A 53,231-nucleotide genomic window follows, 5' to 3' on the forward strand; every position below is an offset into this window, starting at 1 on the left:
GCTTCCACACCACCTTCCTGGTGCAGCACTGGGTCGGTAACGAGGGCATGCCGCGCCGCTACGCGGACTACCTGCCCACCGACGGCTTCACCACCCTCAACGTGATCTCGACGATCGGCGCGTTCATCCTCGGGGTCTCGATGATCCCGTTCGTGTGGAACGTGTTCAAGAGCTGGCGCTACGGCGAGCCAGTGGTGGTGGACGATCCGTGGGGTTACGGCAACTCGCTCGAATGGGCGACCAGCTGCCCGCCGCCGCGGCACAACTTCACCGAACTGCCCCGAATCCGTTCGGAGCGACCGGCATTCGAGTTGCACTACCCGCACATGGTCGAACGGATGCGGGACGAGGCGCACATCGGCGGCGGCCCGCACCCGGGCCACGGCGACGTCACGGAGATCGACGACGTCAAGGTCCGTTCCTGAGCGGGGCGTAGAACGCTGTTCGCAGGGGTGAACACGTCACGGGTGTCGGTCCTCATCACCGTCACCGGAGTCGATCAGCCGGGTGTCACGTCGGCGCTGTTCGAGGTGCTGGCCAAACACGAGGTCGAACTCCTCAACGTCGAGCAGGTCGTCGTCCGCGGCCGCCTGACCCTCGCCGTGCTGGTGGCCGGTCCGGGTGACGTCGCGGGCACCGGGCTGCGGGACGAAGTGAGCGCCGCCATCGAGGGCGTCGGCTTGGACGTCACCATCGAGCGTTCCGACGACATGCCGGTTCTGCGTGAGCCCTCCACCCATACGATCGTGGTGCTCGGCAGGCCCATCACGGCCGAGGCGTTCGGGGTGGTGGCCCGGGAGGTCGCGTCGCTCGGCGTCAACATCGACACCATCCGCGGGGTGTCGGACTACCCCGTGACGGGGCTCGAACTGCGCGTGTCGGTCCCGCCGGGTGGTGCCTACGGTCAGCTGCAGACGGCGATGGCCCGCGTGGCCGTCGCCGAGAGCGTGGACATCGCGCTGGAGGATTACAGCTTGTCGCGAAGAGCCAAGCGGCTCATCGTGTTCGACGTCGACTCGACCCTCATCCAGGGTGAGGTGATCGAGATGCTCGCCGAGCGGGCGGGTGCGCTTGCCGCCGTGGCGGAGGTCACCGACGCTGCGATGCACGGTGAACTCGACTTCGCCGAGTCGCTGCACAAGCGGGTCGCCACGTTGGCCGGGCTGCCGGCCGAGGTACTCGACGAAGTCGCCGACCAGATCGAGCTGACGCCAGGTGCACGGACGACGATTCGGACGTTGCGCCGCCTGGGATTTCACTGCGGGATCGTCTCCGGTGGCTTCCGCCAGGTGATCGAGCCGCTCGCCCACGAGCTGATGATGGACTTCGTCGCCGCCAACGAGCTGGAGATCGCCGACGGCAAGCTGACTGGCCGCGTCATCGGCAACGTCGTCGATCGCCCGGGAAAGGCCAAGGCGCTGAGGGACTTTGCGCAGCAGGTCGGAGTTCCGATGGATCAGACCGTCGCCGTCGGCGACGGTGCCAACGACATCGACATGCTCGCCGCCGCGGGACTGGGGGTCGCGTTCAACGCGAAGCCCGCGCTGCGCGAGGTCGCGGACGCATCGTTGAGCCATCCGTACCTGGACACCGTGCTCTTCATCCTCGGTGTGACCCGTGGCGAGATCGAGGCCGCCGACGCCGGGGACGGGACGCTGCGGCGCGTCGACATTCCGGACGACTAGCCCCGGCTAAACCACCACCGCGCCGAAGTCCCCACTGCCGGTGCCGGTGCCCGTGACGCTGCGCCACGCCCGCGCGAGTAGCTCGACGGCCTCGGTCAGCTTCTCGTCGGGGAGGGTGTAGGGCACCCGGATGAATCGCTCGAGCGTGCCGTCGACGCCGAACCGCGGTCCCGGCGGAATCTCGAGGCCCAGCCGGGAGGCCGCCGCGGACAGTGCCGTGCTCATCGGGGCGGGCAGTCGTACCCACAGCGACATCCCACCCTTGCTGAGGTCGGGGCGCCAGTCGGGAAGGTGTTCCTCGAGCAGCGCGAGCAGCAGCGCCCGTCGTACCCGCAACGTCTCGCGGCGTTCGGGCAACAGTTCGTCTGCGAGACCGAGAAGCGTTGCCGCGGCGAGTTGTTCGACGATCGGCGTGCCCATGTCGATGGCGGGACGCATGGCACCGATGGTCATCAGAGCGCTGCGCTCGGCGCGGATCCAGCCGATGCGCAGGCCGCCCCAGAACGACTTCGACATGGAGCCGACGGTCAGTATGAGGTCTCGCCGCGTGGTCATGGACGCGGCGAGAGGCGGGGGCACCATCTCGTCGAGCCACATGTCGGTGATCGTCTCGTCGATGATGGTGCGGGTGCGGGTCTCGGCGATGATCTGGGCGAGTCGTCGCCTGCCGGCCGGTGGCAACGTCATGCCGGTCGGGTTGTGATTGTCCGGCACCAGGTAGGCCAGGTTCGGCGACAGCTGACGCGCCGCGGCGTCGACGGCGTCGAGGTCCCAGCCGTCGTGCGTCATCGCCACCGGCACCGGCCGAATCCCCTTGGTGGCCATGGCCGCGAGGGCACCGTGGTAGGTCGGTTGCTCGACCAGCACGCGGTCACCGGGCTGCGTGTAGGTCGCCAGGATGAGGCCGACCGCATGAAGGGCGCCGGTGGTCACCATGATCTCGTCCGGCTCGGTGGGAAGGCCTCGCGCGCAATATCCTTCGGCGATCGCCTCGCGCAGGGGCGGCACTCCGGCGAGCTCGATCCCGATGTCGTGCAGGTATGGGGTGACCTGTTGGGCGGCCTCGGCGAACGCTTGGGCGACGGCGGCGACGGGCGCGGCCAACGTGGCGGCCGCAAGATTGGCCGACGCCGTCCCGACGAGGGTGGGGCCGGCGGCTGGTGCGGTGACGGGCAGCGCGGTCGTGCTGCGCGCCCCCTGACGTGCTCTGAGGTATCCGTCGTCGCGCATCTGGGCGTACGCCGCGGTGACCGTGGTCCGGGAAACTCGAAGGGCGTCGGCGAGGGCTCGTTCACTGGGCAGTTGCGCGCCGACGGGTAGGCGGCCGTCGACGATCAGCATGCGCAGGCCGTCGGCCAGGCCCTGATAGGCCGGACCACTGGCACTGGAGGTGCGCCAGTTGCCCAACTCGCGCGTCAGAAGGTCCACATCAAGCCTTCGCCGCACCAGTTCGATACTCATTGAGGCCAGTTTGTCTCAACTGGATATTGTTGGCAAGGCCAGTTGCAAGCCAATATCGACTCATGGCACAACACTGGACCTCACGAGTCGCGCACAAGGCACGCGAGATGGGTCGCGTCTTCCGCACCCCGTCCCGACCTCGCGGAAGCTTCGAGATCGATGCGGACGCCCGTCGGATGCGCATCGAGCTCGACGCGATCCGCGCCCGGTTTCCGGACCACTCGTGATGACGAGCGTGGGCCGCGGCAGGTTTCGTACCCTCGTCGCTGCGCTCCTGCCCTCCGGCGCCCTCCTCGTCGGCCTGATGGGCTACGGCTTCTCTATGGCCGTGATGGTGCGCGCCGGGTTGGGTCTCGATCCGTGGGACGTCTTCCACCAGGGTCTGGCGGGACGCACCGGCATGACGATCGGCGTCGCGTCGGCCGTGGTCGGAGTCGCTGTGCTCCTCGGCTGGATCCCCCTGCGCAACCGGCCGGGCATCGGCACCGTGGCCAACGTCATCGTCATCGCGCTCACCGTGGATGCCGCCCTGGCGTTCCTGCCCGAGCCGACTGGCCTGCCCGTGCGCATCGCAATGATGCTCGGCGCGGTGCTGCTCAACGCCTTCAGCACCGTGTTGTACATCGGTGCGGGCCTGGGCCCCGGGCCGCGTGACGGTCTGATGACCGGCCTGGTGGCACGCACGGGGTTGTCGGTTCGGCTGGTGCGCACGTCCATCGAGGCGACCGTGCTGACCGTCGGCTGGCTGCTCGGTGGGACCGTCGGAGTCGGCACCGTCGTCTATGCATTCGGCATCGGTCCGTTGGTCCAGCTGATCCTGCGAGTGACGCCGCCACGGTGGCTCGCCGCGAGCGGGTGGGCGTTCACCGAACCTCGCCTGACTACGATGAGCGAGTGCCAGCCGCCTCCAACGATCACGACCACCGTGACGCTTCAAGAGACGACGGGGTCGACCCAGACCTGCTGATCGACTTCGCGCGGATCACGCTGCGGCGCGGTGGGAAGACCCTCGTAGGACCCGTCACCTGGGCGGTGGAACTCGACGAACGCTGGGTCGTCATCGGGCCCAACGGCGCCGGAAAGACGTCCCTGCTGCGCATCGCCGCCGCCATGGAACACCCGTCGACGGGGACGGCGTACGTGCTCGGCGAACGTCTGGGGCGCACGGATGCCTCCGAACTGCGGGCGCGGGTCGGGCTGAGCAGTTCGGCGCTGAGCCAGCGCATCCCCGACGACGAAGTGGTCCGCGACCTCGTCGTGTCGGCCGGGTACGCCGTGCTCGGCCGGTGGCGCGAGAAGTACGAGGACGTCGATTACGAGCAGGCCATCGACATGTTGGAAAGCCTTGGCGCAGAACACCTCGCGGAACGTACGTACGGCACGTTGTCCGAGGGAGAGCGCAAGCGTGTGCTGATCGCGCGCTCGCTGATGACCGATCCCGAGCTGCTGTTGCTCGACGAACCCGCCGCCGGGCTGGATCTCGGTGGACGAGAGGAACTGGTGGCGCGGCTCGCCGATCTGGCCGCCGACCCGGACGCCCCCGCCACCGTGTTGGTGACGCACCACGTCGAGGAGATCCCGCCGGGATTCAGCCACTGCCTGCTGCTGTCCGAGGGCAAGGTCGTCGCCTCCGGCCTGCTGACCGACGTACTGACATCCGAGAACCTGTCGAAGGCGTTCGGCCAGTCGATCGCCCTCGACGTCATCGACGGACGCTACTTCGCGCGTCGAATCCGCAGTCGCGCCGCGCACAGGAGGGCCACGTGACCGAACTGAACGGTGCACCCGTCGAGGAACCCCTACCCACGAGGCCTGCGGCCACGGTGATGCTGGTGCGCGATACTGCAGCGGGCATCAAGGTCTTCCTCATGCGCAGGCACGCCGCCATGGAGTTCGTCGCGGGCGTCATGGTGTTCCCCGGCGGAGGGGTCGACGACCGCGACCGCAACGCCGACATCGCCTGGTTCGGTCCCGAGCCGTCGTGGTGGGCGCAGCGGCTCGGCGTCGACACCGACCTGGCCGAAGCCCTCGTCTGCGCCGCCGCGCGGGAGACCTTCGAGGAATCCGGTGTGCTGTTCGCGGGGCCCGCCGACGACCCCGACGGCATCGTCGGCGACGCGTCGGCCTACGGTGACGCCCGCGCGGCCCTGGCCAACCACTCGCTGTCCTTCGCCGACTTCCTGCGTACGGAGAAGTTGGTGCTCCGGGCGGACCTGCTGCGGCCGTGGGCCAACTGGGTCACGCCCAAGGAGGAGCGCACTCGCCGCTACGACACCTACTTCTTCGTCGGCGCGCTTCCCGAGGGGCAGCGGGCCGACGGCGACAACACCGAGACCGACCGGGCGTTCTGGAGCACCCCGCAGGCGGGTCTCGACGACTTCGCCCACGGCCGCTCCTTCCTGCTGCCCCCGACCTGGACCCAGCTGGACTCGCTCAACCGGCGCACCGTCGCCGAGGTGCTGGCCGTGGAGCGCGTGATCGAGCCGGTCGAGCCCCACCTGGCGGCGAGCGGTGGCAACTGGGAGATCGAGTTCTTCAACAGCGAGCGCTACAACGCCGCCCGCAATCGCCGAGCCCCGGACGGTTACGACACCGACGCGCCATCTGCATGAACGAGTTCGTCAGCGCGCACGTCAAGGACGGCATCGGCACCCTGCTGCTGTCCCGCCCGCCGACGAACACGATCACCCGGCAGATGTACCGGGAGATCACCGCGACCGCGGCCGAACTCGGCGAACGCACCGACGCGGCCGCCGTCATCGTCTTCGGCGGCCACGAGATCTTCTCCGCCGGCAATGACGTGCCGGAGTTGCGCACCCTGGACGCCGACGCCGACGCCGTGGCGGTCGCGGCCCGGGTCGCCCTGCGGGCGGTGAACGCCGTCGCCGCCATCCCCAAGCCGACGGTCGCGGCCGTCACCGGCTACGCACTCGGCAGTGGGCTGACCCTTGCCCTGGCCGCGGACTGGCGGATCAGCGGTGACAACGTCAAGTGGGGCGCGACGCAGATCCTGGAGGGGTTGGCGCCGACCGAAGACGACGCGGAGCGGTTGGCCCGCGCGATCGGGGACAGCAAGGCCAAGGACCTGATGTTCAGCGGACGCTTCGCCCTTGCGCCCGAAGCGCTGGAGTTGGGTCTGGTCGACGAATTGGTCGCACCGGACCACGTGTACGACGCGGCGGTGGCGTGGGCGCAGCGCTTCGTCGACGTCCCTGCCCACGCGCTGGCTGCGGCAAAGTCCGCGTTCAACAGCCCGACGACCCGCTAGCTCGAACCGCTCGGTGCCGGGCCGTTAGGCTGCCCTTCATGACGAGTACCGATCGCGAGCCGGATGCCGCTCCGGTTTCCAACCCGCACGCGACGGCCGAGGAGGTCGAGGCCGCCCGCCACGACTCCAAGCTGGCGCAGGTGCTGTATCACGACTGGGAAGCCGAGACCTACGACGACAAGTGGTCCATCTCCTACGACCAGCGCTGCATCGACTACGCGCGGGGCCGCTTCGACGCGATCGTGCCGGACGAGCTCCAACGCGAGCTGCCCTACGAACGGGCGCTCGAACTGGGCTGCGGCACCGGGTTCTTCCTCCTGAACCTCATCCAGTCGGGGGTGGCGCGCCGCGGCTCGGTCACCGACCTCTCGCCGGGCATGGTCAAGGTCGCCGTCCGCAACGGCCAGGGGCTGGGGCTGGACGTCGACGGCAAGGTGGCCGATGCCGAGGGCATCCCCTATGACGACGACACGTTCGATCTGGTCGTCGGCCACGCGGTGCTGCACCACATCCCCGACGTGGAGCTCTCGCTGCGTGAGGTGGTGCGCGTGCTCAAGCCCGGCGGCCGATTCATCTTCGCCGGCGAGCCCACCACGAAGGGCAACGTCTACGCACGCAACCTGTCGACCCTGACCTGGCGGGTGGCCACGACCGTCACCAAGCTGCCCGGTCTCGACGGATGGCGCCGACCGCAGGAGGAACTGGACGAGTCCTCGCGCGCGGCGGCGTTGGAGGCAATCGTCGATCTGCACACCTTCGAGCCGAGCGATCTGGAACGGATGGCCACCAACGCGGGCGCGGTCGACGTCCGTACCGCCAGCGAGGAGTTCACCGCGGCGATGCTCGGCTGGCCCATCCGGACCTTCGAGGCATCGGTGCCGCCCGGTCGATTGGGTTGGGGTTGGGCGAGGTTCGCCTTCACCAGCTGGACGTCGCTCAGCTGGGTCGACGCCAACGTATGGCGGCGCGTCGTGCCGAAGGGCTGGTTCTACAACGTGATGGTCACCGGGGTCAAACCCTCCTGAAGGGTGGCTTGCGCTTCACCCTCGACGACGTCGCGTACCTGAGTAGCGACGACGGCACGCGTGCGTTGGCCGACGCCGACGGCCGGGCGCTGACCGACGCCAGCCGCATCTCCGACATCGCCTGGATGCGTGCACGATTCGGAGATCGCGCGGCCGTACTCGTCGAGACGACCTTGCTGCGGCGCAGTGCCGCGGCCAAGTTCCCCGACGCGTCGAACTGGCTGTTCACCGAGGAGGCGCTGGAACAGGCCACCGCCGGTGCGGTGGCCGCACACCGCGCCGCCCGGCTGGTGGGCATGGCGGTTCACGACGTGACCTGTTCCGTCGGAACCGAACTCGCCGCGTTGCGCCAAAGGGCCAGCCAGGTGGTGGGCAGTGACCTCGACGAGGTGCGCCTCGCGATGGCAGCGCACAACGTGGCCGGTGACGGCCCAGCCGTGTTGCTGTGTCGTGCCGACGCGCTTCGACCCGTCACGCGGAGCGCCGCCGTGATCGCGGATCCGGCGCGACGCAGCGCGGGGCGACGGACGTTTCACCCGCGCGACTACACGCCTGCGCTGGATGACCTGCTCGAGGTGTACGCCGATCGGGATCTCGTCGTGAAGTGCGCCCCGGGAATCGATTTCGACCTGGTGCGCCGGCTCGGCTTCGACGGTGAGATCGAGGTGACGTCCCTGGGCGGTGGCGTCCGCGAGGCCTGTCTGTGGTCACCCGGGTTGTCCTCGCTCGGGGTAACCCGGCGGGCGACCATCCTGGACCGAGCCGAGGAGATCACCGACGCCGAATCCGACGACTGTTCCGTCGCGGCGGCGGGCCGCTGGATCGTCGACCCCGATGGCGCGGTGGTGAGGGCAGGCCTGGTGAGGCACTACGGCGCGCGGCACGGACTGTGGCAGCTGGATCCGGCGATCGCCTACCTCTCAGGAAGTGAGTTACCCCCCGGGGTTCGGGGATTCGAGGTGATCGCCGAACTCGGATTCACCGAACGCGCGATGCGGCAAGAACTCTCGGCCCGCGACGTGGGCGCCTTGGAGATTCTGGTCCGAGGTGTCTCCGTCGATCCCGACATTCTGCGGTCGCGGCTACGGTTGCGGGGTTCGCAACGGCTTTCAGTGGTGATCACCCGAATCGGTGCGGGAAATGCGAGCCGGGCGGTGGCGTACGTTTGCCGACCGTCGCGGTGAGGCCGCAGTACTGTGGCGTCGGCGGCGCCGGTGCCGCTCCACTGGTGGAGGGTTCTCGACAGATGCGCATATCCATGCTGGCCTTGGCCGTTTCGGCGGTCGCGGTGTTCGGTTGGTCGGGCATCGGGGTCGCCTCCGCGGCGCCACCGAAGTGCACTGATCTCAATGGTGTCGTCGACGCCAACCAGATCTGCCATATCCAGGCCTCCGACCCCGGATATTCGATGAACATCAGTTACCCGGTCGACTACCCCGACGTGGAGGCGGTCTTCGGCTACGTCAAGCAGACCCGCGACGGGTTCCTCAGCGTGGCGAAGACACCTGACTCCCGGGCGATGCCGTACGAACTGGAGACCACCGAGACCGAATTCAGTTCGGCCGTCCCGCCCCGCGGCACCCAGAGCGTGGTGTTCAAGACCTATCAGGGCGTCGGTGGTGCGCACCCGACGACCTTCTACAAGGCCTTCAACTGGGACCAGGGCCTGCGAAAGCCCATCACGATCGACAATCTCTTCCGGGAGGGCACCGCGCCGTTCCCGATCATCTTCCCGCTGGTGCAGGCCGAGGTCGACAAGCAATTGGGCCAGCCGGTGGCGATCGCGCGGGAGGTCGGTCTCGATCCGACGAAGTACCAGGACTTCGCCATCACCAACGACTCGCTGATCTTCTTCTTCAGCCAGGGCGACGTCCTGCCGGAAGCTGCCGGGGCGCTGCAGGTCGCGATTCCTCGCGGGCCCGTCGACGCCATGATCACCTGAACGAATCAGGCAGGGGCGAAACCGAAGACCCGACCGTCACTGGTGGCGGCCACCACGCGGCGATCGTGGCCGATCGACACCCCGACGGGATAGCCCGTGGCGCCCGGCAGCGGATAGCTGTCGAGCGTGTGCCCGTCGGCGGGGTCGAACACCAGCAGTGCCATGCCGTCCCCGTCGCGTGTCACCGTGTAAGCGGCGGACGTGCCGGCCAGGCTCGACGTCGACAACGGCTCGACGTCGTCGCGGCTCCACGCGACCTTCCCGCGGTCACCCTCGTCCTCGACCGCCGTCAGCCTGGTGTCCGGACCGCCGCCGGACACGATCAGCCCCTCCGGTGACACCGACGGGGGAGTCTGCGGCTGGAACTTAAGCGGCACCGACCACTTGGGCTTGCCGTCCGCGGTGTCCAGGGCCCACAGGTGCCCGTCGCGGCCGTTGACGTAGACCGTGTTGCCGTCGGCGGACACGACGGGACTGCTGAGCGGTCCACCGCCGACTGCGGTGCTGGTCCACTCCCTGGACAGCAGAGGGGTCTGGCCGGCCCGGTAGCGGAGCCCGATGACTACCGGGGCGTCGGCGTTCGGCTCCCACAGCGTCGTCACCACGATCCCCGTCGCGGGGGAGAACGCCGGGGCGGCGGCCACCGGGCACCGCGGTCTGCCGAGCTGGCAGTCGGCGAGGCCGCGCTGGGAATCGGTGGGGTCGACACCCGCCACGAGGTCCAGTGTCGTTCCGACGACGTTGCCGCGGTGCGCGTCGTAGACCAGAACCTGTCCGAGGTGCGTAACCACCAGAAGCTGACCGGCGGACAGGAAGCGCGGTGTCCACGGCAAACCGATCACCGGATTGCGCCAGCGAATCCACTGCGTCGACGGGTACGACATGATCGCACCGGGCTGCCCGACGTAGACGTTGTCGAAGCCGTCGAACAACGGACTCGACAACCCGCCGCCCTGCCACAGCCTGGCGCACCAGCGCTGACGTGCCCGATTGTCGTTCTCCCACACCATCAGAGAGCATCCGCCCGCGGTCTGGGCATTGACGGCCAGATAGTCACCAGAGCTCAGCGCCACCTGCGAGGCGACCTCGCCCTTCACCGAGCGAATCCAGTCCAGTCGCAGGGCGGCGGCGCCGTCGACCTGGGTATGGCTACTGTTGCCCGCGTCACCGTACTGGGCTGACCAGCCGTCGGCGGGTTGCGCGTCCACCCACGAGTCGGTGTTGCCGCACGCGCTCGAGATCAACGTCGTGACGACCGAAATCACTACGGCTGCCACGCGGCGCACGGTCATTCCTGGAGCAGGCATCGAGTCCCGAGACTATCGCCCGGCGAGCCGTGATCGACACCGGAGCGCTCAAGTAGGCTGTGCCGCCATGACCACGATGTGGGGCGCCCCGATTCACAAGCGTTGGCGGGGCTCGCGATTGCGTGACCCGCGGCAGGCCAAGTTCCTCACGATGGCATCGCTGAGGTGGGTGCTCGCGAACAAGGCCTACTCGCCGTGGTACCTGGTGCGGTACTTCCGGCTGCTGAAGTTCAAGCTGGCAAACCCGCACGTCATCACCCGGGGCATGGTGTTCCTCGGCAAGGGCGTCGAGATCCAGGCCACGCCCGAGCTGTCCACCATGGAGATCGGCCGTTGGGTGCACATCGGCGACAAGAACACCATCCGGTGCCACGAGGGGTCGCTGCGCATCGGCGACAAGGTCGTCCTCGGCCGTGACAACGTCATCAACACCTATCTCGACATCGAACTGGGCGACTCGGTGCTGATGGCGGACTGGTGCTACATCTGCGACTTCGACCACCGGATGGACAGCATCGAGCTGCCGATCAAGGACCAGGGGATCGTCAAGGGCCCGGTGCGGATCGGGCCGGACACCTGGGTCGCCACGAAGGTGACGGTGTTGCGCGGGACGTCGGTCGGGCGCGGTTGCGTGCTCGGCTCGCACGCCGTGGTGAAGGGCGAGATCCCGGACTACTCGATTGCGGTCGGCGCGCCCGCGAAGGTCGTCAAGAACCGCAAGTTGGCGTGGGAGACGTCAGCGGCCGAACGGGCCGAACTGGCAGCCGCACTCGCCGACATCGAACGCAAGAAGGCTGCCCGCTGACCGACGGGCCCACCCCCTGCCGCGAGCGTGCGCGTCTGCGAACGACACGCCGTGCGGGAATGGCACTCTGCGCACGCTCGCGGAGGTCAACCCTGAGCCGGTCGTCAGGTGACGTCGCGGGCCAGGAGGTCGTCCCACGTGTCGCGGCGGACCACCAGGCGTGCCGCCCCGTCGTCGGCGAACACCACCGGGATGCGACGGGCGCCGTTGTACTGGTTGGACATCGTGTAGCAGTAGGCGCCGGTCACCGGTACCGCCACCAGGTCACCGACCGCCGGGTCCCGTAGCGCGACGCCGTCGATCAGTCGGTCGCCGGACTCGCAGTGCCGTCCGACGAGGTTGACTCGCGCGCCGCCGCCGACGCGGTCGGCAATGGTGGCCTCGAAGCGCTGGCCGTACAGCGATACCTCCAGGTTGTCGCCCATGCCACCGTCGACCGCGACGTGGGTCGGCTCGCCGTGCTTGACGGTCGTCACCCGATACACCGTGCAGGCGCTGGTCGCCACCATGCTCCGGCCGGGTTCGACGATGATCCTGCTGTCCTTCGGCAGCAGCGCGTCGGCCGCCGCGACCATGGCATCGGCGTAGTCGGCCAGCGTCGGCGGCTGCTCGTCGTAGGTGTAGCGGACGCCGAGACCACCGCCCAGGTCGTAGACGTCGAAGGTGCCCAGCGCCGCCAGTGGCGCGACGGCCGCCGCCAGCTGTTCGACGTTGAGGAGCTGCGAGCCGACGTGGGTGTGCAGGCCGTCGCAGCGCAGCACGCTGCTCGCTTCGATGCGGGTGATCGCGGCGCGGGCGTCGTCGGGCAGCAGGCCGAACTTGGATCCCGCGTGACCGGTGGCGACCGAGGCATGGGTCGCGGCGTCGACGCCGGGGATGACCCTGACCAGGCACGGCTGGGTGCGCCCGGCTGGCACGATGCGCTCCAACCGGTCGATGTCGTCGAAGTTGTCGACGACGACGAGCCCGACGCCGTTGCGCACCGCGAGTTCGAGCTCTTCGTCGGTCTTCGCGTTGCCGTGCAGCACGAGTCGCGCCACGTCGGCCCCCGCGGCCAGCGCGGTGACGATCTCGCCGCCTCCTGCGACGTCGAGGTGCAGCCCCTCTTCGGTCATCACTCGCTGGATTGCAGTGCAAGGGAGGGACTTCGACGCGAACGCCACGTCGGATCGGGGGCGACGGCTGCGGAACTCACGGAGGTACTCGCGGGCCCGGCGGCGTAGGGCGCCCTCGTCGACCACCAGCACCGGGGTGCCGAACTCCGCTGCCAGGTCGTCGAGGCGCCGACCGCCGACCACCAGCGTGCCGTCGCCGTCGGTATGGGTCCCCGGCGGGAACAGGTCGAGTACGTCCGTGCCGCTCACCGGTGACACGCTAACCCCGGTCGGGCAGCGCGTGCTCCACGATGAGCCGTCTGCGGTGTGGTTCGCGCTCGCGACGTTTGGCGGCGAGATGGACCTGTGCGGTCTCGGCGGCAACCGTGTGCCAGTCGAACGCGGAGTCCAGGCGTTCGCGGGCCGCCTCCGCGCGGCGCTGGGCGGCCGCGGGGTCGTCGAGCACGGCCCGCACCGCACCGGCCAGCGCGGCTATGTCGCGAGGTGGGAACGACACGCCGGTCTCACCGTTGAGCACCGCTTCGCCGAGTCCGCCGACGTTGGACGTCACCAGTGGTGCGCCGGTCGCTGCTGCTTCCAGTGCGACGATGCCGAACGGTTCGTAGTGGCTGGGCAGCACCGCGGCGTCACAATCGTGCAGCAACGCCACCAACTGTTCGTGGTCGACGCGACCGACGAAGTCGATTGCCTTGAGCACCTTGTGCTTTCGGGCCTCTTCGAGCAGCCACTCCAGCTGGGTGCCGTCGCCGGCGACGGTTAGCGTGGTGCCCGGGTGGGTCCGCCGGATGCGCGGCAGCGCGGCAATGGCGTCGTGCACACCCTTCTCGTACTCGAGGCGGCCGAGGTAGAGCAACCGCGCGGGCCCCCGACGCGCCGCGCGGCGGGCGAATGGCCAGAGGGCCGAGTCGATTCCGTTGCGGATGACCCGCGACTCGGCCAGTCCCGGCCCGAACAGCTCGGTGATCTCCTCGCCCATCGACGCCGAACACGTGATGAGAGAGTCGGATTCGCGCACCAGCCAGGACTCCAACGCGTGCACCTGACGGCTGATCTTGCCGGACACCCAGCCCGAGTGCCGGCCGGCCTCCGTCGCATGAATGGTGGAAACCAGTGGCACGTCGAAGTGTTCGGCGAGGGCGATTGCGGGATGCGCGACCAGCCAGTCGTGGGCGTGGACGACGTCGGGTCGCCACGGCGTGGTGGTGCGTCGTTCCCGCGTCTTCAGCGCCAGGCCCACGCGGACCATCGAGTGCCCCATGGCCAGCGTCCACGCCATCATGTCGGTGCCGAAGTCGAATTCGTGGGGATCCTGGGCGGCGGCGATCACCCGCACGCCCTCGCTGACGTCGTCGCTGGACGGGTGGGTGCGCGGATCGGTGCCCGACGGCCGCCTGCTGAGGACGACGACCTCGTGGCCCGACTCGGCCAGCGCGGTGGCGAGGTGATGGACGTGGCGTCCGAGACCGCCGATGACGACCGGCGGGTACTCCCAGGAGACCATCAGCACCTTCACGATGCGCTCATCAACCGACGGCCGCGCCGCGCGAGCGTGCGCAAAGTGCCATGCGTGGAAGGCGTGTCGCGCGCAGACACGCACGCTCGAGGAGGAGGAGGAGGCGGAGGAGGGGTTGCGGTGGGGGGCTTCATCGGGGGAGCCGCCTGGCATCGAGCGCGCCGAACAGTCCGTCGGCGCGGTTCCAGGTGCCTGCCAGGCGCTCGGCGTGCCCACGTCGGCCGACGGCCAACGCGCCCGCGATCTCCCGCGTTGCATGGGCGTGAAGGTGAGCCCGGTAGCGTGCGTACTCGGCCGCGGTGTCCTTGCTGACCATGAACGGCCAGTCGCTCGACACGGTGAGCAGCGCCTCGCGCAGGATCTGGTCGGCAACGGTGTCGCGGGGAGTGGGCGCGCCCACCGCCTCGTGCTGAGTCAGCGCCTTGTCCACGCATGCCAGCGCCGTGTCGACCACCTCGGTGTTGAGGTGCACCAGGTCCGCGACCCGATCGCCCGACCACACCTGCCAGTCCTTGCCCGAACCCCAAGAGCTCGAGGGCAATTCGACGGGAGAGCCGACGAACCCGTCGGCGATAGCGTCGGACAGCGTGCCGAGTCGCACCCCTGCCTCCGGCAGCGCGCGCAGCACCCGTTCGAGCCAGACCGGTCCCTCGTGCCACCAGTGCCCGAACAGTTCGGTGTCGAACGCGGCGACGACGTGGGCGGGCCTGCCGATGCGCATCGATTCCGACACGAGCCTGCGGCGCACCGTGTCGACGAAGTCGGCGACGTGGACGTCGACGGCGTGGTCGGCGCGTTCGGGTTCGTACGGGGCCTTCTCCTCCGACGGCACCGCGCGTCCGGTGACGCGGGCCGGTTTCAGGCCGGTGAGATGGTCGTAGGTGTGAAAGTCGCGGTAGGCCGCATGGCCCGGGTAACCCGACTTGGGTGACCAGACCCGGTAGCTGACCTTCAGGTCGCGGCCGAAGGCGATGACGTCGGAATCCCCGACCGGACGACCCAGCGCGGTGTCGCCGTGCAGCGTCGGACCGTCGACCATGAAGTGCGTCACGCCCGCGGCGGCATACTCGCGCTCCAGTCCGGGCGAGTACGCGCATTCCGGCGCCCAAATGCCGCGGGGCACGTGGGCGAATCGCTGACCCGCGTCGGCAAGGCCCTCGCGGAGCGCGAACTCCCGCAGTCGCGGGTGGAGCAACGGTTGGAACGGATGCGCCAGCGGACCGCCGAGCAGCTCTATCGCCTCTGCGTCGATCAGCTCGCGGAGCAGCGGGCTGCCGCCGTGGCGCCACGCCGACGCAAAGTCTTCGAGCGCTCTGCCTGCTTCTCGATGTTCACGAATACCGAACGCGCGCAATGCGTCCGGGGCGGCGTAACCCGTGCCACCGCCACCGCGCTGGACGGCGGCCTCCCGTCCGCGCAGCTGCCAATTCGCCAACCAGTGATGCATGCCGGTCAGGCAGTACGGGTCGTCGAGTTGGGCGGTGACGACCGGCGTCATGCCGAGGGTGAGCAGGTGGCTACGGCCTTCGTCGGAGAGCCTGCGCAGCAGTGCCACCAAAGGGAGATAGGTCGCGGCCCACGACTGGTACAGCCATTCCTCGCCGACCGGCCAACGGCCGTGGTGGGCCAGCCATGGAAGGTGGGTGTGCAGCACCAGTGTGAAGAGTCCGGGTACCGGGGCGGGGGCTGGTTCACTCACGGTCGCACCGCGATGGCCACCAGATCCAGGCTCTGGTCGATGTCGCGCCCGCTCGCATCGAGCAGGTCGAAGTCGGAGGTGCGGACCGACTCTACGTCGGCCAGCAGATCGGCGGGCCACGGTGCGCCGGCCACGGCACGTGCGATCTGCGCGTCGATGATGGAGCCGCCGTGCCGGGCGTCGAGCTCCATCAGCCGGGCGCCGTGGAACACCCCGAGCATGGCCTCGACCGCAAAGCCCGCGTCGGTGAGCAACTCGGTGAGCTCGGTGGCGTTCAGCTCGCGAGTGTGGAACGGGTTGATCGGGGTGTCGCGCCCGGGGGAGAAGGTGATGCGGTTGGGCGTCGACATCAGCAGGACCCCCGACGGTCTGAGGACGCGAGCGCACTCGTCGACGAACTGTGGCTGATCCCAGAGGTGCTCGATGACCTGGAAGTTCACCACCACGTCGACGGCACCGTCATGAAGCGGTAATTCGGCCAGATTCCCCTGGCGCATCTCCACGCGGGGGTAGCGGGCCCGGACGTGGGCTACGGCGGAATCGTCATAGTCGAGGGCTATGACCCGTCGCGCCACGTTGGCGATCAGATCGGCGCCGTAACCCTCCCCAGAACCGGCCTCGAGCACGTCGCGCCCCGCGCAGTGGTCCATTAGCCGCTGGTAGACCACCTCGTGGCGGCGGAACCAGTAGTTCTCCTCGGCCAGTCCGGGCACCGTGCGTTCCCCGGTGAGGGGAAGGACGTCGTCGGACGGCTCGGGACGAGAATATGCGCTCATTGCCAACGCAGGCTAACCCAGCTATGGCGATTGTCACTCGTTCACGAACGGTTCAGACGCCCAGGGAGGGGCAGAAGGTTAAACAACACCAGCTATGGTGTTTCTACGTACCGCCGCAACGTTACTGGTCAGTAACACGGTGGTTGTTGGTTGAATCATGATATTGCGCAGGCCGGCTGCGGCCTCATCGAGGAGGACGAACCACACTCATGTCGAACATCGTGGTGCTGATCAAACAAGTTCCCGACTACGAGGACCGCCATCTCAACGACGGTGCCTGGACGCTTGATCGCGCGGGTAGCGATCCGGTGCTGGACGAGATCAACGAGAAGGCCGTCGAAGTCGCGTTGCAGCTCAAGGAGAAGCACGCAGAGGCCGGCTACAACGTGGTCGTCCTCACCGCCGGTCCGACGGGCGCGGAGACGGCGATCCGCCGTGCGCTGTCCATGGGCGCCGACTCGGCGTACCACCTGGCCGACGACGCCATGGTGGGCTCCGACCTCGTCCAGACGTCGTGGGCGCTCGCCCGCGCACTGGGCCAGATCGAGGACGTCGCCTTCGTGATCGCCGGTAACGAGACCAGCGACGGAGTCGGCGGCGCCGTCCCCGCGGTCATCGCCCACTACCTGGGGCTGCCGCAGCTGACCGCCATGCGCAGCATCGACGTCGCCGACGGCAAGATCACCGGCGAGCGCGAGACCGACGACGGAATCTTCGGCCTCGAGGCCACGTTGCCCGCCATCATCAGCATCAGCGAGAAGATCGTCGACGACGCCCGTTTCCCGTCGTTCAAGGGCATCATGGCGGCCAAGAAGAAGCCGGTCGAGAAGCTGACGCTCGCCGAGATCGGCGTAGAGCCCGACGAGGTCGGCGGTGCGAACGCCAATTCGACCGTGACGTCGGCCACCCCGAAGCCGCCCAAGACGGCAGGCGAGAAGGTCGCCGACGAGGGCGAGGGCGGCAAGCAGATCGCCGAGTACCTGGTGGCTCAGAAGCTTCTCTGACAGCCCGACCCACATTCCTGATCCCACATTTCGTAGAGAGCGACCAAGAGGCAATGGCTGAAGTACTCGTGCTCGTCGAGCACGCTGAAGGCAAGCTGAAGAACATCACCGCCGAGCTCATCACCGCGGCCCGCGTGCTCGGCGAACCGTCGGCCGTCGTGGTCGGCGCTCCCGGCACGACCGAGAAGCTGATCGACGGTCTCAAGGCCGCCGGCGCCGCCAAGATCTACGCGGCCGAGTCGGACACCGCCGAGCAGTACCTGGTGACCCCGAAGGTGGACGTGCTGGTCTCGCTCGCCGAGTCGGCATCGCCCGCCGCGGTCGTGGTCGCGGCGAACGCCGAGGGCAAGGAGGTCGCGGGGCGCGTCGCCGCGGCAACCGACTCCGGGCTTCTATACGATGTCGTCGGCGTCAAGGAGGGCCCGGTCGGCGTGCATTCGATCTTCGGTGGCGCCTACACCACCGAGGCCAAGGCCGAGGGCGACGTCCCGGTCATCGCGTTGCGGCCCGGTGCCGTCGAGGCGGAACCCGTCGCAGGTGCTGGTGAAGTCGTCACCGTCGAGGTGCCCGCACCGGCCGACAACGCGACCAAGGTCACCTCCCGGCAGCCCGCCCAGAAGAGCGCCCGTCCGGAACTGACCGAGGCCAAGATCGTCGTCGCAGGCGGTCGTGGCGTTGGCAGCAAGGAGAACTTCGGCATCGTCGAGGAGCTCGCCGACGCGTTCGGTGGCGCTGTCGGCGCCTCCCGCGCGGCGGTCGACTCCGGGTTCTACGAGGGTCAGTTCCAGGTCGGTCAGACGGGCAAGACCGTGTCGCCGCAGCTGTACGTGGCCCTTGGCATCTCGGGTGCGATTCAGCACCGGGCCGGCATGCAGACGTCCAAGACAATCATCGCCGTGAACAAGGACGAGGAGTCGCCGATCTTCGAGATCGCCGACTTCGGCATCGTCGGAGACCTGTTCAAGGTCACCCCGCAGCTCACCGACGCGGTCAAGACCCGCAAGGGCTGAGAAACCCGACCTCCGTTCGATCGACGAGGTATTCGATGCGGAACCCCGGCGCACCACGTGCGTCGGGGTTCCTGCGTCTGACGGCGAGCAACGACGATGGCTGACGATGACGCAGCGTTTCCCGCGAACGGCCTGCGGATACCGCGCAACCCGGTGCAGGACAACGTGGTGTTCCTGACCTGACCGCCGCGGGACCGGCGCAGTGACTGCACCGCGTTCGGCGTTCGACGTAGGGTTGCGCCGTGGAACTGCTTCTCGGAATCGACATGGGCACCGGGAGCACCAAGGGCGTTCTAGTGGACACCGCGGGCGTCGTCGTCGCATCGGCGACCATCGCGCACTCGATGAGCCTGCCGCGCCCCGGCTGGGCCGAGGTCGATGCCGAATCGACGTGGTGGCGCGAAGTCTGCGAGATCAGCAAGCGTCTCTCGGGCGAGATCCCGCCAGACTCGAGGATCGCCGCGATGTGCGTCAGTGGCGTCGGCCCGTGCCTGGTGCTGTGCGACGACGACCTGACCCCGCTGCGGCCCGCCATCCTCTACGGCGTGGACACCAGGGCCACCGCCGAAATTCAGTTGCTGAACCAGGAATTCGGCGCTGACGCCATCCTCGAGCGGGCGGGCACGCTGCTGTCCAGTCAGGCCGTCGGGCCCAAGCTGGAATGGGTCCGGCGCCACGAGCCCGCAGTGTTCGAGCGGGCCACCGGGTGGTACGGGTCGAACTCGTACATCGCTGCCAAGCTGACCGGCGAATACGTGCTGGACCATCACACCGCCAGCCAGTGCGACCCGTTGTACGCGACCGGCGAATTCGACTGGAACACCGAGTGGGCGAAGCGGATCTGCGCGCATCTGCCGTTGCCCCGGCTGGTCTGGCCCAGCGAGGTCGTGGGCACGGTGCATGCCGAGGCCGCAGTTTCCACCGGCATTCCGAAGGGCACGCCGGTGGTGGCCGGCACGGTCGACGCCTACTCCGAGGCATTCTCGGTGGGCGTTCGCAATCCCGGCGATCAGATGCTCATGTACGGCTCGACGATGTTCCTGGTCCAGATCATCGACGAGTACCACAGCGATCCGGCGCTGTGGACGACGGCGGGCATCGAGCCGGGATCGCTGGCGCTGACCGCGGGTACGTCGACGGCGGGCAGCATGATCGGCTGGCTCCAGACGATCACCGGCGGTGCGTCGTTGGACACGCTGATGGCCGAGGCGTCGGCGGTGCCCGCGGGCAGCGAAGGGCTGATCGCGCTGCCGTATCTGGCGGGGGAGCGGACGCCGGTGTTCGACCCGGACGCGCGGGGCCTGTTCGCGGGGCTGACGCTGCGTCATGGTCGCGGACACCTGTTCCGCGCCGCCTACGAGGGCATCGGGTTCGGCGTCAGGCAGATCCTCGAGATGTTCGACGACGCGCACACCGGGCGACGGACGGTGGCGGTGGGCGGTGGGCTGCGCAGCCCGATCTGGGCGCAGGTGGTCAGCGACATCACCGGGCGCCCGCAACTGGTTCCCGAACAGGCGATCGGTGCCAGCTACGGCGATGCGCTGATGGCTGCCATCGGCGTGAAATTGGTTGCACCGGATACTGATTGGGCCAGGATCGAGAGGGAGATCACGCCGAACCCCGCCAATCGTGCGCGCTACGACGAGCTGTACGGCGTGTGGCGCGAGCTGTATCCCGCCACCAGGGATCTGGTGCACGAGCTCGGAGCCCTGGGCGGCCCAGACTAGACCTGGTTCTCCAGCGCCGAGCTGGCCAGGATGTCGGTGGCCGTCAGCGGGTCGGTGACGAGGTGGTTGAAGTAACCGCCCCGGGCGCCAGCGATGATGGATTCGACCTTCTCCTTGCCGACGGCAACGGCGATGGTCACCGGAATGTGTCGCAGCGCATCGAGTTCCACGGCGATCAACCGCTCACCGTCCTCGAAGTGGACGGGCGCCCCGTCGCGGTCGTAGAACCGCGAGCACACGTCCCCGACCGCGGCGCGTAGCGAGGTGGAGCCGGTGGGGACGAATCGCGGAATGTCGGAGCGGGTCAGTGGCGGCGCCCCGACGCCCATGAGTGCACAACGCGCGCGAGGCCACAGGTGCAACACGCGTTGAATGCCCGGATCGTTCAGCAGCGATTGGTAGAGCTCGACGCCGGGCAGTGCGGGAGCGAAGAGGTAGTTCGCCCGCCCGCCAACGCGATTGGCGACCAGCCGGGTGATCTCGTTGGTCTGATACCACTCCTCGGGTTGATCGTTGCCGCCGACGGTCGGGGCGACGACGACGCCCGGCAGCGGAGCGAGCACGAACTGCGCGACCTCGTACACCGTGCGACCGGACGACACCAGTAGTACGTCGCCCGGCAGCAGGCCGGCTTCACCGAGCGCGCGGCCGACGGCGGGTGCCAGCGCGCGGCCCATCACGTCGACGACGGTGCGACCCGCACCGGGTGCCGGCAGTTGCGGACTGAGGTACACCGACGTCAGGTTGAGTGCTCGGGCCAGCCGGTCGGCTAGGTCGCCCGGACGCGCCTCGGCGGGTGGGACGACCTCGATCCTGACGATGCCCTGCCGTTTCGCCTCCGCCAGCAGCCTGCTCACCGTGGCGCGGCTGGTGCCGAGTTGCTCGGCGACCTCAGCCTGGGTGGCGTCGTCCTCGTAGTACAACCGCGCCGCGGTGTAGAGCAGCAACGCCGGAAAGTGGCTGCCTTCGCCGTCCTGCGAGCCAGCGTCACCGAGTTGGCTCACCGGTGTGTGCGGGGCCGACCGGGGCATGAACCGAGTATGGCACTGGACATCTGTTCTGGAGATAATGTTTCTGAACATTCGTTCTGGACAAATGTGCAGCCTCTCGATACTGTGACCGGAGCCACAGGTGAAGGAGCTTTGCAATGACCGACCAGATTCCGGGGAAGATGCAGGCCGTCGCCCAGTTCGTCGGCGAACCCCAGATCAACGTGCTGCGTGGGGTGGTGAACTCGGTGGACGGCCGAGTGAGTGTCGAGATCGGTTCGGGCGCAGGAGCCTTGGAGACCGCCACGACCGGAGTGGCCGACGGCACCAAGGTGGCCGTGGGCATCCGGCCTCAGGACTGCACGATGGCGACGGGGGACGGGCCCGGCCTGCAGACCACCGTGGCATATTTCGAGCACCTGCTCGAGTTCGGCCTGGCCACCAGCGCCGTGGCGGGTGTGGAGGAGGCATCGTCGTCCAGACGCCCGCGCAGGAGGACTACCAGCCCGAGCAGAAAGTCGTCATCAGCGCTCCACCCGAGCGGGCGTACCTTTTCGACACCGACACCGGAGAGCGATTGCGATGACCAAGCTGTTCAACGATCCTGCGCGGTTCACCGAGGACATGCTCGTCGGATTCCTCGACGCCAACGCGAAATACGTCGCAGGCGTGCCCGGCGGTGTGGTCCGCGCACAGGAGACCCGGCCGGGCAAGGTCGCCGTCGTGATCGGCGGCGGGTCGGGGCACTATCCGGCGTTCTGCGGCACCGTCGGCTCGGGTTTCGCCGACGGTGCGGTGGTCGGCAACATCTTCACCTCGCCGTCCGCCGAGGAGGCCGCGTCGGTGGCGCGCGCGGCGCACGGTGACGCGGGCGTACTGCTCACCACGGGCAACTACGCGGGCGACGTGATGAACTTCGGCTTGGCCGTCACACAGCTGCGCAGCCAGGGCATCGACGCGCACTACTTCGCGGTGACCGACGACGTCGCCAGCGCACCGACGGGGGAGGAGGCCAAGAGGCGGGGCATCGCAGGCGATTTCACGGTGTTCAAGTGCGCGTCGGCCGCCGCCGAGGACGGGCTGGACGTCAACGGCGTCCTCCGCGTCGCGGAAGCCTCCAACGCCGCCACCAGGACCCTCGGCGTCGCCTTCGACGGCTGTACGCTGCCCGGCGCCGACCAGCCGTTGTTCACGGTGCCCGAGAAGCACATGGGCGTCGGTCTCGGCATCCACGGCGAGCCGGGAGTGCGCGACGAGCCGATGCCCTCGGCCGCCGATCTCGCGGTTACACTCGTCGACGGTGTGCTCGCCGACGAGCCTGCGGGAGGTTCGCAACGAATCGCGGTGATCCTCAACGGACTTGGCCGCACGAAGTACGAAGAGCTGTTCGTGGTCTGGGGCACCGCATCGCGTCTGCTCCGCGAGCGTGGCTACGAGATCGTCGAACCCGAGGTCGGCGAACTGGTCACCAGCCTGGACATGGCAGGCTGCTCGCTCACCCTGATGTGGCTCGACGATCAACTCGAGAAGTACTGGACCGCGCCAGCCGACACCCCTGCTTACCGCAAGGGCGCTGCGGCGCAATCGAATTCGGGTAAGCGCCGAGTCGACGCCGTCGCGGACGCGGCTGCTCCCACGCGCGACCTGGCCGAGCTCGCCGACGACGGCGGACGGTCCGGAGGTCGATTCGTCGCCACGGCCCTCGACGCCATCGCGGGCATGCTGGCCCAGGCCGAAGACGAACTGGGTCGCATCGATGCCGTCGCCGGCGACGGCGACCATGGTCGCGGCATGGTCAAGGGGTCCTCGGCGGCCCGCAACGCCGCCGCCAAGGCTGCCGACGAGGGTGCGGGCCAAGGTTCGGTCCTCGCCGCGGCAGGCAAGGAATGGGCGGCCAAGGCGGGTGGCACCTCCGGCGTGCTCTGGGGCGCCCTGCTCAACGCGGTTGGCGTGCGACTCGGTGACATTGGTCGACCGGACTCGGACACCGTCGCCGCAGGAATGCGCGATGGGTACGACGCGCTCATCCAACTCGGCGGCGCGTCACCCGGTGACAAGACGATGCTCGACGCGATGCTGCCGTTCGTCGACGAGTTGAAGCGCAGGGTCGCCGACGGCGAGTCCTGGCAGGACGTTTGGCGGGCAGCCGCCGACGTGGCGACCGCGGCTGCCCGCGCCACGGCCGACATGCGACCGAAGGTCGGCAGGGCCCGCCCGCTCGCCGAGCGAAGCGTCGGTACACCAGATGCGGGCGCAACGTCACTGGCGATGATCGCCCACACCGTCGCCGACTGCTTCGCACTTACCGCCAAGGGAGATGATCGATGTCAGGCCTGAGAATCGTCGTCGGCTGTGACGACGCCGGATACGAATACAAGGAAGCTCTCAAGGGTGACCTGCTGGCCGACGACCGCGTGGCCGACGTCACAGACGTCGGCGTCGGCACCGACGAGCCCACCGCCTACCCGCACGTCGCGGTCGCGGCCGCGCGTCTCGTGGCCGAGGGCAAGGTTGACCGCGCGCTCTTGATATGCGGCACCGGGCTCGGCGTGGCGATCAGCGCCAACAAGGTGCCGGGAGTTCGCGCCGTGACTGCGCACGACGGCTTCTCGGTCGAGCGGTCGGTGTTGTCCAACAACGCGCAGGTGTTGTGCTTCGGGCAACGGGTGATCGGGCTGGAGTTGGCCCGGCGGCTGGCCCGGGAGTGGCTGGGCTACGAGTTCGATCCGAACAGCGCATCGGCCGACAAAGTCGACGCGATCTGCGGCTACGAGTCCGTGGCCCCCTGACGGGTCACTGCAGCCAAATCGCCTTCGGCGGGCTTGCTGGTCGTGAACTTATCCAACTAACTGAATTTCGCCGACCGGGAAACGGCACGACCTGCGCAACACGACGGGGATGCGACCGAACGCACCCGTCGGGACGTTGTTTTGCGCTGGGAGAATGGGCGACAGCGACTGCGAAGTGACAAATTGCGTCGCATCTAGCTGCGCTTTCTTCGGTTTGTGTAAGTCCAGCGATGAGCGGGCACATGCGCGAACGGCCCCGATGAGCAGGCCACCGTGGCCATTCCCGTGGGCCTGGCCGATCGAATTGTTTGCTGCCTGTAGTCACGGCGACAGATTCACGGCAGAAACGCAATAGCTGACTCCAATCCTGTGGAACAATTGCACCGAACTACATACCGACGGGGCGGTGGCTGGTGGGAGGAGTTCGCCATTTCGACGCATCTGCGCATTGCGACAGGCGCCTGCGTGCTTTCTGCTGGCCTCGTCATCGGTAGTAGCGGAGGCGCCATCGCCGTCGCGGACACCGATGCCGAATCGTCGACCGGCAGCAGTCAAACCGCGGAGACCCCGAGTGGAACGGCCCCCAGTGGAACGGCCCGTCCGACTCGAGGACCGATCGCGACGATTGCCTATTCTCTGCGCAAGGCAGTGCAGGACTCCTGGCAGAGCACCGTGCAGGGCGTCACAGGCACGCTGAACGATCTCCCGAAACCCGGCGCGCTGCCACCCGCCATCCCCGCGCCGCCGAAGACGACCTTCGGGGGCACGCCCACCGTGTACGGCAGCACGGGATTCAGTAGCCCGGTGTCCGAGTCGGTCCCGCCGGTGTCTGGGTCGAACGTCACGCCGCCCTCGACAACCGTGCCATCGGTCCCGGCTTACGTCGCTCCCAACCCGATCATGGCCGTATCCAATGCGTTTGCTCCGGTGTCTAACTCGTTCACGGCTGTCGCCAACACGGTCGTCGCGTTCCCCGCCGTCGTAGCGTCGCTTCCTACGTCGACGGCACCGTTGACCGACGTGCTCACCTCCCTTCAGAACGTGCTCGCCTCGGTTGCCGATGCGGGCGTCTCGCTCTCGCAGCTGCCATCTGATCTCTCCGCGCTACTCGGCGTCAGCGCCACGGCCCCGATGCCGACCATCGGCGCTTCGACGGGCATGCCTCAGCTGGCCGCCGCCACGAGTACGCCGGTGACGACGACACCGGGGTGGTCGGCACTGCCTCAGCTCATTTCCCTACCCAGCGTCGAGAGCGGCCCGGTTGTCGACACGTTCCCCGCGCCCGTGACACCCCTCGACGTCACCACGACGGGCGTCCTTCGCGGTGAATCCGGCACCGGGTCGGCGCTCGTGGTCTCGAAGGGCGCCGGCACTAACGACGTGCTCTCGACGGTGGAGCACGTCATCGGCGCGTTCGTGGCCACGGTGTCACTCGCCGCACTGGCCGCCATTGCGCTGCCAGGCATCATCGGCCTGCTGACCACCTGCGCCGCGGGGATTCGCGTCGGCTACCGACAGGCCAAGGCGGGCTCGGTGCTCCCGAACACGGTGGTCTCGCGCTTCGTCGGCTCGGGGCCGGTAGGGGTCGTCCGTTCGGGTGGGCAGGTGGAGTTGCGGTCGCGCGCGTCACGTGTGACCCGCACCGTTTCCCGCGAAGAGGTGCCGACGCGGGCGCTGCGCGTCGTCCGCTCCGAGTCGTCGTCTCGGGCACTCTTGCTCGACCGAGCCGTCTAGCAACCGGACCCCGAGGGCAATTCGTCACCTGGCGTGCACGGACACGTCACGCTCTGATTGCCGTCGCGCTGTCCTGCTGAAGCACCGTGCTGGCTATGAGCACTGCTTCTGTACTCATCGCCGCTGATCAACCGACCGCGACGGCGGACACGCCGCGCTACACACTGCTGCTCTCCACCGACGCCGCGCTCATCGTCGACGCGCAGCGCCTGCGCTACGAGGTGTTCACCTCCGAGCCGGGATTCGACCTCACCGGCACCGTCGACGGGCGAGACGCCGACCGGTTCGACGAGTTCTGCGACCACCTCCTCGTCAGGGAGGACCAGTCCGGCGAACTCGTCGGCTGCTACCGCATGCTGCCGCCCCCAGGCGCCATCGCCGCAGGCGGCTTGTACAGCGCCACCGAATTCGACGTCACGGAGCTCGACTCGCTGCGACCGTCCCTGGTCGAAATGGGCCGCGCGGTCGTGCGAGAGGACCATCGCAACGGCGGTGTGGTGCTGCTGATGTGGGCAGGCATCCTGGCCTATCTGGACCGCTGCGGGTACGACTACGTGACCGGTTGCGTGTCGGTACCGGTTCAAGGCGCATCGGATGAGACACCCGGGTCTCAGATCCGTGCCGTACGCGACTTCGTGCGCAGGCGTCACGCGTCGGAGTACACCGTGTATCCACACCGGCCGGTCGTCCTGAACGGAAGGGGACTCGACGAGATCCCGCCACCCGCCCGGGTGACCGTGCCGCCTCTGATGCGGGGATATCTACGGCTGGGCGCCGAGGTCTGCGGAGAACCCGCCCATGACCCCGAATTCGGCGTTGGCGACTTTCCTGCGCTGCTCGACAAGCGCAAGGCCGACGTCCGCTATCTGCAGCGGCTGCGATCGGTGTCCCAGGCGACCGACATGTCCGACGGGGTGGCCCGATGAGCAGTCACTCGCTGACCGAGAGCCCATGGCTGCCACGGGCGTCGTGTGACTCGTCGTGCGTCCGCACGGACCCCGTCCACATCTCGAGGCCCGCGGTGATCGCGGTGCGCACCGCCGCTCGCATCGCCTGTGCGCTCTTGATGCTTCCCGCAATGCCGTTACTGGCCGTGCCGCTGCCGGGACGGTCGAGGCTGCAGCGGATCTACTGCCGCCTGATGCTGCGCTGCCTCGGCGTGCGCATCACCGTCTCCGGAGGCCCGATTCGAAACCTTCGCGGCGTGCTGGTGGTCAGCGGTCACGTGTCGTGGGTCGACATCTTCATCATCGGCTCGGTGCTGCCCGGCTCGTTCGTCGCACGCGCGGACCTGATCGAATGGCCCGCGCTGGGGTTCGTCGCCCGACTGCTCAAGGTGATCCCCATCGAGCGGGCCAGCCTCCGCCGGCTGCCCGACGTCGTGCGGACCGTCGCCCATCGGCTCGCCAACGGTCAGACCGTCGTCGCGTTCCCAGAGGGGACGACCTGGTGTGGCGTCGGCTACGGCCGCTTCCGGCCCGCGATGTTCCAGGGCGCCATCGATGCAGGTCGGCCGGTGCAACCGCTGCGCCTGACCTATCACCACCGCGACGGCCGGCCCTCGACGATCCCCGCCTTCATCGGCGACGACTCGCTGCTGGAGTCGGTCCGCAGGGTCATCACCGCCCGTCTCACCGTGTGCCACGTGCAGGTACAGTCACTCCAGTTGCCCGGCGAGGATCGACGCGACCTGGCATCCAGGTGCGAGTCCGCCGTACGCGGTGAGACGGTGCTTGGGGCCCGCACCGCCCACGGGCACGCGCTGGTCGCCTGAGACGCACCGGCCTGCCGGTATCCTTGACGGGCCATGAGCGCCGTCTATCTCGATCACGCTGCCACCACCCCGATGCACCCCGCTGCCATCGAGGCGATGACGGCAGCGTTGGCGACGGTGGGCAACGCTTCGTCGCTGCACACGACCGGCCGGGTGGCCCGCCGTCGCATGGAGGAGGCGCGCGAGACGTTGGCGAAACTCCTCGGTGCGCGCCCCTCGGAGATCGTCTTCACCGCGGGTGGCACCGAGAGTGACAATCTCGGGGTCAAGGGCATCTACTGGGCCCGCCGCGATGCGGAGCCCAAGCGTCTCAGGATCATCACCACCCCGGTCGAGCACCACGCCATTCTCGATGCCGTGGAGTGGCTCGTCGAGCACGAAGGCGCCGAGGTGACCTGGTTGCCGGTCGGCGCCGACGGGTCGGTCGCCACCACCGCGCTGCGTCAGGCGCTGGAGGATCACGACGACGTAGCGCTGGTGTCGATCATGTGGGCCAACAACGAAGTCGGCACCATCATGCCGATCGCCGAACTGGCGTCGATCGCCTCCGAGTTCGACGTGCCGATGCACAGCGACGCCATCCAGGCGGTCGGTCAACTGCCCGTCGACTTCGCGGCCAGCGGCCTCTCCGCGATGAGCGTGGCGGCCCACAAGTTCGGCGGCCCCACCGGCGTGGGCGCCCTCCTACTGCGTCGCGATACGGCCTGCGTGCCCCTGCTGCACGGCGGCGGGCAGGAGCGCGACGTACGTTCCGGCACACCGGATGTCGCCGGCACGGTCGCGATGGCTGCGGCAGCCCAGGTGGCCGTCGAGGGCCTCGATGCCAACCGCGCACGGATCTCGGCGCTGCGGGACAAGCTCATCGACGGTGTGCTGTCCTCGCTGGACGACGTCGACCTCAACGGTGCCGACGGCGATGCGCGGCTGCCGGGCAACGCGCACTTCACCTTTCGCGGTTGCGAGGGGGACGCATTGTTGATGTTGTTGGACGCCAAGGGAATCGAGTGCTCGACCGGGTCGGCTTGCACTGCCGGAGTGGCGCAACCGTCACACGTCCTGATCGCGATGGGCGCCGACCCGGCGAGCGCGCGCGGCTCCCTTCGACTTTCACTGGGGCACACCAGCACCGACGCCGACGTCGACGCGGCGCTGGCAGTGCTGCCCGCCGCGGTGGACCGGGCTCGGCAGGCCGCGTTTGCGAGTGCGGGGCAGAAGTAGGCATGCGTGTACTGGTCGCGATGAGCGGCGGTGTCGATTCCTCGGTGGCCGCCGTGCGCATGGTCGACGAGGGCCACGACGTGGTGGGCGTGCACCTTGCGCTGTCGTCGGCGCCGGGAACGTTGCGCACCGGTTCCCGCGGTTGCTGCTCGAAGGAGGATGCCGGTGACGCCCGGCGCGTCGCAGACATCCTCGACATCCCCTACTACGTCTGGGATTTCGCCGACCGCTTCAAGGAGGACGTCATCGACGACTTCGTCGCGTCCTACGCGCGTGGCGAGACGCCCAATCCATGCGTGCGATGCAACGAGAAGGTCAAGTTCTCGGCGCTGTCGGCCCGCGCGCTGGCGCTTGGCTTCGATGCACTCGCGACCGGCCACTACGCCCGACTGTCCGGCGGTCGGCTGCGCCGCGCCGTCGACCGCGACAAGGACCAGTCCTACGTTCTCGGCGTGCTGAACGCCCGGCAACTCGCGACGGCGGTCTTTCCGATCGGCGACACCCCCAAGCCGCAGATCCGTGAAGAGGCCGCGCGACGCGGTCTGGCCGTCGCCGACAAGCCGGACAGCCACGACATCTGCTTCATCCCTTCCGGAGACACCCGGGCGTTCCTCGGCGCGCGGATCGGTGTCCGTCGCGGTGCCGTCGTCGATGCCGCTGGCACGGTGCTGGCCGAACACGACGGCGTGCACGGTTTCACGATCGGGCAGCGCAAGGGGCTCGGCATCGCAGGACCCGGGCCCGACGGCCGCCCCAGGTATGTGACGTCGATCGACGCCCAGAGCGGCACGGTGCGCGTTGGAGATGCCGGCGATCTCGACGTGTGGAAGCTGGTGGGTGAGCGGCCGGTGTTCACGGCGGGCACGCCGCTGGACGGACCCGTGGAGTGTGAGGTGCAAGTTCGCGCACACGGCGGCATTGCCCAGGCCGTGGCGGAGCTGCGCGACGATACCCTCGTCGCCAAGCTTCGCAGCCCGTTGCGCGGCGTCGCGGCCGGCCAGACCATGGTGCTGTACCGGCCGGACCCCGAGGGCGACGAGGTCATGGCGAGCGCCACGATCGCGGTCGCAGACCACCAGCGCTAACCGGGGATCCGCTCGACGATGTTCGTCATCACGATGCCGGGCACTGACGCTGGATAAGCGCAGAACGTGACTTCGACGAGCACCACCGACTTCAGTCGATAGTCGCGACCGCACTCACTGCTGGTGCGGGTGCGGACGGCGTCGTCGGTCTTCGTCCATTCGCCGACGTATCCGGACGTCGACGCGGCGCAGGCGTCGACCAGGTTGACCAGACCGTCGAACGTGCGGCGCGCCGTGGCGATGTCGCGGTAGGCGGCCGCGCCCTGGGAGATGAGCGAGCCCTTGGGCGGATTCTGGTAGGTCGTCTTGTGGAACTCCTCGAGCTCGGGTCCGAACGTCTGGGTCTCGGCGAAGATCCAGGCGCACGCAGGGGATACGCGTTCGGCGAACGCATCGATGTCGACGGGATACTTGACGTCCATGCTCGGTATGACCGTCAGATCGTCGCCCGCGCCGGTGATCGCACGCATCCGGGATTGGTCGAGCAGAACGCCGTCCACGTCGATGGGAGACCGGGATTGGTCGTCGATCCCTGGTGCCGGCCGTACGGCGATACCGGTGACGGTGGAGCTACACGCCACGGTCAGCGCGGCTGCACAGACCGCCAGCAGCAGCCTGGTGGGCGATGCGGGCATGGTCGACGGTAACTCTTCTCACCGGCCCATCGAATACTGTTGGCCGCGTGAGCGTTTTCGCCGCGGCAACCGGCGTCGGATCCTGGCCCGGCACGACGGCACGTCAGGCCGCTGAGGTGGTGGTCGGTGAGCTTCACACGCTGACGCACCTGGTGGAGCTGCCGGCCCGGGGTGTGGGCGCCGACCTGATCGGCCGCGCCGGAGCACTGCTCGTCGACATCGGCATCGACACGGTGCCCCGTGGCTACCGTGTGAGTCCTGGTCGGAGCTCCGTGGTGCGCCGGGCGGCGAGCCTGCTCGACGAGGACGTCGACGCCCTCGAGGAGGCCTGGGAGCGGGCGGGTTTGCGCGGCGGTTCGCGCACCGTCAAGGTGCAGGCACCAGGGCCGATCACGCTGGCGGCGCACCTCGAACTGGCGAACGGTCATCGCGCGATTTCCGACGCCGGGGCGGTACGCGACCTGGCGGGCAGCCTCGCCGCGGGCATCGCCCTGCACCGGGCCGAGATCGCACGCCGGCTGGAGGTGCCGGTCGCGGTGCAACTCGACGAACCGTCACTGCCCGCTGCGCTGGCTGGGCGGCTGACCGGGGTGACGAGCTTCTCACCGGTGCATCCCGTGGACGAGTCGTTGGCGCAAAGCCTGCTCGACGAGTGTGTCGCGACCGTCGGCGGTGAGGTCGCCTTGCATTGTTGTGCGCCGGACCTGCCGTGGAAAACCTTGGTGCGCAGCGGCTTTTCTGCGGTTTCGGTGGACGTGGCGACCGTGACCGCCGCCGATCTCGATGGTATCGGCGAGTTCGTGGAGTCTGGTCGCGTGGTGATGCTCGGCGTGATTCCGGTGCAGGCTCCGGACCGTCGCCCGTCCCCGCGGGAGGTGGCCAAGGCGGCCGCGTCGATCACCGACCGCCTCGGCTTCCCCCGTGCGGTGCTGCGGGACCGCATCGGCATCACCCCTGCCTGTGGTCTCGCCCGAGCGACGGAGCAGTGGGCGCGGACCGCGGTCGAGCTGGCGCAGGAGGTTGCCGATGGAATCACCGACGACCCGAGCGCAGCGTAAGGTTGCCACGGCACCCAACCGGTCAGGGAGGACCTTGGTCAAGTCGATGATCCGCCTGGCGGGCGGTGTCGCGGTCACACTGGCCATCACGGTGGCTGGCGGCCCGGGCGCTGCCGTCACTTCAGCAGATCCAGGCTCGTCAAGGTCCTCCTCGGATCAGTCCCGAGATGGCGGGCGCGGTGAACGCAAAGATCCCCAAGGCCACCAACGTGGTTCCCGCGATGGTGCCGGCAACGGGAGCGACCGACGCGTCCGCGATCGAAACGACGCCCGTGATGCGGGCCGACCGGGTGGCGGGCATTCACCCACAAACGGCGGCGATCAGTCGACGGACGTCACGACGAGCCCCAGTACCTCGAACGTCGCGGCACTGGAGACCTCGACGGCGTCACGCGGAGCCGTCATCGAACCGGTGGCTCCCCCCGTCGCGCCGCAGGTCCCCACCAGCTCCGTCGCCAGCGAAGGACGTGGCGGCTCCGTGCCCGGGCCCGTAGGGGAGTCCGCGCCCCAGGTCATGGCGCCGCTGGTGACCGTCGGCAATGGGCGGTCACCCGGACTGCCGACAACACGACCCGGCGACTTGCCCGCTCGGATAGTTGGCGGACCGGCGGTTCCCCAGACGGTCACCGCCCTTCCCGCTCCGCCGGAGGGGTCGTCGGTGACGCCGCCTCAGCCGTTGCTGGCGGTGGAACCGGCGCCCTGGCCGCTGGCCGGGACGCCGGTGGCATCGCTCTGGGGGTCGGTGCAGCCGGGCTGGCCGGCGGGCGTCCTGTTCGGCATCGCCGGGTTGCTGCTGGCACCGATCGCCGGGGTGTGGCTGGGCCACCGCCAAGCGCGCGCGGTGAAGGCAGCCAGCCAACTCGTCAGTCGCTAGGCGCCCCTAGGGCGTGCGCAGATCCTTGCGAAGGATCTTGCCCGAGGCGGACTTGGGAATCGCCTCGATGAAGGCCACCTGCCGGACCTTCTTGTACGGGGCCACGTGACCGGCGACGAATTCCATCACCTCGTCTTCGGTCAGATCGGCACCGGACAGCTTGACCACGAACGCCTTTGGGACCTCTTCGCCGGAGTCCGAGTCGTTGACACCGATGACGGCGGCGTCGGCGATACCGGGGTGGGTGAGCAGAACCGCTTCGAGTTCGGCAGGGGGTACCTGATAACCCTTGTACTTGATGAGTTCCTTCAGCCGGTCGACGATGTAGACGCACCCCGTCGAGTCGACGCGCGCGACGTCGCCGGTGTGGAGGAATCCGTCGTCGTCGACGGCCTCGCGGGTGGCCTCCTCGTTGCGGAGGTACCCGGCCATCACGTTCGGGCCCTTGAACCAGAGCTCGCCCGTCTCGCTGAGTCCCGATGTCGGAGGATCGATTTCGGCACCGGTAGCGGGGTCCACGATCCTGCTGACGGCGTTGGGGACGGTCCATCCGCAGGAGGCCAGAGGCGCGATCGACCCGATCAGTCCCCGGCCGCCGTCGGGTGGCGTGATGTGGCTGACGGGGCTCAACTCACTCATGCCGTACCCCTGGACGACCCGGCAGTCCAGCCGCTGCGACACGGCGTTGCCGAGTTCCTCGTCGAGTGGCGCCGCACCGGACATGATGCTCCGCAGGCTCGAAAGGTCGTACGAGTCCACCATCGGGTGCTTGGCGAGCGCCACGGCGACCGGCGGTGCGATGAAGGCGAAGGTGCACCCGTGGTTCTGGACGTTGCCGAGGAATCCCTCGAGATCGAAGCTCGGCATGATGACCAGTCGCGCGCGTGCGTGCAGGGCGGCATTGAGAAGCACCGTCATGCCGTAGATGTGGAAGAACGGAAGCACGGCCAGAATGCGGTCGTCGGGCTGCATGGCTTGCAGTGGTCGGATCTGCGCGACGTTGGCCGCGAGGTTGCGGTGCGTGAGCATCACCCCCTTGGGATTGCCCGTCGTGCCCGAGCTGTAGGGCAGCGCCGCCAGGTGCGTGGCGGGGTCGAAGGTGACCTCCGGAGCGGGCAGACCGGGTCCGAGCAGGTCGTCGAAGTTGGGATGACCGTCGACTGCGACGCCCGGCCCGTCGAGCACCACGACCCGGTCACTGGACAGCCCGCGCGATGCTGCGCCTTCGGCGGCCTGGGTGACCAGGGGTGTCACCGTGACGAGCATCGTGGCGCCGGAGTCCGCGAGCTGCTTGGCGATGTCCTTGGCGGTGAAGAGCGCGTTGATGGTGGTGGCGGTGGCGCCTGCGCGAAGGATGCCGTGGAACGCGATGGCGAACGCTGAACTGTTGGGCGCCAACAGTCCAACGACGTCGCCGACGCCGATCCCGCGTGCAGCGAGCGCCCCGGCGAACGCATCGATGCGGGAGATCATGTCGCGGTACGACGTCTCCGTGCCGGACGTCGCGTCAACCAACGCGACACGGTCGGCATCGGCGTCCTCGACGGCACCGAAGAGGTAGTCGTAGACGCTGGTGGTGGGAATCGGGACCTGGGGGAAGGGGCTCGAGAAACTCATCGTGTCTCCGATCGAACCATGCCCGCCCATACGAACAGTGGGCCCTCCCCGCGAAGGGCCCACTGCCGCGGATTTCTCAGTTGCTGCTGTCGGATCCTCCGCCAGTCTCTATCGGTCGTCGAGCTCCTTGACCATTCGCGCAGGCGCCACGAGACGAAACGACGCGTCGACGAGCTCGCGGACCTCGTCCCAGTCGACGTCAGCGGACGTGAAGTCCAAGCCAAGCCATCCCGACGGGCCCAGATACGCGGGACGGAAGAAGCGGCCGTCCTGTTCCAGCGCGACGAGATCGGACGCGTCGACCTTCACCAGTACGCAGTGCTGGACGGCCACCATTTCTCCGGACTCCTTCGAGCTGCCGCCGTACATCGCGAACATCTTGGAAACGAAGAATGCGGGCCTGCCGTGCGAGACCTTCTCGTACGCCCCGGGGTAGCTCAGTGCGATGGCGCGCAACTCCGCCAACCCGGGATCGTCGTCGCTGAACATGATCGGGTGTGGCATGGGGCGCAGTCTATCGGCGGTGGGGCCTTGCGCGAACGCAATTGACCTGCCGGACAACGCGTTCGATGCTGCGCATCTCACCACGGTTCCCGGGGCCTGCCCGATCCGGACACGTTGCATGTCATGCAACGAACTCGGCGATCATCGGACCTGTCGGAGGGCTCCGATAACCTGCCAAGGTGAGCTCACCTGACGCCGACATCCGTCGCCAGTGGCAGCAGCTGGCCGACGAGGTGCGGGGCCACCAGTTCCGCTACTACGTCAAGGACTCACCGATCGTCTCCGACGGAGAGTTCGACCGGTTGCTCGGTGAGCTGACGGCTCTGGAGGAGCGCTATCCCGAGTTGCGGACCCCAGACTCACCGACGCAGCTTGTCGGCGGGGCAGGCTTTGCGACGAAATTCAGCTCGGCCGACCACCTCGAGCGAATGTTGAGTCTCGACAACGCGTTCAACCCCGAGGAGTTGTCGGCGTGGGCGGCGCGGTTGACGGGTGAGGTCGGGGCCGACCCCGAGTTTCTGTGCGAGCTGAAGATCGACGGCGTGGCACTCGCGCTGGTGTACCGCGACGGTGTCCTGACCCGCGCCGCCACCCGCGGAGACGGAAGCACCGGCGAGGACGTGACGCTCAACGCCCGCACCATCGACGACATCCCGGAACGCCTGGTGCACGGCGACGAGTATCCCGTCCCGGCCGTGCTCGAGGTGCGCGGCGAGGTGTTCTTCCGCCTGGCCGACTTCGAGGTACTGAACGCCGGTCTCGTGGAGGAGGGCAAGGCGCCGTTCGCCAACCCGCGCAACAGCGCTGCGGGCTCGCTGCGACAGAAGAATCCTGCGGTGACGGCGCGGCGCAGATTGCGCATGATCTGCCACGGCCTCGGCCGCGCGGAGGGCTTCGGCCCCGCGACCCTGCACGACGCCTACCTGGCACTGAAGGCGTGGGGGCTGCCGGTCTCGGACCACACCACCCGCGTCAGGGGCATCGACGCGGTGGCCGAGCGCGTCCGGTACTGGGGTGAGCACCGCCACGACGTCGAGCACGAAGTCGATGGTGTGGTGGTGAAAGTGGACGACGTCGCACTGCAACGCCGCCTCGGCGCGACGTCGCGTGCCCCACGCTGGGCGATCGCCTACAAGTATCCGCCCGAGGAAGCAACCACCAGGCTGCTCGACATTCGGGTCAACGTCGGCCGCACCGGTCGCGTCACCCCGTTCGCGTACATGGAACCGGTCAAGATCGCGGGGTCCACGGTCGGACTCGCGACTCTCCACAACGCCTCGGAGGTCAAGCGCAAGGGCGTGCTCATCGGCGACACGGTGGTGATCCGCAAGGCCGGCGACGTCATCCCCGAGGTCCTTGGACCGGTGGTGGACGTGCGCGACGGCACCGAGCGCGAGTTCGAGATGCCGACGACCTGTCCCGAGTGCGGCACCACCTTGGCCCCCGCCAAGGAAGGCGATGCCGACATCCGGTGCCCGAACTCACGCACGTGTCCTGCCCAATTGCGAGAGCGCGTGTTCCACGTTGCCGGTCGGGGCGCCTTCGACATCGAGGGGCTGGGCTATGAGGCCGCGATCGCCCTACTGCAGTCCGGTGTCATCACCGACGAGGGCGACCTGTTCGACCTGACCGAGGACGATCTGCTGCGCACGGAGCTGTTCACCGTCAAGGGCGGGGAGGTGTCGGCCAACGGCAAGCGCCTGCTCGCGAATCTCGACAAGGCCAAGCAGCAGGCGTTGTGGCGTGTGCTGGTGGCTCTGTCCATTCGTCACGTCGGTCCGACCGCCGCCCGTGCTCTGGCGAGTGAGTTCGGCAGCCTCGAAGCGATCGCGGAGGCCACCGAGGAGCAACTCGCCGCCAGCGAGGGAGTCGGTCCGACCATCGCCGCCGCGGTAGTCGATTGGTTCACCGTCGACTGGCACCGCGCCATCGTCGACAAGTGGCGTGCGGCGGGTGTGCGGATGCACGACGAGCGCGACGCCAGCATCGCGCGGACGCTGGAGGGTCTGTCCATCGTCGTGACGGGATCGCTGGCGGGGTTCTCCCGCGACGAGGCGAAGGAGGCCATCCTCGCGCGCGGTGGCAAGGCCGCAGGCTCCGTCTCAAAGAAGACCGCCTATGTCGTCGCCGGCGACGCGCCGGGTTCCAAGTACGACAAGGCAATCGAACTCGGCGTGCCGATCCTCGACGAGGACGGATTCCGGCGGCTGCTCGAGAACGGGCCGGACGAAGGCTGAGTGCGAACTCGGCGCGGGTCTGTCCGGGTATCCGAAGGGAATGGCGACATGCAATACGTGCGGCAACCACTGCGACAACGCATTCACGGTGACCTGGCCCGACGGCCGCAGCGCGACGTTCGACGGCGTCGAGTGTGCCGCGGCCCAGCTCGCGCCCGAGTGCGCGCACTGCGCTCGGAAGGACTCCAACGCTGACGTCAACGACCGCTATCCGGCGCCTAAGTCGGCGACTCAGCGCAGGATCGTCGCCACGATGCCGGCGAGGTAGCCCAGCCGTGCCACCTCGGAGGGGCGGAACGCGGGTCCGCCGGGGCGGCCGAGCATGACTGCCGTCCGGGGATCACCCAGCGGCGCAGCGGCCAGCGTCGTGTCGAAGTCCCGCCACACCTGAGGTGTCCACTCCGCGGAGCCGTCCAGCGCCTCGGCGTGTTCGAGAGGCAACCACGGGGCGGACTCGGCCGCCGTCTCCGGTGCTCCATTACTGCTGGCGACGACGTCGAGCCCGGAGTCGCCGAGCCGCAGGACCAGGCACCAACCGACCCGCAGCACCTTCGGCGCCTCGTGGGCGAGCACCTGAAGCTTGTCGTGCCTCTGGCCGGCGGCCGCAATGTGGTCGATCAACTCCAACTCCCGGTGCGCTTCCAGTAGCCCGGTGTGCGGTCGGATGCTGTCGACGTAGACGCCGTTGAGCTTCTCGGCGGCAGTGATGAGCATGTCGGGCATTGCCCCCGGGGGGAGCTCGACGACGAGGTCGTCGACCGCGTAGCCGGCTGAACGCTCCACGACGTCGAGGGACAGGATGTCGGCGCCCACCGAGCCCAGTGCCACGGCCAGCGAGCCCAGGCTGCCCGGCCGGTCCTCGAGCTCGACCCGGAGCAGATATGACGGCACGGGCAACACTGTTTCACGGAGGGTAGGAGCGGAGCGACTCGGGAAGTGACAGGCTCCGGCGCGGCGCGTCCCATCGCGGTGACTAGGCTTCGTGGTCGTGTCGCAGATCTCGCGGGACGACGTCGCCCACCTGGCGCGTCTGGCCCGGCTCACCCTGACCGACGGCGAACTGGACAGCTTCGCCGGCCAGCTCGACGCCATCCTGGGGCACGTCGGCCGGATCCAGGCCGTCGACGTCACCGGCGTCGAGGCCACCGACAACCCACTCAAGGACGTCAACGTCACGCGACCCGACGCCGTCGCGCCGAGCCTGACGCAGGAGCAGGCGCTGGCGGCCGCACCCAATGCGGTCGACGGCCGGTTCGCCGTGCCGCGCATCTTGGGGGAGGCCGAATGAGCGACCTCGTTCGTCTCGACGCGGCGACGCTCGGCGCCAAGATCGCGGCCAAGGACGTGAGCTCGACCGAGGTCACCCAGGCGCACCTCGACCAGATCACCGCCACCGACGACCGGTACCACGCCTTCCTGCACGTGGCGGCGGATGCGGCGCTGACCGAGGCGGGCCGGATCGATGCCGCGGTGGCCGCCGGGGAAGCTCTGCCGTCGCCGTTGGCGGGGGTGCCGCTGGCGCTGAAGGACGTGTTCACCACCGTCGACATGCCCACGACCTGTGGCTCCAAGATCCTCGAGGGCTGGCGTTCCCCGTATGACGCGACGGTGACCGCGCGACTGCGGGCGGCGGGCATCCCGATCCTGGGCAAGACCAACATGGACGAGTTCGCGATGGGCAGCTCGACGGAGAACTCCGCCTACGGCCCGACCCGCAATCCGTGGAACGTCGAGCGCGTTCCCGGCGGTTCGGGCGGCGGTAGCGCCGCGGCGCTCGCCGCCTTCCAGGCGCCGCTGGCGATGGGGTCCGACACGGGTGGCTCCATCCGCCAGCCTGCGGCGCTGACCGCCACCGTCGGCGTCAAGCCGACGTACGGGACGGTGTCGCGGTACGGCCTCGTCGCCTGCGCGTCGTCGCTGGACCAGGGCGGACCGTGTGCGCGCACCGTGCTCGACACAGCCCTGTTGCACCAGGTCATCGCCGGGCACGACCCGCGCGATTCGACCTCGGTGGACGCCGAGGTGCCCGACGTCGTCGCGGCGGCCAAGGCGGGTGCGGTGGGCGATATCGCCGGCGTCCGCGTCGGCGTCGTCAAGCAGCTGCGCAGCGGTGAGGGCTATCAGCGGGGAGTGTTGACGTCGTTCAACGCCGCCGTCGATCAGCTCACCGCGCTCGGGGCCGAGGTCACCGAGGTCGACTGCCCGAACTTCGACTACTCGATGGCGGCCTACTATCTGATCTTGCCGTCGGAGGTGTCGAGCAACCTCGCCCGCTTCGACGCGATGCGCTACGGGCTGCGGGTCGGCGACGACGGCACCCACAGCGCCGAGGAGGTGATGGCGATGACGCGAGCCGCCGGGTTCGGCCCAGAGGTCAAGCGCCGCATCATGATTGGCACCTATGCACTGTCGGCCGGCTATTACGACGCGTACTACAACCAGGCGCAGAAGGTGCGGACGTTGATCGCTCGGGACCTCGAGCGCGCCTATCAGAGCGTCGACGTGCTGATCTCGCCCGCGACCCCGACGACGGCGTTCCCGCTGGGGGAGAAGGTCGACGACCCGCTCGCGATGTACCTGTTCGACCTCTGCACGCTGCCGTTGAACCTCGCCGGGCATTGCGGAATGTCGGTGCCGTCGGGGCTGTCCGAGGACGACGGACTACCCGTTGGCCTGCAGATCATGGCCCCCGCGTTGGCCGATGACAGGCTCTACCGCGTCGGTGCCGCCTACGAAGCGGCGCGCGGTCCGCTGCCGACCGCGATCTGACGGGGGAAGATAGGCGCATGCGGATTGGAGTGCTCACCGGAGGCGGCGACTGTCCCGGCCTGAATGCGGTCATCCGGGCTGTCGTGCGGACGTGCGACGTTCGGTACAAGTCCACGGTCGTCGGGTTCCTGGACGGTTGGCGCGGTCTGCTCGAGGACCGCCGCATCCAGCTCGCGAACGACGACCGCAACGACCGGCTGCTCGGCAAGGGCGGCACCATCCTCGGCACCGCGCGGGTCAACCCGGAGAAACTGCGCGCCGGTCTGGACCAGATCAAGCAGACCATGGAAGACAACGGCATCGACGTGCTGATCCCGATCGGTGGCGAGGGCACGCTGACGGCGGCGCATTGGCTGTCGGAGGAGAACGTCCCGGTCGTCGGCGTGCCGAAGACCATCGACAACGACATCGACTGCACCGACGTCACCTTCGGCCACGACACCGCGCTGCAGGTCGCTAGCGAAGCCATCGACCGGCTGCACAGCACCGCGGAGTCCCATCAGCGGGTGATGCTCGTCGAGGTGATGGGTCGCCACGCCGGGTGGATCGCGCTCAACGCCGGGCTGGCGTCGGGTGCACACATGACCCTCATCCCCGAGCAGCCCTTCGACGTCGAAGAGGTCTGCCGACTGATCAAGCGGCGTTTCGTCCGCGGTGACTCGCACTTCATCTGCGTGGTCGCCGAGGGGGCCAGGCCCGCCGAGGGCTCGATGCAGTTGCGGGACGGCGGAATCGACGAGTTCGGGCACGTGAAGTTCACTGGGGTGGCCCATCAACTGGGCGTGGAGATCGAGAAGCGAATCAAGAAGGAAGTGCGCACTACGGTGCTCGGCCACGTCCAGCGTGGCGGCACCCCGACCGCGTACGACCGAGTGCTGGCCACCCGATTCGGTGTCAACGCGGCCGACGCCGCGCACTCCGGCGAGTACGGGGTGATGGTCTCGCTGCGCGGCCAGGAGATTGGCCGCGTTCCGCTGGCGGAGGCCGTCAAGCAGTTGAAGCTGGTGCCACAGAGCCGCTATGACGACGCCGCCGAGTTCTTCGGCTGAGTTCCCCCGCGTCGACCTCCCCCGCGAGCAGACGCAAATGTGCCCCCAAAGCGGCGTGTCCCGGAACTTATGCGTCTGCTCGCGGGGAAGACGGCACTACTAAGATCGAGGCATGACTGTCGCCTCCGCCGAACTGCTCGACTACGACGAGGTCATCGCTCGCTACGAGCCCGTGATGGGCATGGAGGTCCACGTCGAACTTTCGACGGCGACCAAGATGTTCTGTGGCTGCGCCAACCAGTTCGGTGCCGAGCCCAACACCCAGGTGTGCCCGGTATGCCTGGGGCTGCCTGGGTCGCTGCCCGTGGTCAACAAGTCCGCGGTCGAGTCCGCGATCCGCATCGGGCTCGCGTTGAACTGCGACATCGCGCCGTGGGGCCGCTTCGCCCGCAAGAACTACTTCTACCCAGATCAGCCGAAGAACTACCAGATCAGCCAGTACGACGAGCCGATCGCCGTCAACGGCTATCTGGATGCCCCGCTCGATGACGGCACGACGTGGCGCGTGGAGATCGAGCGCGCGCACATGGAGGAGGACACCGGCAAGCTGACGCACCTCGGCAGCGTCACTGGTCGCATCGCGGGCGCGACGACGTCGCTGCTCGACTTCAACCGGGCCGGTGTGCCGCTCGTCGAGATCGTCACCAAGCCCATCGAGGGTGCGGGCGCGCGAGCTCCAGAGATCGCCCGCGCCTACGTCACCGCGCTGCGGGATCTGTTGCGCGGGTTGAACGTATCCGACGTTCGGATGGACCAGGGCTCGATGCGCTGCGACGCCAACGTCTCGCTCAAGCTCGTCGGCGCAGCGGAGTTCGGCACCCGTACCGAGACGAAGAACGTCAACTCGCTCAAGAGCGTCGAGATCGCCGTCCGCTACGAAATGCGCCGCCAGGCAGCCGTTCTGGAGGCCGGTGGCGAGATCATTCAGGAAACCAGGCACTTCCACGAGGACGGCTACACCAGCGCGGGTCGTCGCAAGGAGACCGCGGAGGACTACCGGTACTTCCCGGAACCCGATCTGGAGCCGGTCGCGCCCAGTGCCGAACTGGTCGAGCAGTTACGGGGCACGATTCCGGAGCTGCCGTGGTTGCAGCGCAATCGGATTCAACAGGAGTGGGGCATCTCCGACGAGGTGATGCGCGATCTGGTCAACAACGACGTCATCGATCTGGTCACCGCCACGGTCGTCGCCGGCGCCTCGAGCGAGGCCGCCCGCGCCTGGTGGGGAAACTTCCTGGTGCAGAAGGCCAATGAGCTCGGCATCGAGATCGACGCACTGGCCATCACGCCGGCACAGGTCGCTGCGGTGGTGAAGTTGGTCGACGACGGCAAGCTGTCGAACAAGCTCGCGCGCCAGGTGATCGAGGGCGTGCTGGCGGGCGAGGGTGAGCCCGATCGGGTGATGGCCGACCGTGGGTTGGCGGTCGTCCGCGACGACTCGGTGATCCAGGCCGCCGTCGACGAGGCGCTGGCCGCCAACCCCGGCATCGCCGAGAAGATTCGGGGCGGCAAGGTTCAGGCGGCCGGGGCCGTGGTGGGTGCCGTCATGAAGGCCACCAAGGGCCAGGCCGACGCCGCGCGGGTCAGGGAACTCGTTTTGGCGGCCTGCGGCGTCGAGGGCTGACTCCGGCGCTCGGCTCAGGTGTTCTCGGCGTTGGTGCGCGGGAATCCGCCGCCCTGCGGGAAGAGCGGGAAGACGACGTCGTCCACCTTCTCGGCGTCGCCCGAGGTCTTGTTGACCGTGCCGCCCCAGACGTTGCCGTCCGGCGAGAGTTCCAAGGCCCAGGCGTGACCGTGCTGGTCCTGCCGGATGACCTCCGGGTCGCCCGTGACGGCGCCGGTATCGGGCGCCAAGCGGACCGCGACGGTCTGCTTGGTGTTGACCATGTTCACCAGAACGGTGCCGTCGGTCACCACGCAGCCGGCGATCCCCAGCTTGTCCGGCCAGGTCCAGACGGTCGAGACCACCGAGTCCTTGGTGATGCGCTGCAGTCGGTCACCGGTCGGTGTCCGATCGGTGACGAATTGGGAACCGTCGGCGGCGTCGATGCACAGCCCACCGGCGGCGCCGATGCCGCTGAGCGCGGTCGTCGGCGGCGCCTGGTTCACGGTCGTGGGCTGTTCGATGCGGATCAGCTTGCCTGCGAGCGAACCCGGGTCGGACGCCTGGCCGGGGTTGCCCGCGTCGCCGGTGAGCACCTCCAGCGTGGTGGGGCTGGTGAAGATCAGCGCCCCCATGTTGCCCGTCGCACCCTTCGGGATGCCCGTCAGGATCGGTTTGGGAACGTCGCCGTCGGCGATCCTGACGACGCGGTTGTCGGTCGGCGTGCTGATGTAGGCGTACATCAGGCGGTCCTGCGAATACGTCGGAGACAACACGATGTCCATCAGTCCGCCGTCGCCGGACGGATCGACCGGAATCACCAGCTTGACCTTGGGTTCTGCGTTGGTCGCGATCTCCTTGACGGCGCCCGTGGTGCGCTCGGCCACCAGGGCCGACTTGCTGTCGGGACCCATGATGAGTCCGCTGGTGCTCTCCAGGCAGCCCTGCATCACGCCCTTCGCGTCGCAGACCTTCGGAAAGGGCTGTGCAGGTAGGGGAGGGGGCGGCGGTGGTTCCTCGCTCGGCGGCGGAGCCATCTCCGGTTGAGTGGTGAACGGCTGTGACTGGGTGTCGTCGAAACGGGCGCAGCCCGACCCGACCAGCAACGCGGCGCACAGCAGCACCAGCACACTCCGCGACGGCCGGTGCACACTCATGCCCGCCAGATTACGGATCGCTGGGCGGTGCGCGCCACGTCGGTCGGTGCGCCGCGCGTTCGCGGCGTGGCGAATCTCAGGGTGAAAGGACCGCGCCAATCCACGATTCGCAGGTAATCAGCACTTACGCTGGAAACGTGACCAGTACTTCTCACGATCCGCGAGCATGGCAGAGACCGGAAGACCTCGCCGAACGCCCTGCGTCGGCACGCCTGGTCGACCCGGAGGACGACGTCCCCTCGACTCCGTATGCGGGCGACTTCGAGACCACCGCCATCCCGCGGTACGACTCGGGCACGCCCAGCCAGGAGCACTCCGGGTATGGACTGCTCGGCGAACCGGAGCCGCTCCCATACGTCCAGCCCACGAGCAGACACCAGTCGCACTCCGCAGAGCCGACCGAGATCGAACCAGACGGCGTCGGCATGACCGATGCCGCGGGCCGCAGAGGGACGCAAGATCTCGGCCTGTTGCTGCTTCGCGTCGGACTCGGCGCCCTGTTGATCGCGCACGGCCTGCAGAAGGCGTTCGGCCTGTGGGGTGGTCAGGGCCTCAACGGATTCCAGCAGTCACTCGCGGACATGGGATACCAGCACGCGAACATCCTGACCTACGTCGGTGTCGGCGGTCAGATCGGCGCGGGCGTGCTCCTGGTGCTTGGACTCTTCACCCCGGTTGCCGCGGCCGCCGCGGTCGCATATCTGATCAACTCCCTGTTGGCGGCCGTCGCGGCACAGCCCGACAGCGGCTACTTCTCGTTCTTCCTTCCGGACGGGCACGAGTACCTGGTCATGCTCCTGGTGCTGGCCGCCGCCCTCGTGCTCACCGGCCCGGGGAAGTACGGATTCGACGCCGGCCGCGGATGGGCCAGGCGCCCGTTCGTCGGATCCGCCGTCGCGCTGGTTCTCGGCATCGGCGTCGGTGTCGCTGTGTGGGTGCTGCTGAACGGCGCCAATCCGCTCGCTTGAGCCCCTACGCGTAGGGGTTGGGTACGCGGCCGTCGGTGGCGGCCGTGAGCTTCGGGAGAGTTGCGAAGGTCACCGCGGGCAGTCGCAGGTCCGAGCCGTCCTTCAGATGCGCCGACGCCCAGGAACCTCCGTCGAAGCGCAACCCGTCGACCTGCTCCCAGGCGACCGTTCGGCTGCCGATCATCGTGCGCGCCGTGACCGTTTCCCGGTCGGCGATGGTGCGGTAGCGGACCACCGCCACCGAGGCCGCGATCGGGATGATCAACAGCGCCGTGAACCAGGTCGGATTGGCGAGCACCAAGGCGAGCAACCCCAGCGTGAGGAAGCCGACCGCAAAGTGGGCCATCGGCGAAATCTTGATGACGACGGGGGCCGACGATGCCGAGGCGGATGGTGAACTCACCCCGTCATCTTCCCACCGGCCCACTTCGTCGTGCTGCCCGCATACCCGGCGGTGGCACGAAATTTGACCTTTGAGCAGTGCGGAGGCTACCGTCGCATGTTATGCAGACCGTCGAAATTCTCGTAGTAATTGGTTCGCGCGCTGGTGCGTAACCCGACTAGTAATTAGTCAGAGCCTACGAGCACCGACGCGCAACCCTCGTGCAGCATCCGCTGACGGGGGTTTTTTGTTGCCCGAGAACATCCACCACCAGACACCGCCAACAACCAACGAGGACGCAGAGGACACCGTGAGCGCACCGACCACGCGACCACCCGAGACGGGCATGCGCGCCAATGGCACGCCCGCCATCGCAACAACGCCCGCTCCGCAGCCGAAACGGGTTGCCCCGCAACAAATGACGGGCGCCCAGGCCGTCATCCGGTCGCTCGAGGAGCTCGACGTCGAGATCATCTTCGGCATTCCCGGCGGCGCCGTGCTGCCGGTCTACGACCCGCTGTTCGACTCGCAGAAGCTGCGTCACGTGCTGGTGCGTCACGAACAGGGCGCCGGTCACGCGGCCAGCGGATACGCCCACGCCACCGGCAAGGTCGGCGTGATGATGGCCACGTCCGGCCCTGGAGCCACGAACCTCGTGACTCCGTTGGCCGACGCCCAGATGGACTCGATCCCCGTCGTCGCCATTACCGGACAGGTCGGCCGGGCCCTCATCGGCACCGACGCCTTCCAGGAGGCCGACATCTCCGGTATCACCATGCCGATCACGAAGCACAACTTCCTGGTCCGCAGCGGCGATGCGATCGCGCAGGTGATGGCCGAGGCGTTCAACATCGCGCGCAGCGGACGGCCGGGTGCGGTGCTCGTCGACATCCCGAAGGACGTCCTGCAGGCGCAGTGCACCTTCAGTTGGCCGCCGAAGATCGACCTGCCCGGCTACAAGCCGAACACCAGACCGCACAGCAGGCAGGTTCGCGAGGCCGCCAAGCTCATCGCGGCCGCGCGCAAACCGGTGCTGTACGTCGGCGGCGGTGTCATCCGCGGCGAGGCGACCGACGAGTTGATGGATTTGGCCGAGCTGACCGGGATCCCCGTCGTCACCACGCTGATGGCTCGCGGCGCCTTCCCCGACAGCCACCCCCAGAACCTCGGCATGCCGGGCATGCACGGCACCGTCGCGGCGGTGGGCGCCCTGCAGAAGAGCGACCTGCTGATCGCGCTCGGCACGCGTTTTGATGACCGGGTGACCGGCAAGTTGGACTCGTTCGCGCCGGAGGCCAAGGTGATTCACGCCGACATCGACCCGGCCGAGATCGGCAAGAACCGCAACGCCGACGTGCCGATCGTGGGCGACGTGAAGAACGTCATCACCGATCTGCTGGAGGCGCTGCGCCGCGACGCAACGTCGTCGTCGACGCTCGACATCGACGACTGGTGGAAGTACCTGCGCAACATCCAGTCGACCTTCCCGTTGAGTTACGGGCCACAGAGCGACGGCAGCCTGAGCCCCGAGTTCGTCATCGAGTCCCTGGGCAGGATCGCCGGCCCGGACGCGGTGTACGTGGCGGGCGTTGGGCAGCACCAGATGTGGGCCGCGCAGTTCATCAAGTACGAGAACCCGAAGACGTGGTTGAACTCCGGTGGTCTCGGCACGATGGGTTACGCCGTGCCTGCCGCGATGGGTGCGAAGTTCGCCCGTCCCGAGGCCGAGGTGTGGGCCATCGACGGCGACGGCTGCTTCCAGATGACGAACCAGGAACTGGCCACCTGTGCCGTCGAGGGTGCGCCGATCAAGGTCGCCGTCATCAACAACGGCAATCTGGGCATGGTGCGCCAGTGGCAGACGCTCTTCTACGAGGGCCGCTACTCGCAGACTGGCCTGTCGACGCATGATCGCCGCATCCCCGACTTCGTCAAGCTGGCCGAGGCGCTCGGCTGCGTCGGATTGCGTTGCGAGCGCGCCGAAGACGTCGAGGACGTCATCAACCAGGCCCGGGCGATCAACGACCGTCCGGTGGTGATCGACTTCATCGTCGGCGCCGACGCCCAGGTGTGGCCGATGGTGGCCGCGGGCATGAGCAATGACGAGATCCAGGCGGCAAGGGGAATTCGGCCGCTGTTCGACGACCAGGGCAACGAGGGGCACGCCTGATGACCATCACCACCCACACCCTGTCGGTGCTCGTAGAGGACAAGCCCGGCGTGCTTGCACGCGTGTCATCGCTGTTCTCCCGGCGTGGCTTCAACATCAAGTCACTGGCCGTCGGCGCCACCGAACAGAAGAACCTGTCCCGGATGACGATCGTCGTCTCGGTGGAGGACTTCCCGCTCGAACAGATCACCAAGCAGCTCAACAAGCTCATCAACGTGATCAAGATCGTCGAGCAGGACGAGGACAACTCGGTCTCTCGCGAACTGGCGCTGATCAAGGTCCGCGCCGATGCGGCGAACCGCGGACAGATCATCGAAGCGGTGAATCTGTTCCGCGCCAAGGTCGTCGACGTGTCGGCCGAGTCGCTGGTGGTGGAGGCCACTGGAACACCGGGCAAGCTCGAGGCGCTTCTGGCACTGCTCGAGCCCTACGGCATTCGAGAGATCGCACAGTCCGGCATGGTGACGCTTGCCCGCGGTCCGCGCGGCATCTCCGGCGTCAAGTAGTCAACCCCTCGCAACGAAGTAGAGAAAGGGAAGTTCACAGTGGCAGTTGAGATGTTCTACGACGACGATGCAGACCTGTCGATCATTCAGGGACTCAAGGTCGGTGTCATCGGATACGGCAGCCAGGGACATGCGCATTCGCTATCGCTGCGTGATTCGGGCGTTCAGGTGAAGGTCGGTCTCAAGGAGGGCTCCAAGTCCCGCGAGAAGGTCACCGAGCAGGGTCTCGAGGTCGACACACCGGCCGAGGTCGCCAAGTGGGCCGACGTGATCATGCTGCTGGCGCCCGACACCGCGCAGGCGGAGATCTTCGCAGGCGACATCGAGCCGAACCTGGTGGCGGGCAATGCGCTGTTCTTCGGCCACGGCCTGAACATCCACTTCGACCTGATCGAGCCCGCCGACGACATCACCGTCGGCATGGTCGCCCCCAAGGGCCCCGGCCACCTGGTGCGCCGTCAGTTCGTCGACGGCAAGGGCGTGCCCTGCCTGATCGCGGTCGACCAGGACCCCACCGGCGAGGGCCAGGCGCTGGCGCTGTCCTACGCCAAGGCCATCGGCGGCGCCCGCGCGGGTGTGATCAAGACGACGTTCAAGGAGGAGACCGAAACCGACCTCTTCGGTGAGCAGGCCGTGTTGTGCGGCGGCACCGAGGAATTGGTGAAGGTCGGCTTCGAGGTCATGGTGGAGGCGGGCTACGCCCCCGAGATGGCCTACTTCGAGGTGCTGCACGAGCTCAAGCTGATCGTGGACCTGATGTACGAGGGCGGCATTGCGCGGATGAACTACTCGGTGTCCGACACCGCGGAGTTCGGTGGCTACCTGTCCGGCCCGCGCGTCATCGACGCCGACACCAAGGAGCGCATGCGCGGCATCCTCAAGGACATCCAGGACGGCACCTTCGTCAAGGAGCTCGTCGCCAACGTCGAGGGTGGCAACAAGCGGCTCGAGAAGCTGCGCAAGGAGAACGCCGAGCACCCGATCGAGGTCACCGGCAAGAAGCTGCGCGACCTGATGAGCTGGGTCGACCGGCCGATCACCGAAACGGCTTAACTTCCCGCGACTTCGGCGTGCTGGGTTGCGGTCACATTGCGGTCACCGCAACTCAGCACGCCGAAATCGTCATCGGGTGAGGCGCTCGGCGATGCTCACCACGCGAGTGGCTAGGTGATCGAGCGCTGCGTCCGTGGTGTCGTCGAGTGATTCCACGTTGTCGCGGTCGGCGATCAGCCCGACGCCGTAGGGGTTTCCGTCGGCGAACTTCACCTGGTCGGTGTAGCCGGGCGGCACGATGATCCCGCCGAAGTGCATGAGCGTGACGTACAGCGTGAGCAGTGTCGTCTCTTGCCCGCCGTGCAGCGACTGCGACGACGTGAAGGCGGCGTACACCTTGTCGGCCAGCTTGCCCTCGGACCACAGTCCGCCGAGCGAGTCGATGAACGTGCGGAGTTGTGATGCGACCGAACCGAATCGGGTGGGGGAGCCGAAGACGACGGCGTCCGCCCAGACGATGTCGTCGCCCGTGGCCGCAGGCAGATCCTTGGTGGCTTCGTAGTTCGCCGTCCACGCCGGATTCCGCGCGAACGATTCGGGATCGTGGGTCTCGGCGACGTGCCGCACCCGCACCTCGGCGCCCGCTCCCTCGGCAGCGTTTGCGATGCGCTGCGCCATGGTGGTGCCGTGCCCGGTGGCGGAGTAGTAGATCACTGCGAGTTTCGTCATGGTGTAAGCCAATCACGGAGCGAGGTCGGGCAGCTTCGTCATGCCGAACTCGCGGCGCAGCATCGTGCGGGCCGCGTAGTAGCCGGCCATGCCGTGCACACCGCCACCCGGCGGCGCGGCCGACGAGCAGAGGTAGGCCTTCGGTATCGGCGTCGACCACGGGTTGAGGCGAAGGGTCGGACCGGTGAGTGCGCTGAACATGTTGTTGCCGCCGACGCCGATGTCACCGCCGACGAGGTTGGCGTTGTGGTCGGCCAGTCGTGAAGCGGGCACGCTGCGGGCGGCCACCACGACGTCGCGGAACCCCGGTGCGAAGCGTTCGAAGACCTCCGTCACGGTCTCGGCCATGTCAACGGTGGAGCCCGCGGGCACGTGGGCGTAGGTCCACAGCGGCCGTCGCCCCTGAGCGTCGATGCGGCCTGGGTCGGCGAGGTGGGGGAGGGCGGCGAGGATCATCGGCCAGTCGGCGAGGCGACCGTGGGCGATCTCCCTTTCGGCGAGCGCCATCTGTGAGCGGGTCCCGCCGAGATGCAGCGTCGGCGCTTGCGCCAGTCGCGCATCACGCCAGGGGATCTCGCCGGACAACACGAAGTCGACCTTCGCCACGCCTGGTCCAAATCGATAGCGGCGCAACGCCTTCGCGTACCGCGGCGGCAGGTCGTCTCCGTAGATCCGCAGCAGCGCGGTCGGCGCCGTGTCGTAAAGCACGACGCCGTCGGGTGGCCGGGTGATCTCCTCGCCGAGGACCAGCTCGCCGCCGTGAGTCCGGAGGTCGGCGAGCAGGGCGTCGGGAATCGCCTGCGACCCGCCGACCGGTATCGGCCACCCCACGGCGTGCGCCAGGGTGGCCAGCATCAACCCGGCACCGGAGGACACCAGCGATGGCATCTGCGAAATCGTGTGCGCGGCAACGCCACTGAACAGTGCGCGAGCGTCCTCGCCGGCCAAGCTGCGCCAGAGCGGGGTGCCCTGTTCGAGGAGCCGCGGACCGACGCGCAGCGCAGCCGGGATCGACGGCGGAACCGACCGCTTGTCGCCGAGCATCAGGCCCACCACGCCGTCGCAGTTCGCGGTGAGCGGGCCGAGCAGCCGCCGCCAGGACGCGCCGTCGTCGAGCTCGTCGCACGTGCGGCCGAGGTCGGTGTAGCCGATCGCGGCGAGCCTGCCCGGCAGGGGATTGCCGTAGGCGATCTCGGGGACGGCCAGTTGGACGCCGCGTGCCCGAAGGTCGAACTGGGCGAAGAACGGCGACGCCAGCGCCAGCGGGTGCACCGCCGAACAGATGTCGTGACTGACCCCGGGGAACTCGGGGTCCGGCAAGGTCCGCGCCCCACCGCCCGCGGTCGGCTGCGCCTCGACGACGCGCACCGACAGCCCGGCCCTTGCGCAGATCACGGCGGCGCTCAGGCCGTTGGGCCCACTACCGACGACGGTGACGTCCACGTTTCCATCTTCCCGGGTCACTTCGCTCCTGCCCGCCATGACCACTCCATTACAGCCCCCACTACTCTGTTCGCGTGAGCCTGCCCGTTGTTTTGATCGCCGACAAACTCGCCGAGTCGACAGTTGCTGCCCTGGGAGACCAGGTCGAGGTGCGCTGGGTCGACGGCCCCGACCGGGAGAAACTGCTGGCCGCGGTCCCGGAAGCCGACGCCCTGCTGGTGCGCTCGGCGACGACGGTGGACGCCGAGGTCATCGCCGCGGCCCCCAAGCTGAAGATCGTCGCCCGTGCCGGTGTCGGTCTGGACAACGTCGACGTCGACGCCGCAACCGCACGCGGGGTGCTGGTGGTCAACGCGCCGTCGTCGAACATCCACAGCGCCGCCGAGCACGCCATGGCACTGCTGCTCGCCGCGGCCCGCCAGATTCCTGCCGCCGACGCGACGCTGCGCGAGCACACGTGGAAGCGGTCGAAGTTCTCCGGTACCGAGATCTTCGGCAAGACGGTCGGCGTCGTCGGCCTCGGTCGCATCGGTCAGCTCGTCGCTCAGCGGCTAGCCGCCTTCGGCGCCCACATCACGGCCTACGACCCCTACGTCTCCCAGGCCCGTGCCGCGCAGCTCGGCATCGAACTGCTGACTCTCGACGAGCTGCTGGGCCGCGCCGACTTCATCTCCATGCACCTGCCCAAGACCAAGGAGACCGCGGGTCTGATCGGCAAGGAGGCGCTGGCGAAGACCAAGCCGGGCGTGATCATCGTCAACGCCGCGCGCGGTGGTCTGATCGACGAGCAGGCGCTCGCGGATGCGGTGACCAACGGGCACGTGCGCGGCGCCGCACTCGACGTGTTCTCCACCGAACCGTGCACGGACAGCCCGTTGTTCGAGCTGCCTCAGGTCGTCGTCACCCCGCACCTCGGGGCGTCGACGGCCGAGGCGCAGGATCGCGCGGGCACCGACGTCGCGGCCAGCGTGAAGCTCGCGCTGGCCGGCGAGTTCGTCCCCGATGCCGTCAACGTCGGCGGTGGCGTGGTCGGCGAGGAGGTCGCGCCGTGGCTGGATCTGGTGCGCAAGCTGGGGCTGTTGGTCGGTGCGCTGTCGGCCGAGCTGCCGACGAGTCTCTCCGTTCAGGTTCGGGGCGAGCTGGCCTCCGAAGAGGTTGACATACTTCGACTTTCGGCGTTGCGCGGATTGTTCTCCGCCGTCATCGAGGATCAGGTGACCTTCGTGAACGCGCCTTCGCTGGCGGCCGAACGCGGGGTGGAGGCCACCATCGGCACGGCACCGGAGAGTCCCAATCACCGCAGCGTCGTCGACGTGCGCGCCGTTTCCGCCGACGGGTCGACGGTCAACGTGTCCGGCACGCTGTCGGGGCCGCAGCAGGTGCAGAAGCTGGTTCAGATCAACGGGCGCAACCTGGATCTGCGCGCCGAGGGCGTGAACCTGATCATCAACTACAGCGATCAGCCAGGGGCGCTCGGCACGATCGGAACGCGGCTCGGCAGCGCCGGGGTCAACATCCTCGCCGCCCAGCTCAGTCAGGACGCCGACGGCGAGGGGGCGACGATCATGCTGAGGCTCGACCGTCAGGTGCCGGGCGACGTGCTCGCGGCACTCGGCACCGACGTCGGCGCGACGACTCTTGAACTCGTGGACCTGTCATGAAACTCGCCGTCATCGCCGGCGACGGCATCGGACCCGAGGTGATCGACGAGGCACTCAAGGTGCTCGACGTCGTCAAGCCCGGCGTCGAGAAGACCACCTACGACGTGGGCGCCCGGCGTTACCACGCCACCGGTGAGGTCATGCCCGACGGACTGGTCGACGAACTCCGCACTCACGACGCAATCCTGTTGGGCGCCATCGGCGATCCGTCGGTGCCCAGCGGTGTCCTCGAGCGGGGACTGCTGCTGCGGATGCGGTTCGAGCTCGACCACCACGTCAACCTGCGGCCGTCGAAACTGCACCCGGGGGTGACCAGCCCACTGGGCGACGTGGACATCGACTTCGTCGTCGTGCGCGAAGGCACCGAGGGTCCATACACGGGTAACGGCGGCGCGATCCGCGTGGGCACGCCGCACGAGGTGGCCACCGAGGTAAGCCTGAATACCGCGTTCGGCGTGGAACGGGTGGTGCGCGACGCGTTCACGAGGGCATCGGCGCGTCGCAAGCACCTGACCCTGGTGCACAAGACCAACGTGCTGACGTTCGCGGGCAAGCTGTGGTCGCGCATCGTGGCCGAGGTCGGCACGGAGTTCCCCGACGTCGAGGTCGCCTATCAGCACATCGACGCAGCGACCATCCACATGGTCACCGACCCGGGCCGCTTCGACGTCATCGTCACCGACAACCTGTTCGGCGACATCATCACCGACCTGGCCGCGGCGGTCTCCGGTGGCATCGGCCTGGCCGCCAGCGGCAACATCGATGCGACGCGGACCAACCCGTCGATGTTCGAGCCGGTGCACGGCAGCGCGCCCGACATCGCGGGCAAGGGCATCGCCGATCCCACCGCGGCCGTCATGTCGGTGGCCCTGCTTCTCGCGCACGTCGGGGACGACGCGGCGGCGGCGCGGGTCGACAAGGCCGTCGAGGAACACCTCGCCACCCTGGGT

At 68.3% G+C, this 53,231-nt stretch carries 51 protein-coding genes and 2 pseudogenes; 36 read left to right on the top strand and 17 right to left on the bottom strand.

The window, feature by feature from the left end; translation table 11 throughout:
• Positions 1-425, top strand: a pseudogene (locus tag VET27_RS23305) (cytochrome ubiquinol oxidase subunit I); the annotation flags it as partial.
• Positions 426-452: 27 nt separating this feature from the next.
• Positions 453-1,685 carry a phosphoserine phosphatase SerB gene (serB, locus tag VET27_RS23310; RefSeq protein WP_526521968.1) on the top strand — a complete coding sequence of 411 codons (1,233 nt, stop codon included), beginning with the start codon at positions 453-455 and terminating at the stop codon, positions 1,683-1,685.
• 6 nt (positions 1,686-1,691) lie between these two features.
• On the opposite strand, the gene yczR is transcribed toward serB, so the two are convergent.
• Entirely contained in the window at positions 1,692-3,146 is a 1,455-nt protein-coding gene (yczR, locus tag VET27_RS23315; protein WP_526521969.1) for a MocR-like transcription factor YczR, read from the bottom strand.
• A gap of 62 nt (positions 3,147-3,208) precedes the next feature.
• On the opposite strand from yczR, the gene VET27_RS23320 reads away from it, so the two are divergent.
• The 8 genes from VET27_RS23320 to VET27_RS23355 all read left to right on the top strand — a co-directional run bounded on the left by VET27_RS23320 (position 3,209) and on the right by VET27_RS23355 (position 9,381).
• Positions 3,209-3,373, top strand: coding sequence for a hypothetical protein (locus tag VET27_RS23320; RefSeq protein ID WP_526521970.1), 165 nt, complete (start codon positions 3,209-3,211; stop codon positions 3,371-3,373).
• On the top strand, positions 3,373-4,113 hold the full coding sequence (yczE, locus tag VET27_RS23325; RefSeq protein ID WP_526521971.1) for a membrane protein YczE: 741 nt from the start codon (positions 3,373-3,375) through the stop codon (positions 4,111-4,113). The genes VET27_RS23320 and yczE overlap by 1 nt, the downstream gene beginning before the upstream one ends.
• Complete coding sequence (locus VET27_RS23330) at positions 4,041-4,913, top strand: ABC transporter ATP-binding protein (protein ID WP_526521972.1); 873 nt, start codon at positions 4,041-4,043, stop codon at positions 4,911-4,913. The genes yczE and VET27_RS23330 overlap by 73 nt, the downstream gene beginning before the upstream one ends.
• Before the next feature lie 59 nt (positions 4,914-4,972).
• The gene (locus VET27_RS23335; protein ID WP_526522040.1) at positions 4,973-5,758 is read left to right on the top strand and encodes an NUDIX hydrolase; all 786 of its coding nucleotides are present in this window, start codon (positions 4,973-4,975) and stop codon (positions 5,756-5,758) included.
• A complete protein-coding gene (locus VET27_RS23340; protein WP_526521973.1) occupies positions 5,755-6,414 on the top strand; it encodes an enoyl-CoA hydratase in 660 nt (219 codons plus the stop codon). The genes VET27_RS23335 and VET27_RS23340 overlap by 4 nt, the downstream gene beginning before the upstream one ends.
• Before the next feature lie 38 nt (positions 6,415-6,452).
• Entirely contained in the window at positions 6,453-7,439 is a 987-nt protein-coding gene (locus VET27_RS23345; protein WP_526521974.1) for a class I SAM-dependent methyltransferase, read from the top strand.
• Positions 7,373-8,623: a THUMP-like domain-containing protein gene (locus tag VET27_RS23350; RefSeq protein ID WP_526521975.1), complete on the top strand. Its 1,251-nt coding sequence runs from the start codon at positions 7,373-7,375 to the stop codon at positions 8,621-8,623. The genes VET27_RS23345 and VET27_RS23350 overlap by 67 nt, the downstream gene beginning before the upstream one ends.
• 62 nt (positions 8,624-8,685) lie before the next feature.
• On the top strand, positions 8,686-9,381 hold the full coding sequence (locus tag VET27_RS23355; RefSeq protein WP_526521976.1) for an esterase: 696 nt from the start codon (positions 8,686-8,688) through the stop codon (positions 9,379-9,381).
• Positions 9,382-9,386: 5 nt separating this feature from the next.
• Here VET27_RS23355 and VET27_RS23360 read toward each other — a convergent pair whose 3' ends face one another.
• Positions 9,387-10,658, bottom strand: coding sequence for a BamB-related PQQ repeat family beta-propellar protein (locus VET27_RS23360; protein WP_526521977.1), 1,272 nt, complete (start codon positions 10,656-10,658; stop codon positions 9,387-9,389).
• Positions 10,659-10,755: 97 nt separating this feature from the next.
• Between VET27_RS23360 and VET27_RS23365 the strand changes: the two genes are divergently transcribed.
• Positions 10,756-11,493, top strand: a complete 738-nt coding sequence (locus tag VET27_RS23365) for an acyltransferase (protein WP_526521978.1) — start codon at positions 10,756-10,758, stop codon at positions 11,491-11,493.
• A gap of 104 nt (positions 11,494-11,597) precedes the next feature.
• Here VET27_RS23365 and lysA read toward each other — a convergent pair whose 3' ends face one another.
• The 4 genes from lysA to VET27_RS23385 all read right to left on the bottom strand — a co-directional run bounded on the left by lysA (position 11,598) and on the right by VET27_RS23385 (position 16,596).
• Positions 11,598-12,857 (bottom strand): diaminopimelate decarboxylase, encoded by a 1,260-nt coding sequence (gene lysA, locus VET27_RS23370; protein WP_526521979.1) that lies wholly within the window; start codon positions 12,855-12,857, stop codon positions 11,598-11,600.
• 10 nt (positions 12,858-12,867) lie between these two features.
• Positions 12,868-14,121, bottom strand: a complete 1,254-nt coding sequence (locus VET27_RS23375) for a glycosyltransferase family 4 protein (RefSeq protein WP_526521980.1) — start codon at positions 14,119-14,121, stop codon at positions 12,868-12,870.
• 130 nt (positions 14,122-14,251) lie between these two features.
• Positions 14,252-15,820: a 1,4-alpha-glucan branching protein domain-containing protein gene (locus tag VET27_RS23380; protein ID WP_526521981.1), complete on the bottom strand. Its 1,569-nt coding sequence runs from the start codon at positions 15,818-15,820 to the stop codon at positions 14,252-14,254.
• Positions 15,817-16,596, bottom strand: a complete 780-nt coding sequence (locus VET27_RS23385; RefSeq protein WP_526521982.1) for a class I SAM-dependent methyltransferase — start codon at positions 16,594-16,596, stop codon at positions 15,817-15,819. The genes VET27_RS23380 and VET27_RS23385 overlap by 4 nt, the downstream gene beginning before the upstream one ends.
• Positions 16,597-16,805: 209 nt before the next feature.
• Here VET27_RS23385 and VET27_RS23390 point away from each other — a divergent pair, with 209 nt between their 5' ends.
• The 3 genes from VET27_RS23390 to VET27_RS23400 all read left to right on the top strand — a co-directional run bounded on the left by VET27_RS23390 (position 16,806) and on the right by VET27_RS23400 (position 20,337).
• Positions 16,806-17,600 (top strand): electron transfer flavoprotein subunit beta/FixA family protein, encoded by a 795-nt coding sequence (locus tag VET27_RS23390; protein WP_526521983.1) that lies wholly within the window; start codon positions 16,806-16,808, stop codon positions 17,598-17,600.
• A 53-nt stretch (positions 17,601-17,653) separates the two neighbouring features.
• Positions 17,654-18,610, top strand: coding sequence for an electron transfer flavoprotein subunit alpha/FixB family protein (locus VET27_RS23395; RefSeq protein WP_526521984.1), 957 nt, complete (start codon positions 17,654-17,656; stop codon positions 18,608-18,610).
• 242 nt (positions 18,611-18,852) lie between these two features.
• Positions 18,853-20,337: an FGGY-family carbohydrate kinase gene (locus VET27_RS23400; RefSeq protein ID WP_526521985.1), complete on the top strand. Its 1,485-nt coding sequence runs from the start codon at positions 18,853-18,855 to the stop codon at positions 20,335-20,337.
• On the opposite strand, the gene VET27_RS23405 is transcribed toward VET27_RS23400, so the two are convergent.
• On the bottom strand, positions 20,334-21,368 hold the full coding sequence (locus VET27_RS23405) for a sugar-binding transcriptional regulator (protein ID WP_526521986.1): 1,035 nt from the start codon (positions 21,366-21,368) through the stop codon (positions 20,334-20,336). The two genes, VET27_RS23400 and VET27_RS23405, sit on opposite strands and share 4 nt — an antisense overlap.
• A 149-nt stretch (positions 21,369-21,517) precedes the next feature.
• Between VET27_RS23405 and VET27_RS23410 the strand changes: the two are divergent.
• From VET27_RS23410 to mnmA, 8 genes and pseudogenes are all read left to right on the top strand, one after another.
• Positions 21,518-21,912: pseudogene (locus tag VET27_RS23410) on the top strand (ABC transporter ATP-binding protein); the annotation flags it as partial.
• Positions 21,909-23,663 carry a D-erythrulose 4-kinase gene (gene derK / locus VET27_RS23415; protein WP_526521987.1) on the top strand — a complete coding sequence of 585 codons (1,755 nt, stop codon included), beginning with the start codon at positions 21,909-21,911 and terminating at the stop codon, positions 23,661-23,663. The pseudogene VET27_RS23410 and the gene derK, both read left to right, overlap by 4 nt.
• Positions 23,651-24,115: a ribose-5-phosphate isomerase gene (locus VET27_RS23420; RefSeq protein ID WP_526521988.1), complete on the top strand. Its 465-nt coding sequence runs from the start codon at positions 23,651-23,653 to the stop codon at positions 24,113-24,115. Before derK ends, VET27_RS23420 begins: the two co-directional genes overlap by 13 nt.
• Positions 24,116-24,580: 465 nt before the next feature.
• Complete coding sequence (locus tag VET27_RS23425; protein ID WP_526521989.1) at positions 24,581-25,849, top strand: hypothetical protein; 1,269 nt, start codon at positions 24,581-24,583, stop codon at positions 25,847-25,849.
• A gap of 95 nt (positions 25,850-25,944) precedes the next feature.
• A complete protein-coding gene (locus VET27_RS23430; RefSeq protein WP_526521990.1) occupies positions 25,945-26,775 on the top strand; it encodes a GNAT family N-acyltransferase in 831 nt (276 codons plus the stop codon).
• Positions 26,772-27,623: a lysophospholipid acyltransferase family protein gene (locus VET27_RS23435; protein ID WP_526521991.1), complete on the top strand. Its 852-nt coding sequence runs from the start codon at positions 26,772-26,774 to the stop codon at positions 27,621-27,623. Before VET27_RS23430 ends, VET27_RS23435 begins: the two co-directional genes overlap by 4 nt.
• 33 nt (positions 27,624-27,656) lie before the next feature.
• Complete coding sequence (locus tag VET27_RS23440) at positions 27,657-28,841, top strand: cysteine desulfurase family protein (protein WP_526521992.1); 1,185 nt, start codon at positions 27,657-27,659, stop codon at positions 28,839-28,841.
• A gap of 2 nt (positions 28,842-28,843) precedes the next feature.
• Positions 28,844-29,926 (top strand): tRNA 2-thiouridine(34) synthase MnmA, encoded by a 1,083-nt coding sequence (gene mnmA, locus VET27_RS23445; RefSeq protein ID WP_526521994.1) that lies wholly within the window; start codon positions 28,844-28,846, stop codon positions 29,924-29,926.
• Here mnmA and VET27_RS23450 read toward each other — a convergent pair.
• On the bottom strand, positions 29,923-30,561 hold the full coding sequence (locus tag VET27_RS23450; protein ID WP_526521996.1) for a sensor domain-containing protein: 639 nt from the start codon (positions 30,559-30,561) through the stop codon (positions 29,923-29,925). The two genes, mnmA and VET27_RS23450, sit on opposite strands and share 4 nt — an antisense overlap.
• Before the next feature lie 47 nt (positions 30,562-30,608).
• Here VET27_RS23450 and VET27_RS23455 point away from each other — a divergent pair, with 47 nt between their 5' ends.
• A complete protein-coding gene (locus tag VET27_RS23455) occupies positions 30,609-31,619 on the top strand; it encodes a uroporphyrinogen decarboxylase/cobalamine-independent methonine synthase family protein (RefSeq protein WP_526521998.1) in 1,011 nt (336 codons plus the stop codon).
• Positions 31,620-31,758: 139 nt separating this feature from the next.
• Here VET27_RS23455 and VET27_RS23460 read toward each other — a convergent pair whose 3' ends face one another.
• Both VET27_RS23460 and VET27_RS23465 read right to left on the bottom strand, forming a co-directional pair.
• A complete protein-coding gene (locus VET27_RS23460) occupies positions 31,759-31,920 on the bottom strand; it encodes a hypothetical protein (RefSeq protein WP_526522000.1) in 162 nt (53 codons plus the stop codon).
• Between the two features lie 20 nt (positions 31,921-31,940).
• Positions 31,941-32,135: a hypothetical protein gene (locus VET27_RS23465; protein WP_526522002.1), complete on the bottom strand. Its 195-nt coding sequence runs from the start codon at positions 32,133-32,135 to the stop codon at positions 31,941-31,943.
• Positions 32,136-32,277: 142 nt separating this feature from the next.
• On the opposite strand from VET27_RS23465, the gene VET27_RS23470 reads away from it, so the two are divergent.
• Positions 32,278-32,493: a hypothetical protein gene (locus VET27_RS23470; RefSeq protein WP_526522004.1), complete on the top strand. Its 216-nt coding sequence runs from the start codon at positions 32,278-32,280 to the stop codon at positions 32,491-32,493.
• A 6-nt stretch (positions 32,494-32,499) separates the two neighbouring features.
• Here VET27_RS23470 and VET27_RS23475 read toward each other — a convergent pair whose 3' ends face one another.
• The gene (locus tag VET27_RS23475) at positions 32,500-34,110 is read right to left on the bottom strand and encodes a 4-coumarate--CoA ligase family protein (protein ID WP_526522006.1); all 1,611 of its coding nucleotides are present in this window, start codon (positions 34,108-34,110) and stop codon (positions 32,500-32,502) included.
• Positions 34,111-34,218: 108 nt separating this feature from the next.
• Positions 34,219-34,614: an MmcQ/YjbR family DNA-binding protein gene (locus VET27_RS23480; protein WP_526522008.1), complete on the bottom strand. Its 396-nt coding sequence runs from the start codon at positions 34,612-34,614 to the stop codon at positions 34,219-34,221.
• 179 nt (positions 34,615-34,793) lie between these two features.
• Between VET27_RS23480 and ligA the strand changes: the two genes are divergently transcribed.
• Both ligA and VET27_RS23490 read left to right on the top strand, forming a co-directional pair.
• Positions 34,794-36,851 carry an NAD-dependent DNA ligase LigA gene (gene ligA / locus VET27_RS23485; protein WP_526522010.1) on the top strand — a complete coding sequence of 686 codons (2,058 nt, stop codon included), beginning with the start codon at positions 34,794-34,796 and terminating at the stop codon, positions 36,849-36,851.
• Positions 36,852-36,891: 40 nt separating this feature from the next.
• Positions 36,892-37,119 (top strand): hypothetical protein, encoded by a 228-nt coding sequence (locus tag VET27_RS23490; RefSeq protein ID WP_526522012.1) that lies wholly within the window; start codon positions 36,892-36,894, stop codon positions 37,117-37,119.
• Here the strand turns inward: VET27_RS23490 and VET27_RS23495 are convergent.
• Positions 37,083-37,742 (bottom strand): ACT domain-containing protein, encoded by a 660-nt coding sequence (locus tag VET27_RS23495; RefSeq protein WP_526522014.1) that lies wholly within the window; start codon positions 37,740-37,742, stop codon positions 37,083-37,085. The genes VET27_RS23490 and VET27_RS23495 overlap by 37 nt on opposite strands.
• A gap of 97 nt (positions 37,743-37,839) precedes the next feature.
• Here VET27_RS23495 and gatC point away from each other — a divergent pair, with 97 nt between their 5' ends.
• The 4 genes from gatC (at position 37,840) to gatB (ending at position 42,293) form a co-directional block, all read left to right on the top strand.
• Positions 37,840-38,139 carry an Asp-tRNA(Asn)/Glu-tRNA(Gln) amidotransferase subunit GatC gene (gatC, locus tag VET27_RS23500; RefSeq protein WP_526522016.1) on the top strand — a complete coding sequence of 100 codons (300 nt, stop codon included), beginning with the start codon at positions 37,840-37,842 and terminating at the stop codon, positions 38,137-38,139.
• Positions 38,136-39,620, top strand: coding sequence for an Asp-tRNA(Asn)/Glu-tRNA(Gln) amidotransferase subunit GatA (gatA, locus tag VET27_RS23505; protein WP_526522018.1), 1,485 nt, complete (start codon positions 38,136-38,138; stop codon positions 39,618-39,620). Before gatC ends, gatA begins: the two co-directional genes overlap by 4 nt.
• 17 nt (positions 39,621-39,637) lie before the next feature.
• A complete protein-coding gene (locus VET27_RS23510; RefSeq protein ID WP_526522020.1) occupies positions 39,638-40,669 on the top strand; it encodes a 6-phosphofructokinase in 1,032 nt (343 codons plus the stop codon).
• Positions 40,670-40,781: 112 nt separating this feature from the next.
• Complete coding sequence (gene gatB / locus VET27_RS23515; protein WP_526522022.1) at positions 40,782-42,293, top strand: Asp-tRNA(Asn)/Glu-tRNA(Gln) amidotransferase subunit GatB; 1,512 nt, start codon at positions 40,782-40,784, stop codon at positions 42,291-42,293.
• A 14-nt stretch (positions 42,294-42,307) separates the two neighbouring features.
• Here gatB and VET27_RS23520 read toward each other — a convergent pair whose 3' ends face one another.
• Positions 42,308-43,429: a PQQ-dependent sugar dehydrogenase gene (locus VET27_RS23520; protein ID WP_526522024.1), complete on the bottom strand. Its 1,122-nt coding sequence runs from the start codon at positions 43,427-43,429 to the stop codon at positions 42,308-42,310.
• A gap of 137 nt (positions 43,430-43,566) precedes the next feature.
• Here VET27_RS23520 and VET27_RS23525 point away from each other — a divergent pair, with 137 nt between their 5' ends.
• Entirely contained in the window at positions 43,567-44,397 is an 831-nt protein-coding gene (locus VET27_RS23525; RefSeq protein ID WP_526522026.1) for a DoxX family protein, read from the top strand.
• Positions 44,398-44,401: 4 nt separating this feature from the next.
• On the opposite strand, the gene VET27_RS23530 is transcribed toward VET27_RS23525, so the two are convergent.
• On the bottom strand, positions 44,402-44,743 hold the full coding sequence (locus tag VET27_RS23530; RefSeq protein ID WP_526522042.1) for a PH domain-containing protein: 342 nt from the start codon (positions 44,741-44,743) through the stop codon (positions 44,402-44,404).
• Between the two features lie 346 nt (positions 44,744-45,089).
• Here VET27_RS23530 and VET27_RS23535 point away from each other — a divergent pair, with 346 nt between their 5' ends.
• Genes VET27_RS23535 through ilvC form a run of 3 tightly spaced genes read left to right on the top strand, consistent with a single transcriptional unit; the run spans position 45,090 to position 48,508 of the window.
• A complete protein-coding gene (locus VET27_RS23535) occupies positions 45,090-46,949 on the top strand; it encodes an acetolactate synthase large subunit (RefSeq protein WP_526522028.1) in 1,860 nt (619 codons plus the stop codon).
• On the top strand, positions 46,949-47,455 hold the full coding sequence (gene ilvN / locus VET27_RS23540; RefSeq protein ID WP_526522030.1) for an acetolactate synthase small subunit: 507 nt from the start codon (positions 46,949-46,951) through the stop codon (positions 47,453-47,455). Before VET27_RS23535 ends, ilvN begins: the two co-directional genes overlap by 1 nt.
• Positions 47,456-47,494: 39 nt before the next feature.
• Positions 47,495-48,508 carry a ketol-acid reductoisomerase gene (gene ilvC, locus VET27_RS23545; RefSeq protein WP_526522032.1) on the top strand — a complete coding sequence of 338 codons (1,014 nt, stop codon included), beginning with the start codon at positions 47,495-47,497 and terminating at the stop codon, positions 48,506-48,508.
• A gap of 69 nt (positions 48,509-48,577) precedes the next feature.
• On the opposite strand, the gene wrbA is transcribed toward ilvC, so the two are convergent.
• A complete protein-coding gene (wrbA, locus tag VET27_RS23550; protein ID WP_526522034.1) occupies positions 48,578-49,177 on the bottom strand; it encodes an NAD(P)H:quinone oxidoreductase in 600 nt (199 codons plus the stop codon).
• A 12-nt stretch (positions 49,178-49,189) separates the two neighbouring features.
• On the bottom strand, positions 49,190-50,620 hold the full coding sequence (locus VET27_RS23555; protein ID WP_526522044.1) for a phytoene desaturase family protein: 1,431 nt from the start codon (positions 50,618-50,620) through the stop codon (positions 49,190-49,192).
• Between the two features lie 74 nt (positions 50,621-50,694).
• Between VET27_RS23555 and serA the strand changes: the two genes are divergently transcribed.
• Entirely contained in the window at positions 50,695-52,281 is a 1,587-nt protein-coding gene (gene serA / locus VET27_RS23560) for a phosphoglycerate dehydrogenase (RefSeq protein ID WP_526522036.1), read from the top strand.
• The coding region (locus tag VET27_RS23565; RefSeq protein WP_526522038.1) for a 3-isopropylmalate dehydrogenase at positions 52,278-53,231 on the top strand (954 nt) is incomplete at its 3' end. The genes serA and VET27_RS23565, both read left to right, overlap by 4 nt.

The organism is Mycobacterium sp., assembly GCF_035633495.1.
Classification (GTDB): domain Bacteria; phylum Actinomycetota; class Actinomycetes; order Mycobacteriales; family Mycobacteriaceae; genus Mycobacterium.

Coding starts and splice junctions, on each gene's coding strand:
- yczR (WP_526521969.1), bottom strand. CDS start 3,146: ATGAGTATCGAACTGGTGCGGCGAAGGCTTGATGTGGACCTTCTGACG.
- VET27_RS23320 (WP_526521970.1), top strand. CDS start 3,209: ATGGCACAACACTGGACCTCACGAGTCGCGCACAAGGCACGCGAGATG.
- yczE (WP_526521971.1), top strand. CDS start 3,373: ATGACGAGCGTGGGCCGCGGCAGGTTTCGTACCCTCGTCGCTGCGCTC.
- VET27_RS23335 (WP_526522040.1), top strand. CDS start 4,973: ATGCTGGTGCGCGATACTGCAGCGGGCATCAAGGTCTTCCTCATGCGC.
- VET27_RS23340 (WP_526521973.1), top strand. CDS start 5,755: ATGAACGAGTTCGTCAGCGCGCACGTCAAGGACGGCATCGGCACCCTG.
- VET27_RS23345 (WP_526521974.1), top strand. CDS start 6,453: ATGACGAGTACCGATCGCGAGCCGGATGCCGCTCCGGTTTCCAACCCG.
- VET27_RS23350 (WP_526521975.1), top strand. CDS start 7,373: ATGGCGGCGCGTCGTGCCGAAGGGCTGGTTCTACAACGTGATGGTCAC.
- VET27_RS23355 (WP_526521976.1), top strand. CDS start 8,686: ATGCGCATATCCATGCTGGCCTTGGCCGTTTCGGCGGTCGCGGTGTTC.
- VET27_RS23365 (WP_526521978.1), top strand. CDS start 10,756: ATGACCACGATGTGGGGCGCCCCGATTCACAAGCGTTGGCGGGGCTCG.
- VET27_RS23385 (WP_526521982.1), bottom strand. CDS start 16,596: ATGAGCGCATATTCTCGTCCCGAGCCGTCCGACGACGTCCTTCCCCTC.
- VET27_RS23390 (WP_526521983.1), top strand. CDS start 16,806: ATGTCGAACATCGTGGTGCTGATCAAACAAGTTCCCGACTACGAGGAC.
- VET27_RS23395 (WP_526521984.1), top strand. CDS start 17,654: ATGGCTGAAGTACTCGTGCTCGTCGAGCACGCTGAAGGCAAGCTGAAG.
- VET27_RS23405 (WP_526521986.1), bottom strand. CDS start 21,368: ATGCCCCGGTCGGCCCCGCACACACCGGTGAGCCAACTCGGTGACGCT.
- derK (WP_526521987.1), top strand. CDS start 21,909: ATGACCAAGCTGTTCAACGATCCTGCGCGGTTCACCGAGGACATGCTC.
- VET27_RS23420 (WP_526521988.1), top strand. CDS start 23,651: ATGTCAGGCCTGAGAATCGTCGTCGGCTGTGACGACGCCGGATACGAA.
- VET27_RS23430 (WP_526521990.1), top strand. CDS start 25,945: ATGAGCACTGCTTCTGTACTCATCGCCGCTGATCAACCGACCGCGACG.
- VET27_RS23435 (WP_526521991.1), top strand. CDS start 26,772: ATGAGCAGTCACTCGCTGACCGAGAGCCCATGGCTGCCACGGGCGTCG.
- VET27_RS23440 (WP_526521992.1), top strand. CDS start 27,657: ATGAGCGCCGTCTATCTCGATCACGCTGCCACCACCCCGATGCACCCC.
- mnmA (WP_526521994.1), top strand. CDS start 28,844: ATGCGTGTACTGGTCGCGATGAGCGGCGGTGTCGATTCCTCGGTGGCC.
- VET27_RS23450 (WP_526521996.1), bottom strand. CDS start 30,561: ATGCCCGCATCGCCCACCAGGCTGCTGCTGGCGGTCTGTGCAGCCGCG.
- VET27_RS23460 (WP_526522000.1), bottom strand. CDS start 31,920: ATGCCCGCCACCCGGTCGGCCCGCATCACGGGCGTCGTTTCGATCGCG.
- VET27_RS23465 (WP_526522002.1), bottom strand. CDS start 32,135: ATGACCTGGGGCGCGGACTCCCCTACGGGCCCGGGCACGGAGCCGCCA.
- VET27_RS23475 (WP_526522006.1), bottom strand. CDS start 34,110: ATGAGTTTCTCGAGCCCCTTCCCCCAGGTCCCGATTCCCACCACCAGC.
- VET27_RS23480 (WP_526522008.1), bottom strand. CDS start 34,614: ATGCCACACCCGATCATGTTCAGCGACGACGATCCCGGGTTGGCGGAG.
- VET27_RS23490 (WP_526522012.1), top strand. CDS start 36,892: ATGGCGACATGCAATACGTGCGGCAACCACTGCGACAACGCATTCACG.
- gatA (WP_526522018.1), top strand. CDS start 38,136: ATGAGCGACCTCGTTCGTCTCGACGCGGCGACGCTCGGCGCCAAGATC.
- VET27_RS23510 (WP_526522020.1), top strand. CDS start 39,638: ATGCGGATTGGAGTGCTCACCGGAGGCGGCGACTGTCCCGGCCTGAAT.
- gatB (WP_526522022.1), top strand. CDS start 40,782: ATGACTGTCGCCTCCGCCGAACTGCTCGACTACGACGAGGTCATCGCT.
- VET27_RS23520 (WP_526522024.1), bottom strand. CDS start 43,429: ATGAGTGTGCACCGGCCGTCGCGGAGTGTGCTGGTGCTGCTGTGCGCC.
- VET27_RS23530 (WP_526522042.1), bottom strand. CDS start 44,743: ATGGCCCACTTTGCGGTCGGCTTCCTCACGCTGGGGTTGCTCGCCTTG.
- ilvN (WP_526522030.1), top strand. CDS start 46,949: ATGACCATCACCACCCACACCCTGTCGGTGCTCGTAGAGGACAAGCCC.
- wrbA (WP_526522034.1), bottom strand. CDS start 49,177: ATGACGAAACTCGCAGTGATCTACTACTCCGCCACCGGGCACGGCACC.